This window comes from Ciceribacter azotifigens (assembly GCF_048159625.1).
GTDB classification, from domain to species: Bacteria; Pseudomonadota; Alphaproteobacteria; order Rhizobiales; family Rhizobiaceae; genus Allorhizobium; species Allorhizobium azotifigens.
Genome location: NZ_JBLQTA010000015.1, coordinates 50180 through 107482, shown reverse-complemented (window position 1 = coordinate 107482; position 57303 = coordinate 50180). Strand labels below are relative to the sequence as shown.

Annotated in this window: 48 protein-coding genes, 1 pseudogene and 1 riboswitch (1 of these 50 running past the window's edge); of the genes and pseudogenes, 21 read left to right on the top strand and 28 right to left on the bottom strand. The window is 64.3% G+C overall.

The window, feature by feature from the left end; all coding sequences use genetic code 11:
* The 6 genes from ACM6UT_RS18715 to ACM6UT_RS18690 all read left to right on the top strand — a co-directional run.
* Positions 1–954, top strand: partial view of a 2,5-dihydroxypyridine 5,6-dioxygenase NicX family protein gene (locus tag ACM6UT_RS18715; protein WP_416798862.1) — the 3' portion only. Its footprint begins 90 nt before the window's first position; 954 of the gene's 1044 nt are visible here — the last part of the coding sequence; the start codon falls outside the window, past its left edge; the stop codon is at positions 952–954.
* A gap of 2 nt (positions 955–956) precedes the next feature.
* Positions 957–3281 carry a xanthine dehydrogenase family protein molybdopterin-binding subunit gene (locus ACM6UT_RS18710; protein ID WP_416798861.1) on the top strand — a complete coding sequence of 775 codons (2325 nt, stop codon included), beginning with the start codon at positions 957–959 and terminating at the stop codon, positions 3279–3281.
* Complete coding sequence (locus ACM6UT_RS18705) at positions 3278–4153, top strand: FAD binding domain-containing protein (RefSeq protein WP_416798860.1); 876 nt, start codon at positions 3278–3280, stop codon at positions 4151–4153. The genes ACM6UT_RS18710 and ACM6UT_RS18705 overlap by 4 nt, the downstream gene beginning before the upstream one ends.
* Complete coding sequence (locus ACM6UT_RS18700; protein ID WP_416798859.1) at positions 4150–4638, top strand: (2Fe-2S)-binding protein; 489 nt, start codon at positions 4150–4152, stop codon at positions 4636–4638. The genes ACM6UT_RS18705 and ACM6UT_RS18700 overlap by 4 nt, the downstream gene beginning before the upstream one ends.
* Positions 4639–4663: 25 nt before the next feature.
* On the top strand, positions 4664–5176 hold the full coding sequence (locus ACM6UT_RS18695; RefSeq protein ID WP_416798858.1) for a cupin domain-containing protein: 513 nt from the start codon (positions 4664–4666) through the stop codon (positions 5174–5176).
* A gap of 65 nt (positions 5177–5241) precedes the next feature.
* The gene (locus ACM6UT_RS18690) at positions 5242–6708 is read left to right on the top strand and encodes an NAD-dependent succinate-semialdehyde dehydrogenase (protein WP_416798875.1); all 1467 of its coding nucleotides are present in this window, start codon (positions 5242–5244) and stop codon (positions 6706–6708) included.
* A 235-nt stretch (positions 6709–6943) separates the two neighbouring features.
* Here the strand turns inward: ACM6UT_RS18690 and ACM6UT_RS18685 are convergent, their stop codons facing one another.
* Entirely contained in the window at positions 6944–8113 is a 1170-nt protein-coding gene (locus tag ACM6UT_RS18685) for an acyl-CoA dehydrogenase family protein (protein WP_416798857.1), read from the bottom strand.
* Between the two features lie 178 nt (positions 8114–8291).
* Between ACM6UT_RS18685 and ACM6UT_RS18680 the strand changes: the two genes are divergently transcribed.
* Positions 8292–8984 (top strand): winged helix-turn-helix transcriptional regulator, encoded by a 693-nt coding sequence (locus ACM6UT_RS18680; RefSeq protein ID WP_416798856.1) that lies wholly within the window; start codon positions 8292–8294, stop codon positions 8982–8984.
* Between the two features lie 105 nt (positions 8985–9089).
* Here ACM6UT_RS18680 and ACM6UT_RS18675 read toward each other — a convergent pair whose 3' ends face one another.
* The 4 genes from ACM6UT_RS18675 to ACM6UT_RS18660 all read right to left on the bottom strand — a co-directional run bounded on the left by ACM6UT_RS18675 (position 9090) and on the right by ACM6UT_RS18660 (position 13763).
* Positions 9090–11651 (bottom strand): GcvT family protein, encoded by a 2562-nt coding sequence (locus tag ACM6UT_RS18675; RefSeq protein WP_416798855.1) that lies wholly within the window; start codon positions 11649–11651, stop codon positions 9090–9092.
* Positions 11652–11768: 117 nt separating this feature from the next.
* Complete coding sequence (locus ACM6UT_RS18670) at positions 11769–12560, bottom strand: anti-sigma factor family protein (protein WP_416798854.1); 792 nt, start codon at positions 12558–12560, stop codon at positions 11769–11771.
* Positions 12557–13156 (bottom strand): RNA polymerase sigma factor, encoded by a 600-nt coding sequence (locus tag ACM6UT_RS18665; protein ID WP_416798853.1) that lies wholly within the window; start codon positions 13154–13156, stop codon positions 12557–12559. Before ACM6UT_RS18665 ends, ACM6UT_RS18670 begins: the two co-directional genes overlap by 4 nt.
* Before the next feature lie 76 nt (positions 13157–13232).
* Positions 13233–13763, bottom strand: coding sequence for a tetratricopeptide repeat protein (locus tag ACM6UT_RS18660; protein WP_416798852.1), 531 nt, complete (start codon positions 13761–13763; stop codon positions 13233–13235).
* Positions 13764–14021: 258 nt separating this feature from the next.
* Here ACM6UT_RS18660 and ACM6UT_RS18655 point away from each other — a divergent pair, with 258 nt between their 5' ends.
* A complete protein-coding gene (locus tag ACM6UT_RS18655) occupies positions 14022–15062 on the top strand; it encodes a glycoside hydrolase family 25 protein (protein ID WP_416798851.1) in 1041 nt (346 codons plus the stop codon).
* A 24-nt stretch (positions 15063–15086) separates the two neighbouring features.
* Here ACM6UT_RS18655 and ACM6UT_RS18650 read toward each other — a convergent pair whose 3' ends face one another.
* The gene (locus tag ACM6UT_RS18650) at positions 15087–15629 is read right to left on the bottom strand and encodes a Pycsar system effector family protein (protein WP_416798850.1); all 543 of its coding nucleotides are present in this window, start codon (positions 15627–15629) and stop codon (positions 15087–15089) included.
* A gap of 116 nt (positions 15630–15745) precedes the next feature.
* Between ACM6UT_RS18650 and ACM6UT_RS18645 the strand changes: the two genes are divergently transcribed.
* Both ACM6UT_RS18645 and ACM6UT_RS18640 read left to right on the top strand, forming a co-directional pair.
* A complete protein-coding gene (locus tag ACM6UT_RS18645; RefSeq protein WP_416798849.1) occupies positions 15746–19336 on the top strand; it encodes a FecR domain-containing protein in 3591 nt (1196 codons plus the stop codon).
* Entirely contained in the window at positions 19336–21294 is a 1959-nt protein-coding gene (locus tag ACM6UT_RS18640; protein ID WP_416798848.1) for a CHASE2 domain-containing protein, read from the top strand. The genes ACM6UT_RS18645 and ACM6UT_RS18640 overlap by 1 nt, the downstream gene beginning before the upstream one ends.
* Here the strand turns inward: ACM6UT_RS18640 and ACM6UT_RS18635 are convergent, their stop codons facing one another.
* From ACM6UT_RS18635 to ACM6UT_RS18615, 5 genes are all read right to left on the bottom strand, one after another.
* A complete protein-coding gene (locus ACM6UT_RS18635) occupies positions 21295–22215 on the bottom strand; it encodes an SMP-30/gluconolactonase/LRE family protein (protein WP_416798847.1) in 921 nt (306 codons plus the stop codon).
* A gap of 41 nt (positions 22216–22256) precedes the next feature.
* Positions 22257–23207 (bottom strand): ABC transporter permease, encoded by a 951-nt coding sequence (locus ACM6UT_RS18630; protein WP_416798846.1) that lies wholly within the window; start codon positions 23205–23207, stop codon positions 22257–22259.
* Positions 23204–24148, bottom strand: coding sequence for an ABC transporter permease (locus tag ACM6UT_RS18625; RefSeq protein ID WP_416798845.1), 945 nt, complete (start codon positions 24146–24148; stop codon positions 23204–23206). Before ACM6UT_RS18625 ends, ACM6UT_RS18630 begins: the two co-directional genes overlap by 4 nt.
* Positions 24145–25593, bottom strand: a complete 1449-nt coding sequence (locus tag ACM6UT_RS18620; RefSeq protein WP_416798844.1) for a sugar ABC transporter ATP-binding protein — start codon at positions 25591–25593, stop codon at positions 24145–24147. Before ACM6UT_RS18620 ends, ACM6UT_RS18625 begins: the two co-directional genes overlap by 4 nt.
* Positions 25594–25698: 105 nt before the next feature.
* Positions 25699–26715, bottom strand: a complete 1017-nt coding sequence (locus ACM6UT_RS18615; protein WP_416798843.1) for an ABC transporter substrate-binding protein — start codon at positions 26713–26715, stop codon at positions 25699–25701.
* Between the two features lie 271 nt (positions 26716–26986).
* Here ACM6UT_RS18615 and ACM6UT_RS18610 point away from each other — a divergent pair, with 271 nt between their 5' ends.
* From ACM6UT_RS18610 to ACM6UT_RS18590, 5 genes and pseudogenes are all read left to right on the top strand, one after another.
* Complete coding sequence (locus ACM6UT_RS18610; protein WP_416798842.1) at positions 26987–28210, top strand: GAF domain-containing sensor histidine kinase; 1224 nt, start codon at positions 26987–26989, stop codon at positions 28208–28210.
* Complete coding sequence (locus tag ACM6UT_RS18605; protein WP_416798841.1) at positions 28207–28950, top strand: response regulator; 744 nt, start codon at positions 28207–28209, stop codon at positions 28948–28950. Before ACM6UT_RS18610 ends, ACM6UT_RS18605 begins: the two co-directional genes overlap by 4 nt.
* Before the next feature lie 179 nt (positions 28951–29129).
* Positions 29130–31664: a methyl-accepting chemotaxis protein gene (locus ACM6UT_RS18600; protein ID WP_416798840.1), complete on the top strand. Its 2535-nt coding sequence runs from the start codon at positions 29130–29132 to the stop codon at positions 31662–31664.
* A 149-nt stretch (positions 31665–31813) separates the two neighbouring features.
* Positions 31814–32110, top strand: coding sequence for a DUF3175 domain-containing protein (locus ACM6UT_RS18595; RefSeq protein WP_416798839.1), 297 nt, complete (start codon positions 31814–31816; stop codon positions 32108–32110).
* A gap of 82 nt (positions 32111–32192) precedes the next feature.
* A pseudogene (locus ACM6UT_RS18590) lies at positions 32193–33497 on the top strand (erythromycin esterase family protein); the annotation flags it as partial.
* Between the two features lie 12 nt (positions 33498–33509).
* On the opposite strand, the gene ACM6UT_RS18585 reads toward ACM6UT_RS18590, so the two are convergent.
* The 5 genes from ACM6UT_RS18585 to thiC are packed head-to-tail and all read right to left on the bottom strand — an operon-like array spanning position 33510 to position 37919.
* Positions 33510–34124: a thiamine phosphate synthase gene (locus ACM6UT_RS18585; RefSeq protein ID WP_416798838.1), complete on the bottom strand. Its 615-nt coding sequence runs from the start codon at positions 34122–34124 to the stop codon at positions 33510–33512.
* Complete coding sequence (locus tag ACM6UT_RS18580) at positions 34121–34894, bottom strand: thiazole synthase (protein WP_416798837.1); 774 nt, start codon at positions 34892–34894, stop codon at positions 34121–34123. The genes ACM6UT_RS18585 and ACM6UT_RS18580 overlap by 4 nt, the downstream gene beginning before the upstream one ends.
* A gap of 1 nt (position 34895) precedes the next feature.
* Positions 34896–35093 carry a sulfur carrier protein ThiS gene (gene thiS, locus ACM6UT_RS18575; RefSeq protein WP_416798836.1) on the bottom strand — a complete coding sequence of 66 codons (198 nt, stop codon included), beginning with the start codon at positions 35091–35093 and terminating at the stop codon, positions 34896–34898.
* Positions 35090–36085, bottom strand: coding sequence for a glycine oxidase ThiO (gene thiO, locus ACM6UT_RS18570; RefSeq protein WP_416798835.1), 996 nt, complete (start codon positions 36083–36085; stop codon positions 35090–35092). The genes thiS and thiO overlap by 4 nt, the downstream gene beginning before the upstream one ends.
* A gap of 1 nt (position 36086) precedes the next feature.
* Positions 36087–37919 carry a phosphomethylpyrimidine synthase ThiC gene (thiC, locus tag ACM6UT_RS18565; RefSeq protein WP_416798834.1) on the bottom strand — a complete coding sequence of 611 codons (1833 nt, stop codon included), beginning with the start codon at positions 37917–37919 and terminating at the stop codon, positions 36087–36089.
* Between the two features lie 95 nt (positions 37920–38014).
* Positions 38015–38146: riboswitch (TPP riboswitch) on the bottom strand.
* Positions 38147–38327: 181 nt separating this feature from the next.
* Here thiC and glgP point away from each other — a divergent pair.
* On the top strand, positions 38328–40841 hold the full coding sequence (glgP, locus tag ACM6UT_RS18560; RefSeq protein WP_416798833.1) for an alpha-glucan family phosphorylase: 2514 nt from the start codon (positions 38328–38330) through the stop codon (positions 40839–40841).
* Between the two features lie 11 nt (positions 40842–40852).
* On the opposite strand, the gene ACM6UT_RS18555 is transcribed toward glgP, so the two are convergent.
* The gene (locus ACM6UT_RS18555) at positions 40853–41944 is read right to left on the bottom strand and encodes a CapA family protein (RefSeq protein ID WP_416798832.1); all 1092 of its coding nucleotides are present in this window, start codon (positions 41942–41944) and stop codon (positions 40853–40855) included.
* A gap of 152 nt (positions 41945–42096) precedes the next feature.
* On the opposite strand from ACM6UT_RS18555, the gene ACM6UT_RS18550 reads away from it, so the two are divergent.
* Together ACM6UT_RS18550 and ACM6UT_RS18545 are read left to right on the top strand one after the other, a co-directional pair.
* Positions 42097–42354 (top strand): hypothetical protein, encoded by a 258-nt coding sequence (locus ACM6UT_RS18550; RefSeq protein ID WP_416798831.1) that lies wholly within the window; start codon positions 42097–42099, stop codon positions 42352–42354.
* Positions 42355–42449: 95 nt separating this feature from the next.
* Positions 42450–42998, top strand: coding sequence for an HPF/RaiA family ribosome-associated protein (locus ACM6UT_RS18545; RefSeq protein ID WP_416798830.1), 549 nt, complete (start codon positions 42450–42452; stop codon positions 42996–42998).
* 68 nt (positions 42999–43066) lie between these two features.
* Here the strand turns inward: ACM6UT_RS18545 and ACM6UT_RS18540 are convergent, their stop codons facing one another.
* Positions 43067–43507, bottom strand: coding sequence for a DUF3775 domain-containing protein (locus ACM6UT_RS18540; protein ID WP_416798829.1), 441 nt, complete (start codon positions 43505–43507; stop codon positions 43067–43069).
* A 281-nt stretch (positions 43508–43788) separates the two neighbouring features.
* Here ACM6UT_RS18540 and ACM6UT_RS18535 point away from each other — a divergent pair, with 281 nt between their 5' ends.
* The gene (locus ACM6UT_RS18535) at positions 43789–44016 is read left to right on the top strand and encodes a hypothetical protein (RefSeq protein WP_416798828.1); all 228 of its coding nucleotides are present in this window, start codon (positions 43789–43791) and stop codon (positions 44014–44016) included.
* Positions 44017–44089: 73 nt separating this feature from the next.
* The gene (locus ACM6UT_RS18530) at positions 44090–44452 is read left to right on the top strand and encodes a YbaN family protein (protein ID WP_416798827.1); all 363 of its coding nucleotides are present in this window, start codon (positions 44090–44092) and stop codon (positions 44450–44452) included.
* A 34-nt stretch (positions 44453–44486) separates the two neighbouring features.
* Here the strand turns inward: ACM6UT_RS18530 and ACM6UT_RS18525 are convergent, their stop codons facing one another.
* From ACM6UT_RS18525 to chvE, 9 genes are all read right to left on the bottom strand, one after another.
* On the bottom strand, positions 44487–45116 hold the full coding sequence (locus ACM6UT_RS18525) for a 2-dehydro-3-deoxy-6-phosphogalactonate aldolase (protein ID WP_416798826.1): 630 nt from the start codon (positions 45114–45116) through the stop codon (positions 44487–44489).
* Positions 45113–46066 (bottom strand): 2-dehydro-3-deoxygalactonokinase, encoded by a 954-nt coding sequence (locus tag ACM6UT_RS18520; RefSeq protein ID WP_416798825.1) that lies wholly within the window; start codon positions 46064–46066, stop codon positions 45113–45115. Before ACM6UT_RS18520 ends, ACM6UT_RS18525 begins: the two co-directional genes overlap by 4 nt.
* An 18-nt stretch (positions 46067–46084) precedes the next feature.
* The gene (locus ACM6UT_RS18515; protein ID WP_416798824.1) at positions 46085–47599 is read right to left on the bottom strand and encodes an aldehyde dehydrogenase (NADP(+)); all 1515 of its coding nucleotides are present in this window, start codon (positions 47597–47599) and stop codon (positions 46085–46087) included.
* 97 nt (positions 47600–47696) lie between these two features.
* A complete protein-coding gene (locus tag ACM6UT_RS18510; RefSeq protein WP_416798823.1) occupies positions 47697–48626 on the bottom strand; it encodes a Gfo/Idh/MocA family protein in 930 nt (309 codons plus the stop codon).
* Between the two features lie 10 nt (positions 48627–48636).
* Positions 48637–50382, bottom strand: coding sequence for an L-arabinonate dehydratase (araD, locus tag ACM6UT_RS18505; protein WP_416798822.1), 1746 nt, complete (start codon positions 50380–50382; stop codon positions 48637–48639).
* A 55-nt stretch (positions 50383–50437) separates the two neighbouring features.
* Complete coding sequence (gene araD1, locus ACM6UT_RS18500) at positions 50438–51403, bottom strand: AraD1 family protein (protein ID WP_416798821.1); 966 nt, start codon at positions 51401–51403, stop codon at positions 50438–50440.
* Positions 51404–51413: 10 nt separating this feature from the next.
* The gene (gene mmsB, locus ACM6UT_RS18495) at positions 51414–52625 is read right to left on the bottom strand and encodes a multiple monosaccharide ABC transporter permease (RefSeq protein WP_416798820.1); all 1212 of its coding nucleotides are present in this window, start codon (positions 52623–52625) and stop codon (positions 51414–51416) included.
* Complete coding sequence (mmsA, locus tag ACM6UT_RS18490; RefSeq protein ID WP_416798819.1) at positions 52626–54161, bottom strand: multiple monosaccharide ABC transporter ATP-binding protein; 1536 nt, start codon at positions 54159–54161, stop codon at positions 52626–52628.
* Positions 54162–54278: 117 nt separating this feature from the next.
* On the bottom strand, positions 54279–55349 hold the full coding sequence (gene chvE, locus ACM6UT_RS18485; RefSeq protein ID WP_416798818.1) for a multiple monosaccharide ABC transporter substrate-binding protein: 1071 nt from the start codon (positions 55347–55349) through the stop codon (positions 54279–54281).
* A 170-nt stretch (positions 55350–55519) separates the two neighbouring features.
* Here chvE and ACM6UT_RS18480 point away from each other — a divergent pair, with 170 nt between their 5' ends.
* On the top strand, positions 55520–56479 hold the full coding sequence (locus tag ACM6UT_RS18480; protein ID WP_416798817.1) for a LysR family transcriptional regulator: 960 nt from the start codon (positions 55520–55522) through the stop codon (positions 56477–56479).
* Here the strand turns inward: ACM6UT_RS18480 and ACM6UT_RS18475 are convergent.
* Positions 56466–57303, bottom strand: an 838-nt coding sequence (locus ACM6UT_RS18475; RefSeq protein WP_416798816.1) for an aminotransferase, incomplete at its 5' end; no start/stop codon positions are given. The two genes, ACM6UT_RS18480 and ACM6UT_RS18475, sit on opposite strands and share 14 nt — an antisense overlap.

Genomic DNA, 57303 nt, shown 5'->3' with positions numbered 1-57303 from the left:
GAAAAGGTCGTTGTCTACGCAGACAGCTTCACCAATCCGGTCTATTCGGCCGCTTTCATGGCCGCAGCCCGCGATCTTGGTGCCAGCGCCTTCACCATCACACAGCCACTCATCAATGTTGACGCCAGCAACAGCGTTGGCCGCGCCAACCTGCAGCCGTTGATGATCGAGGTCATGAAGGGTGCCGACTTCGTCGTCGACGTGTCGACCGGCGGCATGTTGTATTCCAATGACCATGAGGCGATTTTGGCCACTGGCACACGCATTCTCCGCGTCCGGGAACCGGAGGACATTCTGCTGCGCCTGATGCCCAGCCAGGAAGTCAAGGACCGCGCCAACCGTGGCGTCGAGCGCTACAAGCTGGCCAAGACGGTGCGGCTTACCTCGGCAGGCGGCACCGACCTGGTCATGAGCAGGGGCGCGCGATTGGCGGGCAACCAGTATGGTATGGCTGACGAGAAGGGTCGCTGGGACCACTGGGGAACCGGCCTTGTGTGCACGACCGTCGAGGAAGAGACGGTCGAGGGTGTGCTGGTGCTTTCGCCAGGCGACGTGCTGTTCCCGTTCGAGCGCTATGTCACTCAGCCGCTGAAGATTTACTTCGAGAAGGGTGTCGCCCATCGCTTCGAGGGTGGCCGCGAGGCGCTCATGCTGCGCAGCCTGATCGAGGACCGTGGGGACGAAGGCGCGCGCAAGCTGTCGCATATCGGATGGGGAGTCGAACACCGTTCTACCTGGGACGCACTGTCGACCCGCAATTGGGACAATGCCGGCGGAGTCGAGACGCGCTCGTTCTACGGCAACGTGCTGGTGGCGATCGGCGAGAATCGTGACCTCGGCGGCCAGAATGCCTCGAAGCTGCACATCGACATGTCGTTCCGCTCGACCCGTCTCGAGCTGGACGGCGAGCCGATCGTCGACTGCTGCAAGTTCATCGACAAGTCGGTCGCCTGACAATGGCGATCGGCAAGCCTGTCGTCAGGGTTGAAGATGAGCGCTTCCTCCGCGGGGAGGGGCGCTTCACCGCAGACTACACTCTGCCCTTCCAGCTTGAGGCGCATATCCTGCGCAGCCCCTACGGCCATGCCAGGATCGGCGAAATCAGGCTGGAGGACGCGCTCGCGTTGAAGGGCGTGCACGCGATCTTCACCGGGGCTGACCTGCCCGATGGGCTTTCGCCGATACAATGCCGCATCCCGACCCACGGCGACCTGTCGCCGTACCTGCAGTATCCGCTCGCGCGCGACAAGGTGCGCTATGTGGGCGAGCCGATCGCCGTTATCGTGGCCGACAGCCGCGCCATCGCCGAGGACGCGGCGGAGCTGATCGAGATCGACTTCGATCAGCTCCCGGCGGTGACTGATCCGGCCCAGGCGATCATGCCCGGGGCGGAACAAATCCATGCCAAGGGCAATCTTGCCGGGCGCTGGAGCTTCGACCTCGGCGACGTGGAGGGCGCGCTCAGGGATGCCGCCTTTACCGCCACGGACAGCTTCTCGATCCAGCGCCACTCGGCTATGCCGATGGAGACGCGTGGTCTGCTGGCAAATTACGACGCCGGCCGCAACCTGCTCGACATCTACGGCCCCACCAAGGTGGTGCACACCAACCGTAACATGCTGGCTTCGATGCTCGGCATGGGGGAGGCTGAGATCCGCATGATCGAGCCCGACGTTGGCGGAAGTTTCGGCGCCCGGGGCGAGTTCTATCCGGAAGACTATCTCATACCCTTCGCGTCGATCCGCCTGAAGCGGCCGGTGCGTTGGATAGAGGATCGCGTTGAGCATTTCGCGGCCATCAATCATTCGCGCGATTGCTCCTTCGAGGTCACGGTCACCGCTGACAAGGATGGTATCCTGACTGCCTTCGACGTGAAGCTGGTCAACGACATGGGCGGCTATATCCGCACCCATGGCGACGTGGTGCCTTCGCATGCAGCGGCCTCATTCCCAGGGCCATATCGCATCCGCAACTACCGCATCGACGCGATGACGGTAATGACCAACAAGACGCCCACCGGAACCTACCGGGCACCCGGCATGTTCGAGGCGAACTTCGCCCGCGAACGTGCCATCGACCGGCTCGCCGCGCAGATGGGTCTCGATCCGGCCGAATTGCGCCGCCGTAACCTCATTCCAGCAGACCAGATGCCTTGGCATGTCGGCACCGAGAGCGTGAAGCGGCCGACGATTTTCGACAGCGGCAACTTTCCGCTCATAATGGACCGTGCGCTCGAGGCCTTTGGCTGGGATGCGCCCTACGAGCGCGAGACGGTCGACGGCTGGAAGCGCGGTCGCGGCATCTGTGCCTTGGTCGAGCCGTCGGGTCTGGGGCCCTTCGAGGGCGTGCGTATCGAAGTCGACCAGCACGGGCGCGTGACGATCTTCTCCGGTTCGAGCAATCAGGGGCAGGGTCATGAAACCATACTGGCGCAGATCGCGGCGGAGGTTCTGACCGTTCCGATGGACAAGGTCCGCGTTCGCCACGGCGACACCGGTATAATCACCTTTGGCGGTGGTACCTATGCCAGCCGCACTGCCATCATGGGCGGCAGCGCAGTACATTCCGCTTCTGTCGGCGTGCGAGACAAGGCGCTCGAGGCGGTGGCCAGGAAGTTCGGCGTCGCCGTCGAGGAGCTGGAATTGCGCGAGGGTGCGTTCTGGCAACGCGGCGCTAATCAACCGGTGGCGACACTGGGCACCATTGCCCGTATGATGATGCCTGGCAATCAGGAAATCCTGACCTCGCCGTCGGCTGGTAACATCCCCGACAATGACGGACTGGTGGTGACCAGCTATGTGCGCGGGGTGGTCGCCGGCGCGGCCGTCTTCGCCGTGCACATGGCCGATGTGCTGGTCGATCCGGAGACGGGCGAGACCAAGGTCGAACGATACTTCGTTGCCTGCGACGTCGGTCGCCAACTCAACCCGTTGATCGTCGAGGGACAGATCGTGGGCGGCGTCGTGCAGGGCCTTGGTGGCACATTCCTTGAGGAACTCGCCTATAACGAGGAAGGCCAGCTGACCACCGGCACCTTCGCCGACTACCTGATGCCCAACGTGTTCGACGTCCCGCCAATCACCAGCATTGTCTACGAGGAGTCGCCTGCGCTGACTAATGTGCTCGGCGTCAAGGGTGTCGGCGAGGTAGGCCCATCGGGTGTCGGCGCAGCAATCGGCAATGCGATCGCCGACGCGCTTGGCACCACGGTTGGCCTCAACAAGCTGCCGCTTACGCCTGAGCGGGTTCTCCATTCGATCGGATTCGGGGGGCAGGAATGAAGCCGGCACCATTCGACTATTTCGCGCCAACCACCCTGGAAGAGGCACTTGACCTGCTCGGCCAGTATGGCTCGGACGCGCGCGTCATCGCCGGTGGTCAGAGCCTCGTGCCAATGCTGGCGCTCAGGCTGGCGAGGCCAGAGGTCATCATCGACCTAAACCGCATCCCGTCGTTGGCAGGCATCGTAGAGGATGGCACCACGTTGCGCATCGGCGCGATGACGCGCCAGGCGCATGCCTTGGCAAGCCCCGTGGTGTGCAAGTTCCTGCCGTTATTGCATGACGGTCTTGAGAATGTCGGCCATCCCCCGACACGTGCCCGTGGCACGATCGGCGGCAGCCTCAGCCATGCCGATCCTGCTGCTGAAACGCCGCTGGTGATGATGGCCTACCGCGCCCGGATGGTGATTGTGGGGCCGAATGGCGAACGCACCGTCGATGCTGACGCCTTCACGCTTGGCACTTTCGAGACGGCCATTGAGGAAGGCGAAATCCTCAAGGAGATCCTTCTCGAGACGCATGCCGACGAGGGCACGGGTTTCGTCGAACTATCGCGCCGCCGCGGTGATTTCGCGATGGTATCGGCCGGGGCGCGCGTGCGCCTCGACGCGGCTGGACGCTGTACGGAAGCGCATCTGATGATCGGCGCGGTTGCGCCTGTGCCGCTGCGCTGCGATGCGGCTGCCGCGACGCTGGTAGGACAGGTGCCGACCGAGGCCTTGGTACGCGAGGCCGTGCGACTCATCGACCTCGAGGCCTTCGAGTTCGACAATCCTGAGATCAGCGTCGCCTATAGGAGGCACATCGCGCCGACGCTGGCGCGGCGCGCCCTGATGCAGGCGGTGAACCGGGCAGGAGATCTGCGCAAGTGAAGAAGCACAACGTCAATCTGAACGTGAACGGCCGTGAGGTCATGATGCAGGTCGAGCCGCGGCAGAGCTTAGGCGATGCCCTGCGCGGCGAACTCGGCCTGACCGGCACCCACCTTGGCTGCGAGCACGGCGTGTGCGGCGCCTGCACGATCATTGTCAACGGCGACCCCGTGCGCAGCTGTCTGATGTTGGCGGTGCAGGCCGAGGGTGCCGAGGTTGTCACCATCGAGGGGGCATCACCGGCAATCGGGCTGAGCGAGATCCAGGAAGCGCTGCGCGAGTTTCACGGGTTGCAGTGCGGCTTCTGCACCCCGGGTATGGTGATGGCGCTCCACCACCTTTTTAGCGGCAACCCGCAGCCCTCCGAGCCGGAGATCCGCGAGGCCATCTCCGGCCAGTTGTGCCGCTGTACCGGCTATCAGGGCATCATGAACGCGGCCAAGGCGGTCGCTGCCCGCCACCGATTGAAGAACGTCCAGAAATAACTGAGCGAAAGCAGAGGAATTAGAAATGCCGATTTGCGTTAACATCGACGACATAGAGGAAGGCCAGAACGTTCTTCAGACACGTGGCGGCGCTATGTCGACCAAGATGGTCTATGGCAATGACTGCAACATGATGATCGCCGTGCGCGGCCCGGGGTACCACTCGCATCCGCACACCCATGACGCCGAGCAGATCAACTACGTCACCTCCGGCGAGGTCTGGGTGTTCATCAACGACCGCGGATTCCTCATGAAGGCGGGCGATCTGTGCCGCATTCCGCGCAATGCCGTCCACTGGGCCTGGAACCGCAGCGGCGGAGACGTCACCCTGATCGAGGTTCACGCCCCAGCCTGTGATCCCTTGGTTCGCAAGGGCGCCTTCGGCCTATACTTTGAGGACGAGACGCCGGATCTGTCGACCAGCGTGGACACCGTCCGTTCCGGCATCGAGGTCGATCCGATGGAGATCGAGGCGCGCGTACTGGGCCTGAGCGTCGATGAGCTGAAGGCCGAACTCGCTGCAGCGAACAGCAACTAAGCACGAATGGCAATATGGCCGGCGCACAGGCGGCGTTCGGCCGCGCCTGTCCTGAGCCGAAGGAGATGACGATGACACCGCAAGGACTGCCGGTCGCAGCGATGCTGATCAACGGGCGCCTCGTGCCGGCGCTGAGCGGCGAGACGTCAATCTCGATCAACCCGGCCGACGGCATTCCGCTGGCCGCTATCCCCTACGGCGACGACCGCGACGCGAAGCTCGCGGTCGACGCTGCGGCCGCCGCGTTCCCTGCCTGGGCAAGTCTCAGCGCTGCGGTGCGGGCAAAATATCTGCACCGCGTCGCCGACATACTCGAGCACCGGCGCGACGAGGTGGCTTTGGTGGTTACCAACGAGGAGGGCAAACCTCTTCGCGAAGCCCAAGGCGAATTGCAGCTGTCGGTAGACTCGCTGCGGTGGTTTGCTGAAGAGGCCCGCCGCGCCTACGGCTCGTGGATCCCCGACCCGGTTCCGGGTCGCCGCTTGCTGACCCAGCGTATGCCGGTCGGCGTGTGCGGCGCCATCATTCCGTGGAACGTGCCCTGTGCGATGATCTTCCGCAAGGCCGCGCCTGCGCTCGCTGCAGGCTGTACCATGGTCCTGAAGCCGGCTGAGGCGACCTCGCTGGTGGCGCTCAAGGTGGCCGAACTGTTCGTCGAGGCGGCCCTGCCCGACGGCGTCATCAATTTCGTTACCGGCAAGGCATCGGCGATCGGCAATGTGTTGCTGACAGATCCGCGCGTGCGCAAGATCTCCTTCACCGGTTCGACGGAAGTCGGCCGCCTGCTGATGCGTGGCGCCGCCGACCAGATCAAGCGTACCTCCATGGAGCTGGGTGGCAATGCACCAGTGATCCTGTTCGAGGATTGCAACCTCGATGCGGCCATGGCGGCTGTAGCCGCGCTGAAGTTCTTGAATGCCGGCCAGGCCTGCATCGGCGCCAACCGTATCTACGTGCAGTCGTCAATATATGACGAGGTCGCCAGACGGTTAACCGAGCATGCCGGCCGGATGAAGGTCGGCTATGGTGCCGAGCCGGGCGTGGTCATGGGCCCGCTCGTTGACATGAACGCAGTCGAGAAGGTGGAGGAACTTGTTGCCAACGCCATACAGAAGGGCGCCAAGCTGCGCGTCGGCGGTTCGCGCATGCAAGGCGAGGCCTATGAGAAGGGCAGCTTCTACGCCCCTACGGTTCTGACCGAGGTACCGCAGACGGCGCGCATGCACGACGAGGAGATCTTCGGGCCGGTTGCGGCGCTCTACAGATTCGAGACCGAGGATGAAGTGGTTGAACTGGCCAACAACGTCCCCTACGGCCTGTCGGCCTACCTGTTCACCGAGAACATGGATCGGGCGATCCGCGTCGCTGAACGGCTCGAGACTGGCATGGTCGGCATCAACGAAACCCGCCTGGGCGCGGCGGAAGCCCCGTTCGGTGGCGTCAAGATGAGCGGTATCGGCCGCGAGGGCGGTCGTGAAGGCCTCGAGGAATACCTAGAGACCAAGTTGATGGCCATCCGCGTCAGGGGCTGACATTAATCCACCTTCGTTCTGGATCGAGAGCTGAGTAGCCGGGCCGCAGAAGTCGGCGGGTCGGTCCTCAATGGGCCGGGCTCTAATCCATTCTGGAGGAAGTTCTCAGAGGCAGGTCAGGGACTATAAATGCGCTGACCTTCTCTGCGGGGCGAAGGGTGGGCTGAAAAACCCGTGATGGGGCGGAGTGACCGGCGTCAAGACCGGCCTCCGCCCCAGCTTTGTTCACATCCCGTCAGAAGATCTGGTCGACCGGCTGGCCAAGCGCCATTGCGCCGGCGTAGCGAGCCTGTGGCCCCGTCTGCAACGGATGGAATCGCGCGCCCTGCACGTCACGGAAACGTCGCTCCAGTCCATTTGCCCGATAGAATGACGCCCCGCCCGCCAGTTCCATCGCAAGCTCGGTTGCCTTGATCGCATATTGCGCCACCAGCGAACGCCCGATCATGATCTCGTTCACCGTGTCGGCGGACGGCGCGTTTCGATCCACCACGTCCAGCATGTAGCGATGCGCGATCTGTGCCGCCCTGAGCGCCGTATCGACCTGCCCGGCGAGTTCGGTCAAGCTATCGCTCTGTGGCCGCTTCCGCGCCATTTCGACAGCGATGTCCCGCGCACTTTCGGCAACGCCGAGATAGACCGCATAAATCAACGGAAATGCGATGGTGGAGATGATCTGGAAGACCGGATGCCACTCGCCCGCCTTGCGGGAGAAGGCTACATTGGCATCGGGAACGAACAGGTTTTCGATCGAGACGTCGTTCGATCCTGTGCCGCGCATGCCGAGGCTGCGCCATGTGTCCTCGATCCTGACTTCCGGCGCCTTCATCGGTGCGCCGAAATGGATGACGGACCGCGATCCATCCTCCGCCTCGTGGATCGCTCCGGTCATCAACACCGCCCCCGCTTCGGCGCCGGACGTGAACGTCTTGCGCGCCGTGACACGGTAGCCGCCTTCGACCCGCTCGGCCCGGCCGGAACCGCCGATCCAGTCGGAACCGCCGCTGGAGAGAAGGATCAGGCGCTCTGCCGCCACCCTGCGCAGCAACGGCTCGACCACGGAAACCTTCTGGTGACGCCAGCGCCATGCCGGGATAGCCACCTGATGGGTATGCATGGAAAAGGCAAGCGCCGTCGAACCGCAGGAATGCGCTAGAATGCGCAGCATTTCCGCAAGCTCCCGGACCTCGGCTCCACGCCCTCCGAGTTCGACCGGCACGCCGGCCTCCACCAGCCCTGCCTCCTTGAGCAGCGCATAGTTCTCGCTGACGAAGCGATCGTTTTGATCGACTGAGGCCGCGCGCTCCGCCAGAACGGGCGCAAGCCGCCGCGCGATCTCCGTAATGCTCATTTCAGTATCGGTGCCGGCCGCTCTCGACAAGACCGTTTCTGCCATGCCTTGCATGTCCTTCTCCTCCTGTTGACTGCAACGGTGAGGAGGCTGCACCCCTTGCCTGTCTATATCCAGTTCAGGAAATGTACCTCGTCGATTTCCCTGAAGAGCCGCATAATGAGCCCGGATGATTGGCAGCCAGGCGATTTTTGACTATTGTTAGCATGGCACGGCCACAGGAGGATCCCACATGCAGGATCATGGTGGGTACGGGCAGTTTTGCCCGGTGTCGATGGCTTCGGAAATTCTCTGCTCCCGCTGGATGACACTTGTCGTCCGCGAGCTTCTGTGCGGCTCCACGCGCTTCAACGAGCTGCGCAAGGGCGTGCCGAAAATGTCGCCCACCCTGCTCTCCAAGCGACTGAAGGAGTTGGAACAGGCCGGCGTCATCACCATCGACCGGCTGCCCAACGGCACAACGGAATATCGCCTCTCGGCATCGGGCGAGGAATTGCGCCCGCTCATCATGGGCCTGGGCATCTGGGCGCAGCGATGGATCGAATCCCGCCTCTCGCTGAAAAACCTCGATCCGTCGCTGCTGATGTGGGACATGCGCCGCAATCTGGACCTGAGCCACCTGCCGCGCCGGCGTTGCACGATACAGTTTCTGTACCCCGAGCTTTCGGCCGCCCAGAAAAGCTGGTGGCTGCTCATCGACAACGGCACGACCGACGTCTGCAACTTCGATCCGGGCTACGAACTCGACCTGCTCGTCAGGAGCTCGCTGCGGTCCATGACGGCGATATGGATGGGCCTGACGACCGTGCGCCGGGAGACCGAAAACGGCGACCTCAGCATAGAAGGCGACCCGACCCTTGCCCGCAACATGCAGGACTGGCTCGGCCTGAGCAAATTCGCGCCAGTCGCCCGGATGGTTCAGTAGACTGGCAATTCCTGAAGTATCCCCCGCCTTTGCGACGAAAAACCCGCCGGCCTTCCGGCCGACGGGTCTCCTAGTCATTGCAGGGTTGATCCCGGCCCTAAATCCCTAGCTCCGGGGCTTCAGGTTCTCCGGATCGTAGAGCGGCTTGTAGCCGACGCCGGCGACTTCGACCGGGTAGGTCTCCGCAAAATACTCGACGTTCAGCTTGCGGCCAACCTGGCAATACTCCCAGGGAAGATAGGCGAGCGCGATGTTCTTGCCGATGGTAGGACCAAAGGCGATCGAGGTGGTGTAGGAGCGACGGCCGAGGCTGTCGACCAGGGTCTCGCCGGTTGCCGGGTCCATGACCGGCAGCGTACCGACGGGGTAGCGCGCAACACCTTGTGCGTCGACATTGTCGGTCATGACCAACGTGCAGAGCATGGCCGGCTGGTGGTCACGCGCCTTGTATTCGAGGTGCTTGGCCTTGCCGCGGAAATCGGCTTCCTTGACCTTCGGACGCGCCAGATCGGCCTCGATCAGGTTGTACTGCGTCAGAAGATCGGCGTTCTGCAGGCGCAGGCTCTTTTCCATGCGGCGCGAATTCGCATAGGTCTCGACCCCGAAGGCCATGACGCCGGTGGCGCGCAGCGCATCCCAGACGGCAAGGCCGTCTTCGTATTTCATGTGCAGTTCCCAGCCCTGTTCGCCGACATAGGAAATGCGGAAGGCGGTGACGTTTCTCCCCGCGATCTCGATCGGCTTGATCGCAGCAAAGGGGAAGTTTTCGGGATCCAGGCCGGCGGGATCTGCCACGGCCTTCTTCAGCGTATCGCGGGCGTTCGGGCCCCATATGCCGATGGTGACGAATTTTTCCGACACATCGGTGATCGTGACGTCGAGGCCACGATCCTCGGCCACGCGCTTCATGTAGTGGAAGTCGCGCGGGCCGGCATCGGCGCCGTTTACCAGGCGGCAGCGGTCGGCCATGCGGAAGACGGTGAAGTCGGCGCGGACATTGCCTTCGTCGTCGAGGAAGTGGGTATAGATGCCCTTGCCGATATTGGCGTCGCCGCCGATCTTGGCCGCACAGAGCCATTCGAGCAGTTCGACGTGGTCGGGCCCCTCTATGTCGACCATGTGGAAGTGGCTGAGGTTGACGATGCCGCAATCCTCGCTCATCGCCAGATGCTCGGCATTGGAGACGCGCCAGAAGTGGCGATTGTCCCACTCGTTCTCGCGGACCGGAACTTGGGAACCGTACTTCTCCAGGAGATGCTCGTTGGCCTTGTAGCCGTGCGCGCGCTCCCAGCCGCCGAGCTCCATGAAGTAGCCACCGAGTTCCACTTCACGCTCGTAGAAGGGCGACCGCTTGATGCCGCGCCCGCTGGCATAGGGCTCGCGGGGATGAACGGCGGGGAAATAGATCTTCTGCGCCGCTTCGTAGCAGCGGCCTTCGATGAATTCTTCGGTGAGCTGGTGCGGATAGAAGCGCGAATAGTCGATCGAGGCGTGGTCGATCTCCGTGCGGCCGTCGGTCATCCAGTCGGCGATCAGCTTGCCGTAGCCGGGGCCGTCCTTGACCCAGATGGCGACGCAATACCAGAGGCCGCGGACCTTCTGGCTCTCGCCGCAGGACGGGCCGCCGGCGGCCGAAACCTGCAGGAGGCCATTGAAGGAATGGCCTTCGTTGTAGCCGAGCTCGCCGAGGATCGGGGTGAGCTCGATGGCGCGTTCGAGCGGCTCGAGGATCTGTTCCATCTCCAGGTCGCGCTGCGAGGGGGAAAGGCGGGCTTCATGCTTTTCGAGGAGATCGCGCGGATGGCACATGCGCGGATTGGTGGTTTCGTAATAGCCCCATTCGATCTGGCCGCCCTCGGTGGTCTTCGGGTCGCCGGTGTCGCGCATATAGGCGGAGTTGCCCTGGTCGCGCAGCAGCGGATAGCCGATTTCCTTGCCGGTGCCCTCGAACTCGTTGAAGGGACCGAAGAAGGTGAGCGGGTGGTCGACCGGCATGACCGGCAGGTCCTCGCCGACCATTTCGGCGATGAGGCGGCCCCAGAGGCCAGCGCAGACGATGACGTGATCGGCCATGATCGTACCGCGATGGGTGACGACGCCCTTGATGCGGCCATTCTCGACGATCAGCGACCTGGCCGGCGTGTTGGCAAAGGCCTGCAGCTTGCCGGCCTTCTCGCCGGCGTCGACCAGCTTGCCGGCGACGGTCTGCGAGCGCGGGATCACGAGGCCGGCGTCGGGGTCGAACATGCCGCCCTGAACCATGTCCTCCTCGATCAGCGGGAAGAGCTTCTTGATTTCGGCGGGCGAGACATAATGGGCGCGGGTGCCGAAGGCCTTGGCGGAGGAGAGCTTCCGCTTGATCTCTTCCATCCAGGTGTCGTCGCCGGTGCGGGCGACCTCGAGGCCGCCGATGCGGGCGTAATGGCCCATCTTCTCGTAGAAATCGATGGAATACTGTGTCGTCCAGACAGAGAGGTAGTCGTGGGAGGTGGTGTAGCAGAAGTCGGAGGCGTGTGCCGTCGAACCGATGTCGGTCGGAATGCCGGATTTGTCGATGCCGACGATGTCGTCCCAGCCGCGTTCGATGAGATGATGCGCGATGGAGGCGCCGACGATGCCTCCCAGCCCGATGATGACGACCTTAGCCCTTGTCGGAAACTCTGCCATTGCCTGCGATCCTGATTGACGTTGACGCGGGATATTAGGGCGTAAGTCGACCCGTGTGCAGCCTGTCTGCGACATTCTTCAAAGACTGCACGACCAGCACCGGAAGGCGTGGTGTCGCTAGGCGGCGATCCGCCGGCTGACATTTTCGGCGAGACGGCGGATGTCGCCGGCGGGCAGATGGCCGATCAACATCGCGGCGTGGCGGCCATTCGACCAGAAGGCGATGTCGAGCGCGTAGCGACGTTCGCTTGCGATCGACGCTTCGGCCGTTCCCGAGGCGAAGATGCAGAGGGCGATCGGCCTGCCTTCTGGGTCGAGATAGAGGATCTGCGCGAGCGGTCGGTCGTCATAGGCGAGGATTTGCGCATGCTTGAACTCGCTGCCCGGCAGGGCGATCGCCTCCGGCGTCAGCGACAGGCCGAAGCGCTCGTTGATGATCGCGAGCTGGGCGGCCGCCGCCTCGCGGTCGGGACGGGCAGGGCCGAGCGTCTCGGCCGTATAGAGCGCCATGTACTGCGCGACGGCGTCGCGCCACTCGGCACTTTCGCCGACGGCGGAAGGCTCCGCAAGCCGCATCCAGGCGCGATCGACGACGATGCCGGCGGCGACCGAGGCGGCGATGGCGGTGACAAAGCTGCGGCGGGCGAAGCGCTTCGGTTCGGCGGCGCCCTGCCGGGGAAGGGCAGCGAGCATGCCTTCGAGGTCACGGCGGGGCGCCTCGTCGAGAACGGTGGCGAAGCTCTCGCGCAGCGGCAGGAGATCGGCGCGCTCGAGGAAGGCGAGCCGCTCGGCGGCCTGCGGATTGTCGCGCACCGCTTGCGCGACGCGGGTGTGGTCGGCGGGGTCGAGCTCTCCGTCGATGAAGGCGGTCAGTTCCTCGTCGGAGGGGATCGGTGTCTTGTCGTTCATGTCACACTCCCGTCGGTGCCGGCGGCAAGCTTCGCGCGCGCCGCGGCGAGCCGGCTCATCACGGTGCCGATCGGAATATCGAGGATCTCGGCGACCTCGCGGTAGGTAAGGCCCTCGACATAGGCGAGGAAGACGGCGGCGCGCTGCGCCTCCGGCAGGGCATCCACCAGCCGCAGCACTTTGCCAGCATCGGCGCGGAGCTCGGCGTCCCGGGCGCCGTCGAAAGAGAGGTGCTCCTCCGCCGGCACGAGACCCTGTCCGAGCCGGACCTTGCGGGCGCGCGCCTCATTCAGCCAGACCGAATGCAGGATCGAGAAGAACCAGCGGTCCGGACTGCCATCCGTCACGAACTGGCCGCAGCGCTCCAGTGCCCGGACGCAGGTCTGCTGCACGAGGTCGTCGGCCACGTCGCGCTGGCGCGACAGCACGAAGGCATAACGCCACAGTCGCGGCAGACTGGCGAGAAGTCCGCTTCGTATGACTGCTTCGCTGGCGATCTCCGCCTCCCGTGCGCCTTGGAGAGGCCCTGTCTTGCTGCGGGGCGTCTCCGGAGAGTGGCGACTATAGCCCGCCGTGAAGTCCCATGCGATGGCCATTCTTCTGCTCTTCCAGGGGCTTTCTTTGCGAGGGCCGGGCAGGCAGCGCCACCCGGTCCCATTGGTCGCGGCCCGGTCAGATGTCGGAGGCGCCGTGGATCGCTTCGTCGAGGTCGCGATATTCCTCGCAGCCCTCGCCGCAGATCGAGCGGATGGTGGCGAGCTGTTCCCGGGCGAGGTCGAGCCGTCCCTTGATCACATAGGCCTCGCCGAGATACTCGCGCACCTTGGCGTATTGCGGGTCGGCGGCGACCGAGCGGAGATAGTAGGAGATGCCCTCGTCGGTGCGGCCGAGCTTGCGGGTCGCATAACCGCGATAGTTGAGCACCTTGGGGTCGTTCTGGTCGGCGACGGTGTCGAGCATGGCGAGCGCTTCTTCGTAGCGACCGGCCCTGGCGAGCGAATAGGCGTAGTCAGTGCGGTTCTCGTCGGTGACGTTGGCGCCGCTCTGTTTCACGCATTTGCCGCTCGCCTGATCGTAGACCTCGCCGGCCTTGCAGGTCGGGGTGCTGGAACTGTCGTCTCCGGCAGCAAGAGCGGGGGCCGACGGAGCGATGGAGGAAAGGCCGAACGCCAGAGTGGCGGCGAGAAAGATTTTCGTATTCATCAAGATGTCTCCTTGCAGGGCGTTGCGAGGGGAGAACACGCGGCGCTGCCATTCTATTCGGCACGGCAAAAAGAAAATTCGATGAGCCCGATGGGCAGGCGAGATCGAGCCGGGGCGGAGGACGATCGGCAGCATGCGTCCCGTCGCAGTAAAGATTGTATTTAGCATTCTCCGATAAATGATCCGTTAGGGATTTTTGTCTGGGCTGCGTGCGTCACGATCGCGTGCAGTCCATGCCTGTTCGGAGTTGCGTGTTTCATGCGTCTGTCGGCTACGTCACTTGTCGTCGTCTCTCTTCTGCTTGCGAGCTGCCGCTCGACCTCGGGGCCGGAGGAAGTGCTTGCGATCAAACCCTCAAACGAGGTGACGAGCGCGATCTCGGCGTCCGCTGCGCCGATCCCTGCGGCGGAGGTCGCCGCGGACGCCGGTGCGCCGCAGGCAGACGTGCCGGAGCAGCATGCGCTCGCCTGGGCGGGCCAGATTCCGCAAACGCAAGCGCTCACCTCGGCGACGACGACCGTCGCGATGCCGCTGCCTGCCGAAAAGCCGGTGGCGATGCTTGTGCCGGAAAATCCGGCGGCCACGCTGGAGCCGCAGGTTCGGTCGCGGATATACAGCCATCGTTTCCGTGACGCCAAGCCGATCAATTTCGGCAAGTCCTCGCCGAAGAAATATGCCGTCCACGGAGTCGACGTCTCCCGCTGGCAGGGCGATATCGACTGGATGAAGCTCAGGACGCAAGGGGCGAACTTCGCCTACATCAAGGCGACGGACGGTGGCGACCATCTCGACCCGATGTTCAAGACGAACTGGCGCCGGGCGAAGGATGCGGGCCTGAAGCGCGGCGCCTACCACTTCTTCTACTGGTGCCGCACCGCCGGTGAGCAGGCCGAGTGGTTCATCCGAAACGTGCCGCGCGACCCGGACGCCTTGCCGCCGGTGATCGACGTCGAATACAACGCGGAATCGAGCTGCAAGAGGCGGCTTTCCACCGCCAAGATACATGAGAAGATGCAGGTCTTCATGGACATGCTCGAGCGTCACTACGGCAAGCGCCCGATCATCTACACGGCGCCGGACTTCTACGACGACCATCTCGAAGGCGCCTTCCGCGAATACCCTTTCTGGCTCCGCTCCGTCGCCGCGCACCCCTCGAAGGTCTATCCGGGCCGCAAGTGGCTGTTCTGGCAGTACTCGGGGTCGGGCCTTTCGCACGGCGTCCAGGGCCGCATCGACCTCAACGTCTTCCGCGGCAGCGAAGAAGACTGGCACGACTGGACGGCAGCGCGGGCGAGTTGATCTCGCCCCGCCGTCAGCAGGCCCTCAGCTGGCGATCAGCAGCAGGACGTAGGCGAGAACAGTGGCGATAAGGCCGCGGAACGCGTAGGACACGAAGCGGTACTTCTGCCCGGCGATCTGTGCGAGGATGTCTGCATTTTTCAGATACTCGTCGAAAAGATAGCGGAGATCACCGTGCTCCGCCGCGCTCTCAAGGAGCGGACGGTGCTTGGACCATGTACCCCAGAACAGCGACGTGGATGTCGTGATATGACGCGGCAGGATCACCATGACCGCGGAAAGCATCGAGAATGTCGAGGTCAGGCCAAGAATAGCCGACAGCGTATTCTCCAAGATCGTGCGGTCATAGTAGCGCTCGAGCGTGAAGACGTTTCTGACCTCGCTCGATGTCACGAGGAAGGCCAGCATGAAAGTAAAAATGTAGGCGGCCTTCTGGTCCGAGGTCTTCACCTGGTCATAGAAGACGTCGTTAATTTTTTTTACGTGGCTGAAGTATTCTTGGTTCACATCCGCGCTCGTCGGTGGAGTTTCGATCAATTCGCTCGGCGCCGTGTCAAAATCGGCCATTTTCTCCTGCCCCTCAGTTGAAAGTGTATTTTTGCTACTACACTGCCTTAAAAAGGCAAGGGTGTTTGTACTCGCGATACTTGACACCTCCGCGAGAGTTGAACACTGCTGTGGCCATGGCGGGAGAATCCTTCAAAACAAAGTCGACGATCGCGGCGCTGCTCGTCGGGATGAGCTGGAATTGCTCGCCCGCGGCGGCGGAGCCCGTCGCGCGTGCAGCGGAGGCCGCTGCTTCGGTGATCGCACGCAAGTTCGGTGAAGAAGTGCGCTTCATCGATGTTTCAGACTGGCGTTTCGTCGACCTGAAGCAAGACCTGCTGCCGGGTGACGTGCTGCGCACGAATGCGACCGGACAGCTCGCCATTCTCTTCGCCGACCGGACGCAAATCCGCCTCGGACGCAATTCTTCGCTCAGGGTGCGGCAGGTTTCCGCCGGCGGCGATGCGGAACTCGAGCTCGAGGCCGGCACCATGTGGGCGCGCGCCGAGCGCGGCGGGACCGGCGTGAAGATCATGACGCCCGCGGCCACCGCGGCGATCCGCGGCACCGACTGGACGATGACGGTCGAGGGATCCAAGACCTCGCTCACTGTTCTCGAAGGGCTGGTCGAGCTCAGCAACGATTTCGGCAGCGTCGAGGTCGCTGAAGGCGAGGCGGCGGCGGCCACCATCGGGCAGGCGCCGCGCAAGGTGGTGATCGTCGATTCCGACGACCGCGAGCAGATGCTGTTCTATCTGGCGCCGCGCAACGCCTTCAACTTCATGCCGGCCTCGCCGCTGCAGATCGCGGACATGCGCCGTGAGATCGACCGGATTTCCGCCGTGCCCGCGGAGGGGCGGAGCGCCGAGGACCTCTTGGTGCTGGCGGAAACCCAGCTTTCTCTGGAAGGTCGAGAAGCGGCCAGGGCGACACTTGCGCTCCTGCGCACACGGTCGCTTACGCCCGCGCAAAGGGCGCGCGCCGATCTGATCGAGGCGACGATCGCGGCTGCGGAAAAGCGCTATGACGAGGCGGCGGTGCTATTCGGCCGGGCGGCCGGAAAGCTCGATGCCCGCCGCCGGGATATTGCCGTCTACGGGCGCTATTACGCCCGATCGCTTGCCGATCCGAACCGGGTCGAACCGCTGCCGACGGCGGTGAACGGTCCCTACGGCGCCTTGCTGCAGGCCTACGCGCAGGGTTTCCTCAAGGACATCAAGGCGGCGATCGCGACGATCAGGGCTGCCGAACGGCGTTTTCCGGGCGATCCGTCCCTGCCGGCCTACCGGGCACAGCTTGCGATGCTCCTGAACGACCGCGAACAGGCGGAGGAAGCATTCAGCCGTTCGCTGTCGCTCGACCCGGCCGATCCCACGGCGCTCGAGGGACGTGCCAACTATCGCGCAGGGATCAACGGCGATCTCGACGGCGCCCTTCAGGATTTGCAGGCTGCCATCAGGGTCGCTCCCGGCTCGACAACGACCTGGAATGCGATCGGCAACGTCCAGTCGGCGCGCGGTGACACGCAGTCTGCGGAGGAGGCCTTCAAGAAGGCGATCGCCCTCGATCCCCAGGACCCCGTCGCCTATGCGAACCTTGCGATCCTCTATCTCGACCAGTCGCGGGTGGAAGAGGCGAAGGCAGCGATCGACCAAGCGCTCGAGGCGGATCCGAGCTTCGATGTGGCACTGGTGGCGCGCGGCCGTTACTACATGCAGACGGGCGAGGTCGACCGCGCCATCGATGACCTGCTCGCCGCTTCGGTCTCCAATCCCTCCTATTCGCAAGGGCAGCTGCTCCTTGCTGCCGCACACTACCAGAAGGGTGACAGAGTGCCGGCCGAGCAGGCGGTCGACAACGCCGACCGCCTCGATGACAACGACCCGGTAATTTCTTCCTACCGGGCGGCCGTGGCCATCGATGACTACGATTCCGAAGGGGCGATCCGCAACGCCCAGGAGTTCATGCGGCGTTCGCGGGAAAGGGGCGGCAATTTCGGATCGCTCAGCGCCAACCGTGATGCCGGCTCGACCCTCAACAACGCCTTCCGCCTGCAGGGGCTCAATGCCTGGGGCGAATATTACGGCGATGTGGTGTTCGATCCCTTCGCCGGCAGCAGCTACATCGACCAGACGGTGCGCGGGAGCGTGACGCCTTTCGCCAACAGCTATCTCTATGGCAACAGCGTCGCTACCAACGGTGCGAACAGCCTCAGCTACTCGTCGTTCCTGCAGGGCCTTCTGCTCGATCCGCACATGCTGGCCGGCAGCTCACTCACTGCCAACATCGTGCGGTCACCCTTCGTCGAGACGACGCTCGGCGGTGGCGTGACGACGGCTGGCGGCGATCCCGGCTACACGGTCGAAGGGGAAGTGCAGGGTTACTCCAACCTGCCATTCCCGACCAGCTATTACCTGAATGCCGAGTGGGAAAAGGGCTACGACGAGCGAACCAGTCCGATCGGCTTCGATCTCTCCTCGGAGGATCGCCTGCTGCGGGGCAATGGCTATCTGACGGCGAGTCCGACGCCTGACGACCGCGTCGTCGCCTATTTCAACCGCTCCGACGAATCTGCGAATCTCGGCCTGCCGGGAAGTGTGGACATCGAGAGCGAGGCGGTGACGACTAATGCCGGCGTCGGTATCAGCCATACCGTCGCCTACCGGAACGTCGTCAACGCGGCCCTGCTCTATAACGAGGTGAAGGCGGATGGCCTGGACGAACTGACACTCGGCCCGGTGGATATCACGACTGAGAGCTCGCAGCGCACCTACGTCGCCGCGCTGAGCCACAGCGTCGGCGAGGACGACCTGACCTGGCGCTACGGCATCGAGGGCGGCTGGATCGAATCCTCTAGCCAGTACAGTATCGGAGGCGTTCCTACGGTCGCTGATCCCGACGACAGGGCCGGCTACGGCCGCGTCTATGTCGATCTGCTGCACGAAATCACGCCGAGCCTGAAAAGTGAGTATGCGCTGTTCGGCACACTGGTTGACGGGGAGGCAGAAGACGTGACCCGGCTCGAACCGCGCGCCGGCGTCGCCTGGTCGCCGGCCGAGGGGCATTGGCTGCGTGCGGGCTTCCTGCGCCAGAGCCTCTACGTGACCACGCCGACGCTTTCGCCGGTCGGCGTCGTCGGCCTGCAGCCGAACGAGATTTCGACGGGTCTCGGCGGCTACGTCGATACGCTTGCGCTGCGCTGGGATGCCGAATGGACGCCGGATTTCTTCACGGCGGCGGAGTTCCAGCATCAGGACGCCAAGGATGTGCAGATTACAATTCCGTTCTCGGCCTTTCCGTTCTCGACATCGGAGGGTCGCATCGACCGCGGCAGCCTGACGGCCAACCTGCTGCTTGGCCAAGGGTTTGGTCTCTCGGCCACTGCCGCCTATGCGTCTTCGGAGGACGAGGATCCGGCGTCTGCGACCTACGGCGGACCGCTGCCCTTTGTGCCGGCATGGGCGGGGCAGGTGGCGCTCACCTGGGTCAACGAGGCGAACGTGAAGGCGACGCTCGCCGCAAATTACGTCGGCAAGCGCGACAGCGAGAGCGGCGCCGAACTCGACGACTACTGGACCCTCGACGCGAACCTGATCTGGGAACCCTTTGGCAAGCACATGGAGATCGAACTGGCCGGGTATAACCTGCTCGGCGAGGATTTCGAGGTGATGACCGGCGTCCCCGGCTGGGGGCCGACCTTCAAGGGATCGATGAAAGTCCGCTTCTGATGATCGGCCGGCTGTTCACCAGGGCTTCTGATCGCTGGAAGCCGCGCCGGCGCCGGCGTTCCGTGTTGCTGGCGCTCGTGGTCCTCGTGGCCGTCATTGGGGTCACCCGGCTTGCCGCATGGTCGCTGGTCGACGATCGCGGCTTCGATCTCTTCTCGACGCTGTGGCACGCTCCGTTGCCGGACGACGGACCCGTGATCGTTGCGATCGACGAGCCGTCCTTCGCCGAGATCAATGCACAGTGGCCGTGGCCGCGCAGCCTGCATGCGAAGCTCATCCGGGCTCTCCGCGATGCCGGCGCAAAGACCGTCGGCCTCGATATCATATTCGCCGAACCGACGACTGAGGAGGAAGACAGGGCCTTTGCCGAGGCGCTAGGAGCCGATGTCGTGCTGGCGGGTGACGAGACGCTGATCTCGACGGCCGAGGCCGACCAGTTCGTGCGCACCCTGCCGCTCGACCGCTTCCTCGGGGCCGGCGCGCGGCCGGGCATCGCCTCGATCAGCCTCAGCGGTGATGGTGTGGTGCGCAGCCTGCCCGACATCGCCAACAGTTTCGCCCTCGAACTCGCCCGAGCCGCGGGCTTTGCCGTCGATCCGCCGGCGCACGGGACGCTCATGCAGACTTTCGGCGGTCCGCGGACCTACCCGACCGTCTCCTACTACCAGGCGCTCGATCCCGAGCATTTCCTGCCGCCGGACACCTTCCGCAATCGCGTGGTGATCGTCGGCCTCAGTCTCCAGAACGCTCCGACGGTGGCGGGCGGCGGTGCGGACGCGTTTTCAACTCCCTATACGATGTATACCGGAAGCCTGGTGGCCGGGGCGGAAATCCATGCGGCGGTCTTTGACAACCTGCGCAAGGGCTTCGGCATCGCCGCGGCGTCGCTGGAAGCCGGTCTTCTGTTTCTTTTTTGCGCGGTGGCCTCTGCCGTTGTTCTCACTTGGCGCGGCACCGGCTGGCCGACGGCGATCGGCGGGCTGGCCGTCGCCGTCGTCATGGTGGCGGGCAGCTATCTCGTTTTGCACTTCGGGCGGGTCTTTATCTCGCCGATCGCGCCGTCGCTGGCCTTCATCCTGATTACGGCCGGGCAATCAACCTTCGACTATGCCGCTGAGCGGCGCGGCCGCCGGGAGATTACGCGGGCCTTCGGGCAGTATCTCTCGCCGGACCTCGTCGAGCGCCTGGCACAGGATCCCTCACACCTGAAGCTCGGCGGCGAGAAGCGCGTCCTTTCAATCCTCTTCTGTGACGTTCGCGGCTTCACCACCATCGCCGAAGGCATGAAGGACGACCCCGAGCAGCTGACCCAGCTCATCAACCGCTTGCTCACGCCGCTCTCGGAGGTGGTGCTCGCCCATGGCGGGACCATCGACAAGTATATCGGCGACTGCATCATGGCGTTCTGGAATGCGCCGCTCGACGATGCTCTCCATGCGCAGCACGCCGTCTCGGCGGCGCTCGGGATGCTGGAGGCGATCGACCGCCTGAACGACGAACTGCATGCCGAGGCGGAGGCGAGGGACGAACCGTTCACGCCGTTGCGGATCGGCATCGGTGTCAACACCGGGGAATGCGTCGTCGGCAACATGGGGTCCACCCGGCGCTTCGACTATTCGGCGCTCGGTGATGCCGTGAACCTCGCCTCGCGCCTCGAAGGCGCGTCGAAACTGTTCGGCGTCCCGCTCTTGATCGGGGAAAACACCGCGGCGCTCGTCGCGGACGAGTTCCCGCTCTTCGAGCTCGACCGCGTGACGGTGAAGGGCAGGACGGTCGGAACGGCGGTCTCGACCGTCTTCGGCGGCATACCGGGCGACGCTGCGGGCCTGCACCGCGCCTTCGTCGCCGCCTTCTATGCGGGCGACATCGACACCTGCCGCGGGCTCGCCGACAGGCTTTCAGGCGAAATTCCTGTGCTCGCCGACTATTACCGCCAGCGTGCCGCGGCCGGGGGCTGATTACGGATACTGCGCGCCCGTCGTCGTGAGATAGACGGCGTAGAGCGACTTCGTGGCCGTTATGAAGAGTCGGTTGCGGCGCGGGCCACCGAAGGTGAGGTTCGCAACCGTCTGCGGCACCAGGATCTTTCCGAGCAGGGTGCCGTCGGGGGCGAAGCAGTGCACGCCGTCGCCGGCGCTGGTCCAGAGGTTTCCGGCGAGATCGAGCCGGAAACCGTCGGGCAGGCCGCAATCGAGCGTGCAGAAGACGCGACCGCTTTCGAGCCGCGTGCCGTCGACCACGTCGAAGACGCGGATGTGGCGCGGTGCCGTCTCGTCATGGCTCGCCGCCGAGTCTGCGACGTAGAGCAGCTTCTCGTCCGGGGAGAAGGCCAGGCCGTTCGGCTGGCCGAAATCGTCGGCGACCATCGAAAGCGTTCCGGTTTCCGGATCGAGGCGGTAGACGTTGCGGCTCGGCTGTTCCGGTTCCGCGTGGTAGCCCTCGTAGTCGGAGAGAATGCCGTAGGTCGGGTCGGTGAACCAGACGCTGCCATCGGACTTGACGACGACGTCGTTGGGGGAATTGAGCCGCCTGCCTTCGAAACGGTCGGCAAGCACCGTGATGCTGCCGTCGACTTCGGTGCGGATCACCCGCCGGCCGGCGTGCTCACAGGAGACGAGGCGGCCCTGCCGGTCGCGGGTGTTGCCGTTGACGAAGTTCGACGGCTCCCGGTAGATCGACACGCCTTCGCCCGGTATGTAGCGCAGCATCCGCTGGTTCGGGATGTCGCTGAAGAGCAGGCAGTTCATATCGGCGAACCAGACGGGGCCTTCGGCCCAGCGGCAGCCGGTATAGAGTTCCTCGAGTTCCGCACTCTGCACGATGAGATTGCAGAAGCGCGGATCGTGGATTTCATAGACGCGATCGACCATCTTCACCATCGCTTTGCAGGCATTCCTTGTTTTTGAAAAGTCATGGGTGTTCATCGGGCCCGTCCGGTCGGCCGGCTGGCCGCAAGGATCACGGCAATGATGATGACGCCGGTCAGGATCAGGCGGATGCCGGCCCCGAAGCCGTAGGTGTTGAGCATCGAGACGACGAGGAACATGAAGAGCGAGGCGCCCCAGATGCCCGGGACGTTCGAATTGCCGCCGGCCACTGCCGAGCCGCCGATGACGACGACGGCGATCGACATCAGGAGATATTCGGCGCCCATGTTGAGCGCTGCGCCGCCGGAAAAGCTCGCAAGCAGGTAGCCGCAGACGGACGCCAGCACGGCGCAGAGCACGTAGGTGGCGAAGCGGGTGCCGTCGACCGGGATGCCGGCCATGCGGGCGGCGAAGGGGCTCTGGCCGATCGCGGAGATCCAGCGGCCGTAGACGGCCTTTTCGAGCGCCCACCAGACGGCGAGCGACAGCACGAGCGCGACGATCGCTACATTCGGGATGCTGAAGGTGGTCGCCGTCGCGAAGTTTGCGAGCGCCTCGGGCGGCTTGATGCGCAGGCCGCGATTGTACCAGATTGCCGCCGACTGCACGATGAAGCTCATCGAAAGCGTGGCGATGATCGGGGGGATGCGCAGTAGCTTGATAAGCCCGTAGTTCAGGACGCCGATCGCAAGCCCGATCGCCACCGCGATCAGCAAGCCTGACAGGATCATCGCGTCCTGGCCGTCCATCAGCTTGAGCGCGACTGTGCCGGAGAGCGTGATCGTCGCGGGAACAGAGAGATCGACATTACCGGGGCCGAGGGTGATGACCAGCATCTGGCCGAGGCCGACGATGACGGAGAAGGCCGCAAAGGTGAGCGTCGCCTGGGAGAGCCCCACGAAGCTCGCGCCCCCGGTGAACAGAAGTGTGACTATCCAGGTAGCCATCGCCGCGGCGAAGGACCAGATCCAGGGTTTCGACAAGAACATCGAGGCGCGGTTCATTGTGCCTTGCCCTTCTGTTGGCTGCGGTTGAACAGGAGACGCAGGGCCAGCACGACGATCAGGATCGCGCCCTGGGCGCCGATCTGCCAGTCGGGTGAAATGCGCAGGAACGACAGGAAGGACCCGGCGAGCGTGAGCGTCAGCGCCCCGACCACCGCGCCGACGGCGGAGACGCGCCCGCCGACGAACTCGCCGCCGCCGAGGATGACGCCAGCGATCGACAGTAGAGTGTAGCGTAGCGCGATGTTCGCATCGGCGGAGGTGGTCAGCCCGACCAAGGCCATGCCGGAGAGGACCGCGAAGACGCCGGCGAGCGCATAGGCGGCGGCCTTCATCCGAAGCACTGACCAGCCGGCACGGGCGACCGAGCGGCTGTTGCCGCCGACGCCGCGGATCAGCACACCGAAGGTGGTGCGTGCCACGATGAAATGGGCGAGTGCCGCGATCACGATGCTGGCGACGATCGCCATCGGAACTAGCGGCGGCTTTGCGGTCATCACGGTTCGCAGCCATACCGGCGCTTGGCCGCCGGGGGCCGGCAGGATGAGGACGGCGAGACCGCTCCAGACGAAGCTCATGCCGAGTGTCACGACGATCGAGGGAAGATCCCGCAACGTGATGACGAAACCCAGAAGCGCGTAAACCGCGACGGCGCCGGCGAGCATCCCGACGGCGAGAAGGGGCGTGTCCGGCATATATGCCGCAGTCACGCAGGCGGCAAAGCTGACGAACGTCCCAATCGAGAGGTCGAGATCGTTGACCGCGATGATAATCATCTGGGCGATCGTCGCGAGCGCAATCGGCACCGCGAGATTGAAGAGGAGATTGAGGCCGGTATAGCTCATTGCCCGCGGCTGCAGGTAGAAGACCGCGGCAAGCAGCACGAGGAGGGAAACCACCGGAATCAGAAGGCGGATGGTATTGGCGGAGGGGCCCTTCATGCAGCTTCTCCCGAGAAAGAGGCGGCCAGCACGTGGTCCTCGGTTATCGCGTCGCCTACGAGTTCGGCGACGATGGCGCCGTCACGGAAGACGTAGACGCGGTCGCAGAGGCAAATTTCGTCCATCTCGGTGGAATACCAAATAAAAGTCCGGCCAGCGGCGGCTTCGCTGCGGAGGATGCTGTAGACTTCCTGTTTCGTGCCAATGTCGACACCGCGCATCGGATCGTCCATGAGAACGGTCTCCGCGTCGCCGGACAGTGCGCGGGCAAAGAGCACCTTCTGCTGGTTGCCGCCGGAGAGTGACAGGATCGGGTTGGCGAGATCTGGGGTCTTGATGGCGATGCGTTCCTTCCAGTCGGCCCCGACAGCGTCTTCGCGTCGGGTATCGACGGTGCCGAGCCGCGCCAGCGCCCTCAGGTGGCCGATGGTGAGGTTGCGCAGGATGCTCCAGAGCGGGAATGTGCCGTTCAACGGGCGGTCGCCGGCGACGAAGGCGACAGAAGTCTTCCGCGTCGGTAGCCAGTTGCTGCAGTTGCGGGCGAAGAGTTCGAGCAGTGTTTCGGTCTGGCCGTGTCCGGCAAGGCCGGCAAGCCCGATGATCTCGCCCTTGCGCGCACGGAAGTCGATGGTGCTGACGCCACGCGCCGGCAGTTCGAGGACGGTCGGAGCGGTGCTCGCGACGCGGCCTTCCGTCTTGTTGCGATCCTTGACGACGCTGCCCATCGTTTCGACGAGGCTGCGCACCGAGAAGCCGTCGGCCGGGCGCGACGCAACCACTTTGCCGTCCTTCATCACGACGATGCGGTCGGCGGTCGAGAGGATTTCACCGAGAATGTGCGAAATGAAGAGAACCGAACCGCCCTCGGAAACGAAGCGGCGGACATAGGCGAGCAGTTGCTCCGCCAGGCCCGCGTCGAGCGAGGAGGTCGGTTCGTCGAGGATCACCAGCTTGGGCTTTTCGGTGACGGTCAGGAAATTGATGGCGATCTCCACCATCTGGCGTTCGGCGATCGAAAGGTCTCCCACCTGGGCGGAGGCGTCGATCCGGTTGCCGGGGAAAATCTCGTCAAGCTTCTTGCGGATCAGTCGTGCGGCCCTGGTGCGCCAGCCGGCACCCCGGAGGCCCGCATGCATCAGGCGGGTGTTTTCCGCGACCGTCAGGTTGGGGCAGAGCGACAGTTCCTGGAAGACGCAGCGCACGCCGGCAGCGCGTGCCGCGGAAATCCCGCTTGCGGCCGCTCCGGCGTAGGAAATCGAGCCCTGGTGTGGCGTCAGGACGCCGTTGATGACGTTAACGATGGTCGACTTGCCGGCTCCGTTATGGCCGACAAGTCCGATCGCTTCTCCGGCTCCGACCTCGAGATCGACACCGTTCAGCGCCTTCACGGCGCCGAATTCGACCCTTACGCCTTGAACTGAAACAACCGTATTGGTTCCGGGCATGTGCGCGCGTACCGTCCTTGAAACAGATAGAAGAGAGCCCGGCGCTCCATACGACATCGAGGGGCTGATGTCGGGAGCGCACGGGCTCAGGTCGTAATGTCAGCCTTACTTGGCGGCTGCAATCACGGCCTGTGCATCCTCGAGCGTGTACTCGACGTTGGCAACGCCGCCCTTCTGGGTCGTCTCGAGGTTCTTCTCAAGCGTGTCCTGGTCGATGCGCAGGATCGGCACGACGAGGTCCTTCTTCACTTCCTTGCCGTCGAGGATCTGCTGTGCGACCCAGAAGGCGAGCGTGGAAACACCGGGAGCGATGGAGACGGACATGGTCTCGTAGCCGTTCGCATCCTTCTGCTTCTTCCACCACTGCAGCTCGTCTTCGCGGTTGCCCATGACGATCACGGGGGTCGGACGCTTGGCGGCTTCGAAGGCCTGGGCTGCACCGTAGCCGTCACCGCCCTGGGTCACGACGGCGGAGATCTCCGGCAGGCTCGGCAGGACGCCGGCGACGGCACGCTGTGCGACGTCCTGGGCCCAGTCGCCATGGACGGAGCCGACGATCTTGAACTGCGGATACTGTTCGACGCCCGCGTGGATGCCCGCCGAGATTTCGTCGTCGACGAAGACGCCGGCGAGGCCGCGGATTTCGAGCAGGTTACCGCCATTCGGGAGCTTCTTGGACAGATATTCGATCTGGCTGCGGCCCATTTCCTTGAAGTCGACGGCGATGCGCCATGCGCAGGGTTCGGTGACGATGCCGTCGAAGGATACGACGGTGATGCCTGCATCGCAGGCTTCCTTGACGGCGCCGTTGAGAGCGGTCGGGGACGCAGCGTTGAGAACGATCGCGTCATAGCCCTGCAGGATCATGTTCTGAATCTGAGCAGCCTGTTCGGTCGCCTGGTTTTCGGCCGTCGTGAACGGATCGGCTGCGGCCACGACGCCGGCCTTCACCGCTTCCTTGGTGACCTTGTCCCAGCTCGTCAGCATCGCCTGGCGCCAGGAGTTGCCCGCATAGTTGTTCGACAAGGCGATCTTTTTCGACGACGTGTCCGCCTGTGCAGTCATCGGCACGGCAACACAAAGGACGGCGACGGACGCCATCAGCATCGATCTGAATTTCATTTTTCTCTCTCCCTAAACGCCCTTCGGCGGCTATCCCCGAGACGGGTCCTCTACGGCTATCTCCCGGGCTTATCTCACGCCGAGGAACGGCCTCGGCAAAAAAGAGGATGCAGGAAATGGCAAAAACTGTATAGACGGCTATAAGCAAAGCCGTTGCGGGAAACCGCAGATCGTTTGCGGGAACCCGCAAGACATTGCTGCCGGCGATTGCGCTATGCTACGTGCCTTGGCGGCAGGCCGGCATCGCAGGAGATGCCTGCGGGAGGAAATGATGCCGGACGAGCTATCGGCAGACCTTTTCGCGCAGTACATGCGCATTGCTCGGCTTCTGGCCGGTCAGCTCGACTTCCAGTCGGCGATAGACGCGGTCGCCAAGGAAATCAAGTCGATGATCCCGCATGACCACATGGATGTCTGCATCATCACGCCTGGCAGCACATTCCACACGGCTTACGAAAGCGGGCTTGCGACCGACTGGAGCAAGCGGCCTCCGGCCAGCATCCAGCAGAGCCCGCTCAGGAGCCTGCTCGTCGGTGAGGTGGACCGGCTGATCACTGCCGACGCCAGCACCGACCCGATCTTCCATTTCGAAGGTGCGTTCTCGACGCCTATCCTCGAAAACAACCTGCGGAGCCGGCTGCACGCCGCGCTGAAGGTACACGGCGAGACCATCGGGGCGCTCTCGTTCTCAAGCCTTACTCCCGATTTCTACACCGCGCACCACCTGGACCGCGCCTGTTCCATCGCCGACCTCATCGCTCCCTATTTCTATGCCCTGCGCGCCGTCGAAGAGGCGAAACACTCGGCAATCGTGGAGGCGGAGACGCGGGTCCGGGAAGAGGCGCTGCGGCAAGGCGCGCGCCGCCTGACCGAGGCGCTCGATGCCGAGCGGCAGCGCATCGGCATGGAACTGCATGACCAGACACTTGCAGACATGACGCGGCTGTCGCGCCGCCTCGAAAAGTTGAGCCTGATGTCGAGTCTCCACGGGGAGATGCTGGAGCCGCTGACGCGCAGCCTGCAGGAATCCATGCATGACCTGCGCCAGATCATCGAGCAGGCGCGCCCCTCCGTTCTGCAGCTCTTCGGGCTCGTCGAGGCGATCGAAACCCAAATCGAGCGATCGGTCCGCGACAGCGGCGTGACGTTCGACTGGCATCTGGTCGACGACACAGACGGGGCCTGCAACCGTCTGCCACAGACGGTATCGCTGGCGATCTTCCGCATCGCGCAGGAGGCGATCAACAACGCCATCCGGCACTCCGACGGCGACCGGCTGGACGTGCATCTCACCAAGGATGCGCATCATCTCGTCCTCGAAATTCGCGACAACGGCGTCGGCATGAAGCAGAAATCAGGCGCCCGCGGCAGCGGCATCGAAAACATGCGCACGCGGGCGCGCCTGATTGCAGCGCAATTCTCCTGCGGGAGCGACGCCAACGGCTCTTATGTGCGGGTGAGGTTAGCCGCGCCCGGAGAAGGGGAGAGGACATGAAGGTACTGATCGTCGAGGATGATCCCCTGCACCGCAGCTATCTGAACGAGACGGTTCACGCGGCGTTGCCCGAATGCGACCTCGTCATGGAGGCGGAGGACGGTGTTGCGGCCGAGAAGCTAGCACGTGAGCACCGGTTCGACCGGATCGTCATGGACCTGCAGATGAGCCCGAAAAACGGCATCGAGGCGGCACGGACGATCTGGCACGAGCGGCCGGACACCAGCATCCTCTTCTGGTCGAACTATGCCGACGAGGCCAACGTCCGGGGAATCGCCCGTATCGTGCCCGACGGAGCTGCTTACGGCTATATCCTGAAATCGGCCTCCGACGAGCGGCTGCGCCTCGCGCTGCGGGCAATCTTCGTCGAGAGCCAGTGCATGATCGATCGCGAAATCCGCGGCCTGCAACAGCGCAGCCTCGGCGCCGCGCGTGGATTCACCGATTCCGAATACGAGATCCTCGTCGACATCGCGCTCGGGCTCACCGACAGGGCGATCGCCTCAAGGCGCCATCTGTCGCTCAGAAGCGTGCAAAACCGCCTGCAGAGCCTTTACGAGAAACTCGGCGTCTACCAGCCCGCCGTGGAGACGCACGGGGAGGCATGGTTCAACCTCCGGGCGAGGGCGGTGACGGTCGCCTTCCTGCGCAAGCTCCTCAATCACGCGGCGCTCGAAAGGGCGGAGGCCGAACTGTCGGGCTGGCTGAAGCGGGCCGGCAAGGCGCATCCCGAGAACTGAGGGCGTTTGCCACATTCGCGCCGGGGGCGTGATAGGCGTGACGGAAGAGGGAAGAAGTACCGTCGTCTTAAGCGGGTGTTAGCGATCTTTCGCCTAGTCTCCACCAGTTATCCGTGCAGCATTGCCGGTGCCGCATGTGACGATATTTGCCGGACGGGGACTCTGGAGGAGGATTGCAGGTGTTCATTGACCGAGTTCTTTCACGTTTCAATATCCAGACGAAGGTGCTGATCTTCATTCTGCCCTTCGTCATCAGCATTTCTGCTGTCGGCTTCACGGGGCTCTGGGCCTCGGGCCTGCTGCAGAGCCGAATCGAGATATCGAACAGCGTGCTTCAGTCCTTGAGCGGCTTCCGCGACGTGTCAGCCGCGATGAACGAGTTCCTGGCCCACACCACCGAGCAGGGCCGTGACGACGTCAAGGGCCGGCTGAAGGAACAACAGGACGTGCTCCAGACGACGCTCGCCCAGCTCGGCGAGAATGCCGACGGGCGCGCAGAACTCGAAAATGCTTCCGGCCTGGTCGACAAGGTCGTTACCCGGATCGACGATCTCTGGTCGCTGCATGAGACGGAAGCAGGTCTCGTCAAGACGCTCCAGAAGGGCGTCAGTGTCGTCGTCGACTCCCAGGTCGACATCACCGAATCGCTCAAGATGGTCCAGCGCGCCGTTCAGGACGACGACACCGCCGCCAAGAACATGCTGCGCGAGGCCGAACACATCCGCGGCATGGGCACACTCCTCGTCGACACCGGTCGAACTTTCGGCAAGGCGGCGACCCCGGATGAAAAGTTCAAGGTGATCGCCGACGCCCTGCCGGAGATGACGAAGCGGTTGCCTGTCCTCGCGATGTCCCTACCGGACGCCAACAAGTCCGCCGCAAAAACCATCGAGAAACTCATCGGCGATCTCGAAGCGGCGTTGGCTGCAAACGACAAGTCGGAAGCCGCCGTGACCGACATGGCGGGTAAGGTCCGCAACTTCACCCAGCTCAACGCCTATCTCGGCCTTGCCGCGCAGCAGAAGATGAAGGACGCGACCATCAAGTTCGGTGAGCTCGACGCGCCGCTCGAAAAGGCGACGGCCGTGCTCAACGATGGCCGGCAGCTGATGACGTCGGGCTATTCGATCCAGATCATGATGGCCCGCTTCCTGCTCGCGCCGACGGAAGAGAACCGCAAGCGCCTGGAGCAGGAATTCGCTTCCATGCACAAGGATATGGGCAAGCTCAAGGAAACGGCGTCGGATCTGCCCTTCTACGCCGAACTCGAGAAGGATCTCGTGCCGGCCGTCGGTACCATGGAGAAGGCGAGCGCCGACCTCGTCAAGGTCAGCCAGGAGCGCAAGGCCCGCTTCGATGAAGCCGCGGCCGACCTCGGGGTCATCTGGGGACAACTGACATCCTTCGCCGAGGTGCAGAAGCAGAGTGCCGGCAACGATCGTCGCGAGGCCAATTCGATCTCGATCAGCGCGACCGCCCTCGGCATCATCATCTCCGTCTTCGCCGGCATCGGCCTTGTGCTCACCTTCAAGGGCCCGATCGGCCAGATCACCGCGGCGATGCGCCGGCTGGCCGACGGTGTGCTCGACACCAAGATCACCGGCGAAAGCCGTGTCGACGAGATCGGCGAGATGGCGCGTGCGCTCGGCGTCTTCAAGCAGAACGCGCTCTCGAAGATGGAGATCGAACACCGCAGCGAAGCCGAACGCGCCGAGGCGGAGGAGGAGCGCCGCCGCAACGACCTCGAAAAGCAGCAGATCGACCGCCAGATCGAGTTCGCCGTCGCGGCACTCGCCGCGGGTCTCGGCCGCCTTGCGCAGGGCGATATTTCCGAGACCATCAACACGCCGTTCCACGGCCGCCTGGAGCAGCTTCGCAACGACTTCAACCAGTCGCTGCAACGCCTGCAGGAAACGATGACGCAGGTGCGCTCGAACACCTACATGATTCAGCGCAACGCGGCCGAGATGAGTTCTGCCGCCGACAATCTCGCCAAGCGGACAGAACAGCAGGCGGCCTCGCTCGAGGAAACCGCCGCCTCCGTCGAAGAGATCACCGTCACCGTCAAGTCGTCCGCCGAGCAGGCCGAGGAAGCCAACGTGATCGTCGCCGACACCAAGAGCCGTGCCGACACCTCCTCTGTCGTCGTCGCCAACGCCATCGCAGCGATGGGCCGGATCGAGGACGCGTCGGGCCAGATCGTGCAGATCATCGACGTCATCGACGAGATTGCCTTCCAGACCAACCTGCTCGCGCTCAACGCTGGTATCGAGGCGGCGCGCGCCGGCGAGGCCGGCAAGGGCTTTGCGGTGGTCGCACAGGAAGTGCGCGAGCTCGCGCAGCGTTCGGCGGGTGCGGCCCAGCAGATCAAGGACTTGATCCACAAGTCGGGCACCGAGGTTTCCTCCGGCGCCAAGCTGGTGCAGCAGACGGGTGTGGTGCTCTCCGAGATCTCGGCGAACATCATCACCGTCTCCGAACGCGTTGCGATGATCGCCATGGCCAGTCGCGACCAGTCGAACGCGCTGGCGGAGGTCAATTCTTCCGTCAACGCCATGGATCAGATGACCCAGCGCAACGCCGCCATGGTCGAGGAGACCAATGCTGCGACGCGCCAGCTCGCCGGCGAGGCGGACGCGCTCATGCATCTCGTCAGCCAGTTCCGGCTACCGGAAGGCAACGGCCGCACCGAACGGGGTGCCTACGCCGCATAACCGTCGGCGACCGTCGCCTTCCGCCCTTCGAGCCGCCGGTCACCCCGGCGGCTCTTCGCGTTTACGAACAGGCTTGATGGGCGGACCATGCGCTAGATTCGTGATAGACTTCGACCGGAGTCGAGACGACGAGCCGCGGAGGGCAGGCGATGGCCGGCGACGAGCGGAAGCGCAAGCGATGGTCCCAGGATGTGACGGAGCACAGCAATGCGCTCGATCTGGAAGAGGACGTCTTCCTGAAGGATGATCCGAAGGCGGTGGCGAAATCGCTGAAGGGTTCCGCCGAGGCGTCCTCGCGACGCAAGAGCAGCCCGTTCCGGTCGGCGATGTCGATGCTGACGTTCTATCTGAACCGGGCGGGCAGAAACCTGCCCGAGGAGCGAAAAGCGGTGCTGGAGGCGGCCAAAAACGAGCTACGGGAGCTTTACGGGCGTCCGCGCCGTTAGGTCCGCATCGTTCACCGAGAGAACGGAGGTCGCCTGAATGTCCGACCGACATGGAACAGGATCCCGGTCGTCCGGCGCCGACCCTCGCCGGCAATCGCTTGCAATGGCGATCCGCGCGGCGGCGGAGCCGCTGCCGGAGCCCGGCGAGACGGGGTTTGCTGCAGCCTTCGACCGGTTCGCCGACAAGCGGGTGGTGCTGCTCGGCGAGGCGACGCACGGGACCTCCGAATTCTACCGCGCGCGAGGCGCGATCACCCGCCATCTGGTGGAGAAGCACGGCTTCACCATCGTCGCCGTCGAAGCAGACTGGCCCGATGCGGTGATGATCGACCGGCAGGCGCGAGGCCTGCCGCCACGGCCGGACCAGCCGACACCTTTCGAGCGCTTCCCGGTCTGGATGTGGCGCAATGCCGAGATGGCGGAATTCTTCGCCTGGATGCGCCGCCACAACAGCGGGCGTCCGCGCACGGAATGCTGCCGCTTCTACGGCCTCGACATGTATAACCTGACAGCCTCGATCGCCTCGGTGCTCACCTATCTGGAAAGTGTCGATCCGGCGGCGGCCGCCACCGCCCGCGAGCATTACGGCTGCCTCACGCCGTGGCAGCACGATCCCTCGACCTACGGCCGCGCGGTGCTGACGGAAGCCTATCGCAAATGCGAGGAAAGCGTGGTCGAGCAGTGCCGGAGCCTCCTGGAAAAGCAGCTCGAATATGAGCCGCATGACCGCGAGGGCTTTCTCGATGCGGCGCAGAACGCCCGCCTCGTCGCGGCGGCCGAACGCTATTACCGCATCATGTTCTATGGCGGCGCGGAAGCCTGGAACCTCCGCGACACCCAGATGTTCGACACGCTCGAACGGATGCTCGATGCCCATGGACCGAATGCCAGGGCGGTGGTGTGGGCGCACAATTCCCATGTCGGGGATGCACGACATACCGAACTGGGCAGCGCTCATGGCGAGCTCAGCCTCGGCGAACTCTGCCGGCGGCGGTTCGGCGAGGAGGCGGCGTTGATCGGCTTCGGGACGCATTCCGGAACGGTCGCAGCGGCGAGCGACTGGGACGGCGACATGGAGATCAAGAGCGTGCGGCCGGCGCTGGAGGAGAGTTACGAACGGCTCTTCCATGACGCCGGCCTGTCGCCCGCCCTCTTCGATTTTGGTGAGCGCCGGGAGCTGCGGGACCTGCTCGCGGCGCCGATGCTCGAAAGGCTGATCGGCGTGATCTACCGGCCGGAGACGGAGCGCCGTAGCCACTATGTCGAGGCGTCGCTGTCAGGCCAGTTCCACGCCTATGTCTGGTTCGACGAGACGCGGGCCGTGCATCCGCTGACGGTCCATTCCGAACACGAAGGCGTGCCGGAGACCTATCCGTTCGGACTGTAGTTCCCCCTGGCGTCAGTCTCTCCCGGGCCAGCGCTCGGTCGCGGCAATCCACGCCCGCGTGCGGGCCTCGGGGTCCGGGTGGCGGGTGATGTCCGTGACGACGGCGGCGCTGTCGGCCCCGTGGGAAAAGACGCCCTCGAGCCGCTCGACGGTGAGACCTCCGATTGCCACCAGCGGCAGCGTGCCGAGCCGTCGCCGCCATGTCGAAAGCCGGTCGAGGCCCTGCGGCGCCCACTTCATCTGCTTCAGGATCGTCGGGTAGACCGGGCCGAGCGCCACATAGTCAGGCTGCGCCGCAAGGGCCGTTTCGAGTTCCGTCTCGTCATGGGTGCTGATGCCGAGCTTCATGCCGGCGGCGCGGATCGCCGCCATGTCGGCGTCGGCGAGGTCTTCCTGACCGAGGTGCACGAAATCGCATCCCTCGTCGATGGCGATCTGCCAGTAATCGTTGACGATCAGCTGGCAACCCGCCCCCGCGCAGAGGGCGCGCGCACGGCGGATGTCTTCGCGCAGCGCTGCCTCCGGCATGTCCTTGATGCGCAGCTGAACGAGCTTGACCCCGAGCGGCACGAGGCGCTCGATCCATGCGGCGCTGTCGACGATCAGGTAGAAAGGATCGAGCCTCATGCGAAGACTCCCTTGCCGATGACGGGCGTCGAAGGAACGGCCATGTCGCGCGGTGGAAGAAGCCCGGCGCGATGGGCCTTTCGGCCGGCGATGATGGCTTCCGCGAAGGCTTCGGCCATTGCCGGGGGATCGCCGGCGCCGGCGACCGCGGTATTGAGGAGGACGGCGTCGAAGCCGAGTTCCATTACCGCGGCGGCATGGGACGGACGGCCGATCCCGGCATCGACGATGAGCGGAATGTCCGGGAATTCCGCCCGCATTGCACGCAGGCCGGAGATGTTCTGCGGGCCCGCGGCAGTGCCGATCGGTGCGCACCAGGGCATCAGGACCTCGCAGCCGGCGGCAAGCAGCCGTTCACCCGCCACCAGGTCATCGGTCGTATAGGGGAAGACCTCGAAACCGTCGGCGGAGAGGATACGGGCCGCCTCGACGAGCTGGAACAGGTCCGGCTGCAGGGTGTCGTGGTGGCCGATCAGTTCGAGCTTGATCCAGCTGGTGTCGAAGAGATCGCGCGCCATCTTCGCCGTCAGCACGGCTTCCGAGACGCTGTGGCAGCCGGCGGTGTTGGGCAGCACCCGGACGCCGAGATCGCGAATGAGTTCGAAGAAGGCGCCGCCCGTCCGGCCGCCGGCGGTCTCCCGCCTGAGCGAAACCGTGACGATCTCCGTGCCGGAGCGGCGCGCGGCTTCCGCGAGGATCGCGGGAGAAGGATAGCGTGCCGTGCCGAGGAGGAGGCGGGAGGAGACCTGCGTTCCGTAGAGTTTCAGCATCTCAGCCTCCCTGCATCGGCGAGAGGACCTCGATGCGGTCGCCGTCGGCGAGCCGACAGGCGGGGCGATCCTCACGGTGGACGAGCTCGCCGTTGACGGCGGTCGCCAGCCATTCGCCCTCGTATTCGAGGACGGTGAGGAGGTCGGCGAGCGTCGCGGCGGCGCTTTCGACGGTCTCGCCGTTCACGATATAGGTCATTGCAGTGCTCCCTGTGCGTAGAGCTGTTCATGTCCGCCGGCACAAATCCGGTCGGCCAGCTGCTGCGCCATCGCGGGGGCGAGCAGGAAGCCGTGGCGGTGCATGCCGGCGATCGAAAAACCGCCCTCTTGCTCGAGGACCCGCGGCAGGTTGTCGACGAAGGCAGGACGGACGCCGACACCCGTCTCGACGAGCCGGGCCTCGCCGAAGGCGGGATGAACGGCGTAGGCGGCGTTGAGGAACTCCATCACCGAGCGTGCGGTGATCGGGCCGTCGTCGTCCGTCTCGATCATCGTCGCCCCGACCATGAAGCGATGATCCTCGCGCGGCACGATGTAGAGGGGGTGGCGGGGATGAAGCAGGCGAACCGGCCGCGAAAGGGTGATCTCCGCGGTTTCGAGGAAGAGCATCTCGCCGCGCACACCGCGCAGTCCCGGCGTCGAGCCGATCGCCGCCGCGCCGGTGCATTCGACGACCGCCGAATAGGCCGTCTCCGTCGGCGCTTCGGTGCTGCCGAGATGAAAGCGCACGCCTTTCTCGACCAGCGCCTCGTAGAGCCCGGTCATAGCCTTGCGCGGGTCGAGATGGGCTTCTTCGGGGAAGAACAGCGCGCGATCGAAGCGCCCGGCGAGATCCGGTTCGAGTTCACCGATCGCGTTGCTGCCGACCCATTCGTATCCCCGTGTGCGGGAGGCGAAGCGGTCGAGTTCGACGCTGTCACGGCCGGCGGCGATGACCAGGGTGCCCTTGCGGGCTACTTCGCCGGGGACGGCCTCGGCCCACCAGTCGGCGGAGGAAAGGCCGAGCGTGAGCAAGGCCTCCTCGGCCGCCTCGCGTTCGCAGTACGGGGCGAGCATGCCGCCGGCATAGGTGGAGGCACCCGTGCCGACGTTCTCGGCGGCATCCATCACCTCGACGGCGATGCCGCGACGGGACAGTTCGAAGGCGGCGGTGAGGCCGGCAACGCCGGCCCCCTTGATCAAAACCGTCATCTCACTCTCCCGGCTGCGTTTCCGCCGCATTGGCGACCGGCATATAGAGATCGCCGCCTTGGCGGTACTTCGCCGCCATGGCTTCCAGCCCTTCCTTCTGTGCCTCTGCCCTAAGGTCATGGGAGATGCGCATGGAGCAGAACTTTGGACCGCACATGGAGCAGAAGTGGGCGACCTTGTGCGCCTCCTTCGGCAGGGTCTCGTCGTGCATCGAGCGCGCGGTATCGGGATCGAGGGAGAGATTGAACTGGTCCTCCCAGCGGAATTCGAAGCGGGCGCGCGACAGCGCGTCGTCGCGGACCTGCGCGGCGGGGTGGCCCTTGGCGAGGTCGGCGGCGTGGGCGGCGATCTTGTAGGTGATGACGCCCACCTTCACGTCGTTGCGGTCGGGGAGACCCAGATGCTCCTTGGGCGTGACGTAGCAGAGCATGGCGGTGCCGAACCAGCCGATCATCGCCGCACCGATGCCGGAGGTGATGTGGTCGTAGCCCGGGGCGATGTCGGTTGTGAGCGGCCCGAGCGTGTAGAACGGCGCCTCGCCGCAGGTCTTCAGTTGCTTGTCCATGTTCTCCTTGATCTTGTGCATGGGGACATGGCCGGGGCCTTCGATCATCACCTGGCAATCCTTCGCCCAGGCGATTTGCGTGAGTTCGCCCAGCGTCTCCAGTTCGGCGAACTGTGCGGCGTCGTTGGCGTCGGCGATCGAGCCGGGGCGCAGACCGTCGCCGAGCGAGAAGGAGACGTCGTAGGCGCGGCAGATGTCGCAGATTTCTTCGAAATGCTCGTAGAGGAAGCTCTCCCTGTCGTGATGCAGGCACCACTTCGCCATGATCGAACCGCCGCGGGACACGATCCCGGTCACGCGGTTGACCGTGAGCGGGATGTAGTGGAGCCGGACACCGGCATGGATGGTGAAATAGTCGACGCCCTGTTCCGCCTGCTCGATCAGCGTGTCGCGGTAGAGCTCCCAGGTCAGGTCCTCGGCGATGCCGCCGACCTTTTCGAGCGCCTGGTAGAGCGGCACGGTACCGATCGGCACCGGCGAATTGCGGACGATCCACTCGCGGATGTTGTGGATGTTGCGGCCGGTGGAGAGGTCCATCACGGTGTCGGCGCCCCAGCGGATTGCCCAGACCATTTTCTCGACCTCTTCCTCCATCGAGGAGGTGACGGCAGAGTTGCCGATGTTGGCGTTGATCTTCACGAGGAAGTTCCGGCCGATGATCATCGGCTCGCTTTCCGGGTGGTTGATGTTGGCGGGGATGATCGCCCGGCCGGCGGCGATCTCCTGGCGAACGAATTCCGGTGTCACATGATCTGGGATGTGCGCGCCGAAGCTTTCGCCATCCCGGGCAAGCACTTCTTTGGCCGCCTTGCGGCCGAGGTTTTCGCGGATGGCGACGAATTCCATTTCCGGCGTGATAATGCCGGCGCGCGCATAGGCGAGCTGCGTCACGGCCTTGCCGTTCTCCGCGCGCGAGGGCGTGTTGCGGACCGGAAATTCCGGCACCAGCCGCTCACCGGAGGCAAAGCCGTTGTCTTCCGGCAGCACATGCCGGCCGGCATAGGTTTCGACATCGCCGCGCGCGGCGATCCAGCGCTCGCGCAGGCGCGGCAGTCCGGCCTTGATGTCGATCGTCGCGGAGGGATCCGTGTAGGGCCCGGAGGAGTCGTAGAGGACGACGGGCGGCTCGCCGGAGGTCGGATGCAGGGCGACCTCGCGCATCGGCACGCGGATGTCGCCGTGCTGCTCTCCTTCGATGTGGATCTTGCGCGAGGCGGGCAGGGGACCGGTCGTCACCTGCGGTATCGGTCTGGTTGCGGCAATGTTCATGGTTGAGGCTCCAAGGTTTGACGTTTGGAGACCCAGTTCCAGTGTTGGAATGATGGAAAAACGCTCGGCACAGATCCCGGACCGGGATTCCCGCAACGCCAGCGCTCGCACCGTCCCTACGCCAGTATGAACTGGATCAGGTTCAACGGGTCACTGCGCTGCTTGCCCTTGTCAGGGATCGCCCAGCAGTATCTCAGCCCCTTGGCGGGACCCCCCTGGTGAATGGGCGAATGCTAAGGCGGTATGCCGCGCATTGTCAATCGGCAAGCGCGGAGGCCCACCGGATGTCGTATGCGGAACCTTCGATTTCAACGGGATAGCCGAATCCCTGAATGCTGCTAGAATTCCCTGTCGGGTCAGCCGCGCCGACGCGGTGATCGACCGACCGCCTTCGACGCGGAGGGACGAGTGCTGACTGAGACCGAATTCAATCAGGGCTTCGATGCGCTGCGGGAGCTCGCCCTCGACATCCGCTGGTCTTGGAACCATGCAACGGATGCCATCTGGCAGGCGCTCGACGCGGAGATGTGGGCGCTCTCGCGCAATCCGTGGACGATCCTGCGGAGCGTCTCCCGCGACCGCATCCGGGCACTTCTCTCCGACCGGGCGTTCTCTGCAAACCTGGCCGCACAGCTTGCAGAATCGCGCCGGCTGCGGCTGGCGCCGGGGTGGTTCCAGGAGGCTCATCCGGGCAGTGGGCTGCGGACGGTCGCCTATTTCAGCGCCGAGTTCATGCTCGACGAGGCGCTGCCGATCTATTCCGGCGGTCTCGGCAATGTCGCGGGCGACCAGCTGAAGGCCGCGAGTGACCTCGGCGTTCCGGTGGTCGGGGTGGGGCTTCTCTACGCGCGAGGCTATTTCCGCCAGTCGATTACGCCGGACGGACGGCAGGAGGCGCTCTATCCCGTCAACGAGCCGGAGCAGTTGCCGCTCAGGCCGCTGCGCGAACCGAGCGGCGAATGGCTGCGGCTGGAGCTGGAACTGCCCGGCTACAGGCTCTGGGCCAGAACCTGGGAAGTGCAGGTGGGGCGCACACGGCTCTTCCTCCTCGACCTCAATGATCCGGCCAATCCACCCGCCTACCGCTGCGTCACCGGCGAACTTTACGGAGAGGGCCCGGAAACGCGCCTGAAACAGGAGATGCTGCTCGGCATCGGCGGGTGGCGGCTCCTGAGGGCAATCGGTCTCGATCCCGAGATCTGCCACATGAACGACGGCCATGCGGCCTTCGCGGCTCTGGAGCGGGCGCGCTTCTTCATGCAGGACCATGGGGTTCCTTTCGCCCAGGCGCTGCTTGCCACGCGCGCCGGCAATCTCTTCACGACGCACACGGCGGTTGCCGAGGGGGTCGACCGGTTTCCTCCCGAGATGATCGTCCGCTTCTTCCGCCACTACGCCGAGCGGAAGCTTGGGCTCTCTCTCGACGAATTCCTGGCGCTCGGGCGATCCGATCCGCAGAATGCCGCCGAGCCGTTCAACATGGCCTATCTCGCGGTGCGGGCGAGCGGCGCGGTCAATGCCGTCAGCGCCCTCCACGAAGATGTGAGCAAGGTCCTGCTGCAACCGCTCTTTCCCCGCTGGCCGGCAAGCGAGGTTCCGGTCGGGCACGTGACCAACGGCATCCACGTGCCGACCTGGGATTCGTCGGAGGCCGACGCATTCTGGACGGAGGTGACCGGCAAGGAGCGGTGGCGCGGCGATCTCGCGGGGCACGAGGCGGCGATACGCGATGTGCCGGCAGCGCGGATCTGGCAGCTGCGGGCGGCGGGACGCGCGCAGCTGGTCGCAAAGGTGCGGGACTGTTGCTGCCGTCAACTGGCGGAGGATGGCACTCCCTCGGGCGAGATCGAGGAGGCGCGCGCGATCTTCGATCCCGACGCCCTGACGCTCGGCTTCGCTCGGCGGTTTGCCACCTATAAGCGTCCTGATCTCCTGCTCTCCGACGAGGAACGCCTGCTGCGCCTTCTTGCCGATACGCGCCGGCCGGTACAGCTCGTCGTTGCCGGCAAGGCGCATCCGCGGGATGCCGCCGGACAGGCGCTCATCAAGCGATGGATCGACTTCGCCAGGCGGGCGGAGGTTCGCTCACGGGTCGTCTTCCTGCGTGACTACGATATGCAGCTCGCTCAGGTGCTGGTGCAAGGGGTGGACGTCTGGATCAACACGCCCCGCCGTCCGTGGGAGGCGAGCGGGACGAGCGGGATGAAGATCCTCGTCAATGGCGGGCTCAATCTCTCCGAAATCGACGGCTGGTGGGCGGAAGCTTTCACTCCGGAGGTCGGCTGGGCAATTGGTGATGGTGCCGAGCACCAGGATTTTGCCGATCTCGACCGGCGTGAGGCGGCAGAGCTCTACGAGCACCTCGAGCGCGACATCGTTCCGGAATTTTACGAACGCGATGCCTCGGGCGTCCCGCTGCGCTGGGTCGATCGCATCCGCGAAAGCATGGCGCGGCTGACCCCGCACTTTTCTGCCAACAGGGTTGTGCGGGAATATACCGAGGACATCTATCTGCCCGGTGCTCGGGCCTTTGCCGCACGCTCGGCGGATGGCGGCGACCTCGCGCATGCGCTCTGCCGGTGGAAGACTGAGCTCCGCCGTTGCTGGCCGCATGTTCATTTCGGCGATGTCCGCTCGAACTCGTCCGAGAACGAGCATATCTTCTCTGCCGAGGTCTATCTCGACGACCTTCCAGCCGAGTCTGTTCGCGTCGAGCTCTATGCCGACGCGACGGCAGCGTGGCCCGTTTTCACGGCGGTCATGGATCGCGCCCCGCCGGCCGCGACCTCGGGCGGCTGGAATCTCTATTCGGTCCGTGCGCCGGCAGATCGGCCGGTGTCGGATTTCACAGCACGGATCATCCCCTTCCATCCCGACCTCGCCGTGCCTCTCGAGGTCAACGAGATTCTGTGGCAGCGCTGAGGCGCGTCCGGTCACGGAAGGAACGTCAGCGAACTCCGGTCGCTTGTTTGGACCCGGTGCCCGAAGTGTTGGCATTCCCGGTCGAGCCGCGCCGCCAGCCACTCGACGTCTTCCGCCGACGCGCGTTCGAGGCGGAATTTCCGCAGGCGGTAGGGCAGGGCTTCCAGTGCGCGCAGCCCGTGCGCGATATCGTAGTCCAGCACATAGCCGAGCACGAGTTCCGGGCGGTATTCCTCGTTGCCGCCGATGCCTTCGTAATCGTTGATGAAGTCGCCGCAGCCGTAGAGGATCGGTCGCCCCCGATGGATTTCGATTGCGATCGGATGGTGCGACGAGTGTCCGTGTAGGATATCGACGTTCGCCTCCTCGATGACCCGATGAGCGAAGGCGCGATGCGCCTCGGCGATGCCGTAGCCCCAGTTGGGGCCCCAGTGGAGCGAGAGCAGAGCGGTGTCGCCCGGCCTCCGCCAGGCGGCGATCTCGCCTGCGACCTGTGCGGCGCTCTCCGGGCCGGGGCCGTTCAGCAGATTGACGCCGGGGCGGTGCCTTCCTGTTGCCCAGGTGAGCGGCGCGCCGCTCGACGGAAAGGCATAGGCGAAGACGAGGAGCCTGCCGTCTGCGCCGCGATCGAGAATGGTCGGCCGTTTGGTGGCTTCTTCGTCCATGCCGGCGCCCGTGATCGTGATCTTCGCCTCCTGCAGGCTGAACAACGTGTCCGTCATTCCCACCGTTCCCCAGTCGCCGATGTGGTTGTTGGCGAGCACGCAGCAGTCGATGCCGGCGGCGGTGAGACAGGTCACGTTTGCGGGATGCATGCGGTAGTTTATGCCCTTCGGTTCAGGGCTTCCGCGGTCGGTCACGCTGGTCTCGAGATTGACGATGCGGACGTCGGGCTTTCGCTCCTCGATATCCGCGAGCGCGTCGCCCCAGATATAGTCGGGCGGGACGGCTCGCGGGATCGGTCCCGATCTCTGCTCGGCGAGCCCGACATAGCCGAGCGCAGAGCGCATATAGGGCTCGTGGATCTCAGGGTCGCAATGGCGTGGCATGATCTGGTCGATCCCGCGCCCGGTCATCACATCGCCGCAGAGGAAAAGCCTCATTTCCAGGTTCCCGAGTGGACTGCCGCCTTGCAAAACAGTAAATTTTAGAAATCATGCAGATATTGACGGGGGTCGACTTGACCTTGATCAATACGTCGATGCGCAAACGGCGCTTCCATTCTAGTCAACGTGGTTGAGAAAGGAATGCCGACATGGTGTCACAATCACAGCTCACCAGCAGCGACATCCGCCGCGTCTGCGGCAACCTCCCCGATTGGAAGATCACGGAAATACTTGCCTGCGGCGGCGATATCGCAGCGCTCGAACAGGCCAAGGTATGGTCGATGGGCGACGACGAGACGACGCCCGAACGAAATCTGCCGCCCGAGAGCGCGGCTGCAAAGATCCTGGATGTGCTTCTTGCCGAAGAAGAACAGGATGAATGGGAGGCTGGGCGCGGCCCGGATTGACGGCCCGTCCATCGGGGCCGGTCACCTGCCGGGGTGGCCTCAGCCTGTCGCGGCTCTGCCGCCATCGTACCGGCAACAGCGTCTGGAGAACAGTTATGGAAGTCACACCCCGCGTCACGTTCCGAGGCATGGACCATTCGGAAGCGGTCGAAGCTGCCGTGCACGAAAGGATCGAGCGCCTCGGGCGCTTTCACGACCACATCACGTCCTGCAGCGTCTTGATCGAGGCTCCGCACAGGCACAGCCAGAAGGGTAAGATCTACCACGTCCGGGTCAATATCAACGTCCCCGGCCGCGAGATTGTCGTCGGCCGCGAGGCGGAGGAGAACCATGCTCACGAAGACGTTCTCGTCGCGATCCGCGACAGTTTCGACGCGGCACAGCGCCAGCTTGAGGACGTTGTCCGCAAGATGACCTCCTATCGGGTGAAGGAGCATCCGGTCGCGATGCGGGGAACTGTCGCCCGCGTCGTCCCGGACGAGGGCTTCGGCTTCATCCTCGGCGCAGACGGCCGGGAATACTTTTTCCGGCGCGAGAGCATGACTACCGAAAACTGGGGCGCGCTGGGCGAAGGGGCCAAGGTTCGCTTTGTCGAGCATGACGGCGAGAAGGGGCCGTATGCCTCGGCCGTGACCCCGGACTGAGCGGTAACCCAAATCAGGGCGGGCGCCATCGGTGCCCGCTCTCTACAGCTCAGGTGTTGTCGGTCCGCTCAGAGGCGGCCGAGCTCGAAATCGGCGCAGGACATGTCGAACTGCGAGAGCGCCTCTTCCAGATAGTCGGCGAGAAGCGGCAGGCCGAGCAGGTATTCGGCGGTCTTGTTGTTGTGCGCCCGTGCAGCCTCGGCACGGATGTCTGCCCATTCCGCGATCGTGCCGTCGCCGCGCCCGAGCCAGGCAAGCGCCACGAGATCGACCTGCTCGTCGATGTTCATGTCGCCAATCAGTGCGGTGATCTCCTCGACGACCGGGTCGTCGGGATTATCCTCGAGCACCGAGTACATGTGGTCGTCCGACGCATTGGACGCTGGATCCGGGATCGTCTGCTCGTCCTTGGCGTCGAATTCCCGCGCCTTTACGACGATGAAGCAGACTTTTTCCGGAGAGATGGAAAGTTCAGGCAAATCGGCGGCTTCTACAGGCTCACGTGCCATAGGCTGTCTCCCGCATTACTGGTTGGTTCACGACGGCGCCATCAACAACGCCCATCATACGCCCCGGATGGCTCTCCTGCCACAGGTATCGGTTGCGTGTCTCACGGAACGCATATCGCGGCAGGGCGTTCCACGCCGACCAGGGCCGCCGCTCCATGTCGGCGTTCTGCCGCAGCCTTCCGACGTCCGCTAGCGCATTTTCGCTTGCGCAGCTTTGACTGCGGGCGCAACTTGTCATTGTGCGGCATGGCCCGCACATTCTCCTTTCTGGAGGTACGATCATGGCGAAACCCGAAGAAGCTCACTCTGCAGGCTGGTTCGACGGCCTGCTCAGGACGCTGGCGCGTCTCGGCATCCTGCGTTACGGCGGCAAGTCGGCGGTTTACCACTCCGGCAGCGAACGCCCGACGGAGTTCCTGATGCCGGATGTGCTGAACGCCGAGCGCGACATGCCGCCGATGAAGGATCTCGGCGGCGGAGCGGAAAAGGACAAGGGGAAGGACGGCTGAGAGAGCCTTCCGGGGTATTTGACCCTGCAAGGGCGTTGCCTACATAGTGCGGGCATCACGTCGAGGAAAACCTATGCGCATCGTCCTCATTGGCTTTGGCTGGATCATGGTTGCGGTCGGCATCGTCGGCATCTTCCTGCCGGTGCTGCCCACCACGCCCTTCATGATCCTGGCTGCAGCGCTGTTTGCCCGATCCTCGCCTCGCTTTGAGCAATGGCTGCTCGACCATCCCCGCTACGGCAAGCCGTTGCTCGACTGGCGGCGGCAGGGCGCGATCTCGCGACCGGCAAAGCTCGCGTCGGTCAGCCTGATGGCCGTCAGCTACGGCATCGTGCTCTTCGCCGGGCCCCCTATGGTCTGGCTGAAGCTTCTGATCGGCGTCATTCTGCTTGCCTGCGCAGCCTTCGTTCTCAGCCGGCCGCAGCCGAGCGCCTGAGCATAGAGGCTCTGACGGTTCAGCGCTGTGTCGCCTACGCCTCGTCATAGGCGCGGACGAGCGCGGTTGCCCGCGTCTTCACGACATCGGCCGCATCGCCCGGCTTGTAGAGGTTCGAGCCGAGGCCGAAGCAGCGGACTCCGACCCGCATATAGGCTGCGAAATCCCCTTCGGTCACACCGCCGACGGCGCCGAGCGGGATTTCCGGCGGCAGGACGGCCCTGATCGCGCCGATGCCCTGCGGGCCGAGCACGTTGGCGGGGAAAAACTTGATCGCCGCTGCGCCGGCCTTGATCGCGGCGAGCGCCTCGGTCGCGGTGAAGGCACCGGGCATGGTCACCATGCCGTGCTCGACGCCGCGGCGGATGACGGCGGGGTCGGTGTTCGGGGTGACGACGAGATTGCCGCCGACGTCCGCCAGACGGTCGACATCCTCCGGCGCAAGCATGGTCCCGGCGCCGATCATGCAGGAGGCGGGCGCGAGCTTCCGCGCCTTCTCGATGGAGGCGAAGGGGTTGGGCGAGTTGAGCGGGATTTCGATGGCCTCGAAGCCGGCTTCCACGAGGGCGGCGATGACACCGTCGACCTCCGCCGTGGTGATCCCGCGCAGGATCGCGACGAGATTGCGGTCGAGTTTCGGCCAGGAGACGGTCGGACGGGTCATCGAGACACCTCGGAGCTTTGGAAGAGCGAAGATGCGGCGGCGAACAGGCCCTTGCGGACCAGGTCCTCGCCGTCGAGCAGGCGCGACTGCGTGCCGGCGATCTCGAGCGCCCGGCCGTAGAGTGCGGTCAACCGTGCCGAGCCGACGAGATGCACCGTCATGCCCTGCGGCAGGAAGGTACGGGTCGCCGCAATCTCGGCGCCGATCAGCATGCCGGAGAGCCGTGCCGCGGGTTTGGGCCCATCGCCGCCGAGAAGACCCGCAGCGCGGATCGAAAAGAGATGGGCGGAGAGCGCGAAGCCGTCGGCAAGCGCCTCCGCGACGCCGGCGGTGAAGCCACTGTCGTCGGCGGTGAAGGCGATGTCCTCACCGATCGAATGCTTGAGGATCGAATGCCGGCTGAGAAGATCGAACAGCTCGCCGGTCATCACCGTGCGGAAGGCGGCGATCCTGCCGCCCTTCAGCTCGACCCATTTCGAATGGGTGCCGGGGAGGCAGAAGATGCCGTCGGCAAGACCGCTCTCGACGGCGCCGGCAAGCTGGGTTTCCTCGCCGCGCATTACGTCGAAGGGGCCGGTCGTGCGCTGGCAGACGCCGGGCAGGATGAAGACCGGCCGGGTGACGCCCGCTGGCGTCACGGCCTCTCTGTAGAGCGCATCGAGCGCAGCCGGGGTTTCGACGTAAGGGGCCTCGCGCCAGCCGGTGCGAGCGCCGGCCATGCCGGTGATCGCGACCGGCAGGTCGGCGGAAGCACCGAGGGCGGCGAGATGGCTCTCGAGCACCGCGGCGAAACGACCGTCGGCGCAGGCGAGAAGCCCCTCGTCCGACTGCCGCCGTCCGAGCACGTTGCCGGCCCGGTCGACGACCCAGAGGCGGAAATTGCTCGTTCCCCAGTCGGCGAGCGCGCAGAACGCGCCGGCCGTCGTCTTCTCAGCTTCGGTGTCCGTCACGATGCGCGCTCCCGGCCTTCAGTGGAGGTCTTCCGGCAGGATTGCGTGCGGCAGGTTCTGGTAGGAAACCGGCCGCAGGAAACGCCGGATCGACAGCGTGCCGACGGAGGTGGCGCCGAAGTTGGTGGAGGCCGGGTAGGGGCCACCGTGAACCATGGCGTCGCAGACCTCGACGCCGGTCGGGAAGCCGTTTGCGAGGACGCGGCCGGCCTTGCGCTCGAGGATCGGCATCAGCCGGCGGGCGAGCGTGGTATCGGGCTCGTCCAGATGCAGCGTGCAGGTGAGCTGTCCGGCGAGGCTGCCGGCGACCTTCACCATCTCTTCCTCGCTGGTCACCGTCACGACGAGTCCGAGCGGACCGAAGACCTCCTCGCCGAGTTCATGGTTTTCCAGCCAGGCCTTGCCGGTGGTGGCAAAGAGGTACGGTGTGGCATTGCGCAGGTCGCAGGTAGAGGTCAGAACCGCCTGGACGCCGGTCGAACCCTCGATGCGCTTCGCGCCGGAGCGATAGGCCTCGGCAATGCCGTCGGTCAGCATGGTCTGGGCACCGACGCCTTCGAGTTCCCGCTTGGCGGTCGCGACGAAGGCTTCGCTTGCCGGACCTTCGATCAGGACGGCGATGCCCGGATTGGTGCAGAACTGGCCTGCGCCCATGGTGAGCGAACCGACCCAGCCCTTGGCGATCGCTTCGCCGCGTGCCGAGAGTGCGTTCGGCAGCAGGAACATCGGGTTGACCGAACCGAGTTCGCCGAAGAACGGGATCGGATCGGGACGGCGGGCGCAGAGATCGAAGAGTGCGCGGCCGCCGGCGAGCGAACCGGTGAAGCCGACGGCGCGGATCAGCGGATGCTGGACGAGCGCTTCGCCGACATCGCGTTTGCCGCCCTGGACGAGCGAGAAGACGCCGGGATGCAGGCCGAGCCGCTTGATGGCGGCATGGATCGCGTGGGCGACGATTTCACCCGTGCCCGGGTGCGCGCCGTGACCCTTGACGACGACGGGGCAACCGGCCGCGAGAGCGGCAGCCGTATCGCCGCCAGCCGTCGAGAAGGCGAGCGGGAAGTTCGAGGCGCCGAAAACGGCGACGGGGCCGATCGGGCGCTGCATCAGGAAGATTTCCGGACGCGGCAGCGGCTGACGGTCGGGAAGGGCTTCGTCGTGCCGGCGGTCGAGATAGTCGCCATTGCGGATATGGGAGGCGAAGAGCCGGAGCTGGCCGACGGTGCGGCCGCGTTCGCCGACGAGGCGCGCCTGCGGCAGGCCAGTTTCCTGCGTGCCGATCTCGGTGATCTCGTCGCCGAGCTTGTCGATTTCCTCGGCGATGGCTTCGAGGAAGACGGCGCGCTCCTCGCGGGTGGAGTAGCCGTAGGTCAGGAAGGCTTCCTCGGCGGCGCGTGCCGCACGGTCGACGAGCTCGGGCGTGCCGGCGGCGAAGTCGCGTACCGGCCCGTGCGCAGGGGAGGAAGCGAAGGTTCCGTTGCCCGCTACCCACTCGCCGGCAATGAGGTGCTTTCTAGTGAATTCGAATGTCATCGCATCATCCTTTTGTCTTCGCTTTGCGTCATGGCGAAGGAAATCCGGCACAGCGTGCCGAATTCCACCCGCGTCATATTCGTCGTTGGCGATCGCCTCAGTCGTGGAAGGCGTCCACGTCCTGACGGCTGCCGCGCAGGAAGGCATCGGCCACGAGCCGCAACGGCTGGAAATCGGCATCGCTCTGCCGCGCGCGGACGAGCGCCGCAAAACGATCATAGATGCCGGGATATTCTCGGTCCGGGCCGGACGATGCCAATGCCCCGTCTATATAGAGCTCGGCTCCGCCCTTTGAAAGCCGAACTTCACCGCCGTCCGTCTCAACCGTGATGTCCCAGGTCTGCGGACCTTCCTGGCGCCAGTCGAACTCGGCGCTGATCGGGGCGCCGGCCGCGCTCGCCATGGAAAGCGAAGCGGCGATCGGCTGTTGTCGGTTCGCGGGGAAGGACAGGGCGGCCTGATTCACGACGATCGCACCGGGAACGATGGCGGTGAGGATCGAGAGGGCGTTGATGCCCGGATCGAAGACGCCGAACCCGCCCGCTTCCCAGATCCATGCTTGGCCGGGATGCCAGCGACGCACGTCTTCCTTCCAGACGATCGAGATGGACCGGATCGTCTTGCCGGAGAGCCACTGCCGTGCTGGTTCGACGCCGAGCGCGAAGCGCGAATGCCAGGTGGCGAAAAGCGTGACGCCGGCGGCAGATGCCATCGCGGCCAGGGCCTCAGCTTCGCCGAGCGTGGTCGCTGGCGGCTTTTCGAGGAGGACGTCGCGGCCCGCCTCGATCACCTTGCGTGCCATGTCGAAGCGGACTTCCGGCGGCGTGCAGAGCGAGACTGCCTGTACGTCCGGGCGAGCCTTCAGGAAGGCGTCGAAATCCTCGAAGTTCTCGACGCCGTCGATCTTGCCGTGCCGGCTCACTGCGGCGGCGAGTTCGAAATCCTCGCCGCCGGCAATCGACGGAATATGCTGGTCCCGGGCGATCTTGCCGATGCCGACAAGCGCCAGCGAAATACGCTTGGACATATCCTTCTCCTCAGTGCGAGTCGCGGCCGACGGGCGCGCCGCGGCAACCCTTCAGGAAGTCGAAATCGGCACCGGTGTCCGCGCCCTCCACATGGTCGTGGTAGAGGCGGGCATAACCGCTTGCCGGCGGTTCGACGGAAGGACGCCAGTCGGCGAGACGGCGCTGCATCTCCTCGTCCGAGATGTCGAGGTGCACGCGGCGAGCGTCGACGTCGATTTCGATGAAGTCGCCGTTCTTGACGATCGCGAGCGGACCACCGCGGGCGGCTTCCGGCGAAGTGTGGAGGAGAACGGTGCCGTAGGCGGTGCCGGACATGCGGGCGTCGGAAATACGCACCATGTCGGTGATGCCCTTGCGCAGCACCTTCGGCGGCAGGCCCATGTTGCCGACCTCGGCCATGCCCGGATAACCACGCGGACCGCAATTCTTCATGACCATGACGCAGGTTTCGTCGATGTCGAGGCTCTCGTCGTTGATCTTGGCCTTGTAGTCGTCGATGTCCTCGAAGACCACGGCGCGGCCACGATGCTTCATGAGGTGCGGGGAGGCCGCCGACGGCTTCAAGACGCAGCCCTTCGGCGCGAGGTTGCCGCGCAGAACGACGATGCCGCCCTGCTGGGTTAGCGCCCGTTCAACCGGACGGATGACGTCGTCGTTCCAGTTCCTGACGTCCTTCACCTCATCCCAGATCGGGCCGCCGGAGACGGTCAGCGCGTCCTTGTGCAGCTTGCCCGCTTCGCCGAGCATCTTGATGACCACCGGCAGGCCGCCCGCGTAGAAGAACTCTTCCATCAGGTATTCGCCGGACGGCATCAGGTTGACGACGGTCGGAATGTCGCGGCCGAGGCGGTCCCAGTCGTCGAGCGAAAGGTCGATGCCGACGCGGCCGGCCATGGCGAGCAGGTGGACCACCGCGTTGGTGGAGCCGCCGATCGCACCGTTGACGCGGATCGCGTTTTCGAAGGCCTTCTTCGTCATGATGTCAGAGGGCTTCAGGTCGTCCTTCACCATCTGGACAATGCGGCGGCCGGAGAGCTGGGCCATGACCTTGCGGCGGCTGTCGACGGCAGGGATCGCGGCATTGCCGGAGAGCGCCATGCCGAGAGCCTCGACCATGGAGGCCATGGTGGACGCCGTGCCCATGGTGTTGCATGTGCCGGAGCTGCGCGACATCGAGGCCTCGGCTTCCAGGAATTCCTCCTGGGTCATCTCGCCGGCCTTCACCGCTTCGGAAAATTTCCAGAGATGCGTGCCGGAGCCGACGCGCTCGCCGCGGAAATAGCCGTTCAGCATCGGACCGCCGGTGACGACGATCGACGGCAGGTCGGTGGAGGCGGCGGCCATCACCAGCGACGGCGTGGTCTTGTCGCAACCGACGAGCAGCACCGCGCCATCGATCGGCTGGCCGCGCATCGCTTCCTCGACCGCGAGCGCGGCGAGGTTGCGGAACATCATCGCGGTCGGACGGAACGTGTTCTCCGACGCCGAGAAGACCGGAATTTCGACCGGGAAGCCGCCGGCCTCCCAGACACCCGCCTTCACCTTCTCGGCGAGTTCGCGCAGATGGCCATTGCAGGGGGTCAGATCCGACCAGGTGTTGAGGATGCCGATGACCGGACGTCCGTCGAAGAGATCATGGGGGTGGCCCTGATTCTTCAGCCAGCCACGGTGATAGATGGAATCGCGGCTGGTGCCGCCGAACCAGTGTTGGGATCGAAGTTTGCGGGGCCAGGCCGCCGGTTTGAAAGCACTCATGACGTTTTCTCTGTCTCTTTCTGGGAGAGCCTGCCGCCCGACTGGCGGAAAGCCCTCAGAGCATGTTGACGGTGACGGGTTGCTCCGCTGCACGAACGAGCCGGTTGCGCAGCGGCAGACCGAATTGCGGCGCTTCAATTTCGAAGATGTCGCCTTCCTTCGTCACGAAACCGTCCGCGCAGGAAAGCGTGGCGGTTCCGAACATATGCACGTGGAGGTCCCCCGGCTGGCGGAACAGCGCATACTTGAAATGATGGTATTCGAGGTTCGCGATCGTGTGGGACATGTTCGCCTCTCCGGAGAGGAAGGGCTTTTCCCAGACGGTCTTGCCGTCGCGCAGGATGCGTGACGTACCCTCGACATGGTCGGGCAGGGCGCCGACCATGAGCTCCGGGCCAAAGGCTGCCGGCCGGAGCTTGGAATGGGCAAGGTAAAGATAGTTGATCTTTTCGGTGACGTGATCGGAAAATTCGTTGGCGACCGAGAAGCCGATGCGGAAGGGCGTCCCGTCCTCGCCGATGATGTAGTAGCCGGCAAGTTCCGGTTCCTCGCCGCCGTCGAGCGCGAAGGAGGGGGAGACGAGGTCGCCGCCCGGCGCAACGGCTTCGACACCGGTGCCCTTGTAGAACCATTCCGGCTGGACGCCGGTCTCACCCGGCTTCGGTTTGCCGCCTTCGATGCCCATGCGGAACATCTTCATGGAGTCGCTCATGCCCGCGGTATCGGTGTGCATGCTGTCGCGCGCAGAAGCGGAGCCGGTGTGAGTGAGGCCTGTACCAGTGAGATACATGTGCGCCGGGTCCGGATGACGAACCGGGCAGTCGAGCTTGCCTGCCGCGGCGAGTGCGGCGAGATCGACTGCATCGCCCGTTCCCTGGCGCTCGATGATCGCGGCAAGCGGAGCCTTGGCTGCGACTGCCGCTTTGGCGAGTTCGTAGGTTGAGGCGAAGCCGGGAACGAGACGCGCGGCGTCACCCTGGCGGCAAACCACGCCGCCAGTCTTCAATTGCGAGAGAAACATAGGCCTATCCTCAGACTGCTTTGTTCTTGTTGTAGACGTCGAAATAGACAGCCGCGAGGAGCACGAGGCCCTTGATCAGCTGCTGGTAGTCGATGCCGATCCCCATGATCGACATGCCGTTGTTCATCACGCCCATGATGAAGGCGCCGATCACCGCTCCTGTGATCTTGCCCACTCCGCCGGACGCCGAGGCACCGCCGATGAAGCAGGCCGCGATGACGTCGAGTTCGAACCCGACGCCGGCCTTGGGGGTCGCCGAATTCAGGCGGGCCGCGATGATCATGCCGGCGAGTGCGGCGAGAACGCCCATGTTCACGAAGGCGTAGAAGGTCAGCCGCTCGGTGTTGATGCCCGAGAGCTTCGCCGCCTTCTCGTTGCCGCCGAGCGCATAGATGCGGCGTCCGATCGTCGAGCGATTGGTGACGAAGGAATAGAGCGCGATCAGGACGCCCATGATGATGAGCACGTTCGGCAGGCCGCGATAGGTCGCGAGCTGGAAGCCGAGGAAGAGCGCGACGGCGCTGATGATCGCCATCTGCACGATGAAGAAGACGAAGGGTTCGTTCTCGGTGCCGTGCTGCTCGTTGAGACGGCGGTTCTTCAGGCCGGAATAGATCGCGAGAGCGACAAGCGCGAAGACGACGAGCAGGGCTACGTAGTTCTTGATCAGGCTTGTGCCCGGGTCGGTGACCGACAGGAAATCCGGAATGAAGCCGGTCGAAAGAAGCGTGAATTCCTTCGGGAACGGACCGATCGGGCGGCCTCCGAGGGCCACGTAGGTCAGGCCGCGGAAGACGAGCATGCCGGCGAGCGTCACGATGAAGGACGGGATCTTCTGGTAGGCAACCCAGTAGCCCTGGGCCGCGCCCATCAGGCCGCCGAGCACCAGACACAGCGGTACGACGAGTGAGAAATGCCACCCCCACTTCACCAGCATGATCGCCGATATGCCGCCAATGAAGGCGACGATCGAGCCGACCGAGAGGTCGATATGGCCTGCCACGATGATGAGCAGCATGCCGAGCGCCATGATGACGATGAAGGAGTTCTGCAGCACCAGGTTGGTGATGTTGACGGGCTTGAACAGAACGCCACCGGTCAGGAACTGGAACAGCAGCATAATGACGACGAGCGCCAGCAGAAGGCCGTATTCCCGGATGTTGTGACGGAGGTAGTCGCCCACGGAGATCTTGGGGGTTTCGGTTCTTGTTTCGGTGGTCATTTAGCGTTTCTCCCCAGAGCGCATGATGGCACGCATGATGGACTCTTGGCTTGCTTCTCCCTTCGGAAGTTCGGCGACGATGCGGCCTTCGTTCATCACGTAGACGCGGTCGCAGGTGCCGAGCAACTCGGGCATTTCCGATGAGATCATCAGAATGCCTTTTCCCTCGGCGGCAAGCTGGTTGATGATGGTATAGATTTCGAATTTCGCCCCCACGTCGATGCCGCGGGTCGGCTCGTCGAGGATGAGGACTTCAGGGTTGGTGAACAGCCATTTCGACAGCACGACCTTCTGCTGGTTGCCGCCCGAAAGATTGACGGCTTCCTGGTAGATCGAGTGCGACCGGATGCGCAGCTTGTTGCGGTAGCCCGACGCGACCTGCGCTTCCTTGCGCTCGTCGATGACGCCGCTCTTCGAGACGTCATCGAGATTGGCGAGCGTCGTGTTCTTGACGATGTTGTTCTGCAGCACGAGCCCGAGCTGCTTGCGGTCTTCGGTCACGTAGGCGAGGCCGGCGTCGATCGCCCTCGGGATCGTGCTCACGTCGACCGGCTTGCCGCGCATCAGCACCTCACCGGTGATCTTGTGGCCCCAGGACCGTCCGAAGATGCTCATGGCGGTTTCGGTACGTCCGGCCCCCATAAGGCCGGCAATGCCGACGACCTCGCCGGCACGGACGTTGAAATTGACGTCGTGCAGGAACTGCCGGTCGCGGTGGTTCTGGTGGAAGACGTTCCAGTTTTTCACTTCGAGCAGCACGTCGCCGATCTTCGGCTCGCGCGGTGGATAGCGGTCTTCCATGTCGCGACCGACCATGCCCTTGATGATCCGGTCTTCGCTGATTTCCTGTGTATGACAGTCGAGGGTCTCGACGGTGGTGCCGTCGCGCAGGATGGTGATCTGGTCGGCGACCTTGCGGATCTCGTTCAGCTTGTGGGAAATGATGATCGACGTCATGCCCTGCTTGCGGAATTCCATCAGCAGGTTGAGCAGAGCATCGGAGTCATTTTCGTTGAGGGATGCCGTCGGCTCGTCGAGGATGAGCAGGCGAACCTTCTTGGAAAGCGCCTTGGCGATCTCGACGAGCTGCTGCTTGCCGACGCCGATGTCCGTGATGCGTGTGCTCGGAGCGTCCTTGAGGCCCACCTTCGCGAGAAGCTCCTTGGTCCGTGCAAAGGTCTGCGGCCAGTTGATCACGCCGTTGACGGCGACCTCGTTGCCGAGAAAGATGTTTTCAGCAATCGACAGCAGCGGCACGAGGGCCAGCTCCTGGTGGATGATGATGATGCCCAGTTCCTCGCTGTCGGAAATGGTGCCGAAATGACGGACCTTGCCGTCGTAATGGATTTCGCCCTCATAGGTGCCGGCAGGGTAGACGCCGCTCAGGACCTTCATCAAGGTCGACTTGCCGGCGCCGTTTTCTCCGACCAGAGCGTGGATTTCGCCTTCGCGAACCTTGAGGTTGACGTTGTCCAGGGCTTTGACCCCGGGAAACGTCTTGATGATGCTACGCATCTCGAGAATGATGTTGTCCATGTGCAGAATTCCAGCGCAGGCGGGCGACCAATGTACAGCCGGCGGCGCAAGCTCCCTCAACGCGTATGATACAAAAACGGGTCCGCGAAGGTCGCGGACCCGCCATGATCGCAAGGATTAGTTGTCGATCTGCTCGGCCGTGTAGTAGCCGGCGCCGACGAGGACGTCCTTGGCATTGGCCTTGTCGAGTGCGACCGGCTTCAGCAGGTAGGACGGAACGACCTTGACACCGTTGTTGTAGGTCTTCTCGTCGTTGATCTCCGGGGTTTTGCCGCTCATGATGGCATCAACCATCGAAACGGCGACCTTGGCGAGTTCGCGCGTGTCCTTGAAAACGGTCGAATACTGCTCGTCGGCGAGCATCGACTTGATCGAAGGCAGTTCTGCGTCCTGACCGGTGACGATCGGCATCTTCAGGTCGCCGGAGCCGTAGCCTACGCCCTTGAGAGCCGACAGGATGCCGATGGACAGGCCGTCATACGGCGAAAGAGCGCCGTTCAGCTTGTCTTCAGTGTAGGTCGAGGAGAGCAGGTTTTCCATGCGGGCCTGGGCGACGGTGCCGTCCCAGCGCAGGGTGCCGACCTGGTCCATGCCCATCTGGCCGGACTTGACGACGATGTCGCCGCTGTCGATCAGGGGCTGCAGAACGGACATTGCGCCGTCGTAGAAGAAGAACGCGTTGTTGTCGTCCGGAGAACCGCCGAACAGTTCGACGTTCCACGGCTTGACGTCGGGGAAGCGTTCCTTCAGGCCGTTGACGAGGCTGGTCGCCTGGAGAACGCCGACCTGGAAGTTGTCGAAGGTGGCGTAGTAGTCGACGTTGCCGGAGTCGCGGATCAGGCGGTCATAGGCGATGACCTTCACGCCGGAATCAGCAGCCTTCTGCAGGATGTCGGAGAGCGTGGTTCCGTCGATCGCGCCAATGACCAGAACCTTGGCACCCTTGGTTACCATGTTCTCAATTTGGGCGAGCTGGTTCGGGATATCGTCGTCGGCAAACTGCAGGTCCGGATTATAACCGGCTTCCTTGAACAGCTTTTCCATGGTTTCGCCGTCCGATATCCAGCGGGTCGAGGTCTTGGTCGGCATCGAGATGCCAACCATGCCCTTGTCTTCGGCGAAGACGTTGGACGTAAAGGATGCGATGCTGATTGCGACTGACGCAATCAGTGCGCCGAGTTTCTTCATGGTAACCTCCCTGGTCATACCGTACGGCGCCAAGCCCCTCCTGGCGCCGCTGAAACAAGAACGGGTGGCTGGTTTCCCAGCCCCAGCTCCCGAGGCGAGTTTTATCGCCCCCAATATATCGATCAAATGATTATTTTGACTTTCTGTATATCATAGTTGATATGTAGTTCATGCCCGAAATCCACTTTCAGCGTCTGCAACCGAAGCATTTCAGCCTGATCCGCGCCATAGCGGAGCTCGGGCAGCTCAGTCTTGCCGCCCAGGCGTTGTCGATCACGCAGCCGGCGGCCTCGCGAATGCTCGGGGACATCGAGCGACTGGTGGACGCTCCGATCTTCGTCCGTACGCCGAAGGGGATGGAGCCGACGGCGGTGGGGCTGGCACTCGCGCGCCGGGCGCGGACCCTCCTGGAGGAGATGGACGAGGCGATCAGAGAGGTCGACGCGATCAAGCGCGGGCTCACCGGCACCGTGCGCGCCGGCGCCGTAACCGGAGGAGCGGTCGGCTTCATCGTTCCGGCCATCCAGGCGCTCAAGGCGGAGGCCGCTGCCGCCGACATCCATGTCGACGTCGCCTCGAGCGACGCCCTGATCAATGATCTCCTGTCGGGCCAGCTCGATTTCGCGCTGAGCCGCATTCCGGCGGGGATCGACGCGCGACAGTTCGACATTCTCGATGCACGGGTGGAGGAGGTGAACCTCCTCGTGCACGAGAGCCATCCGCTCGCCGACGCGAACGATCTTTCGCTGGCCGACATCGTGCATTTCGCCTGGGTGATGCAGGCGTCCGGTGCGCCGGTACGTCAGGCCGTCGAGAACGTCTTCATCGAATCCGGCGTGCCGATTCCTTCGAACATCGTCAACACGACGTCGCTGCTGGTGATGATCGCCATGCTCGCATCCTCGAACGCGATTGCTCCGATGTCGCAGGAGGTGTCCGATCTGCTCTGCGGCAGCACCGGCACCGGCCTCTGCAAACTCGACATCCGCGTGCCGATCGTGGTCTCGCCCTACCACCTCATCACCGTCAAGCGGAAGCAGATGACGCCGGTGGCGGCGCGGCTGCGCGATCTCGTCATGCAGCAGCTTCACGGCGATCGCCCGGCGCCCGGTGGCCTTACTTTGGCGTGAAGCCACCGAGCCTCGCGCCGAGAGTGGCGATAGTGCCGACGTCGGCATTGGCGAAAGCGAAGCGCAGGTATGCCTCCTGACGCTCGCCGAAATAGGCGCCGGGAATACATACTACGCCGGCCTTCCTCGCGAGCATCTCCGCCACCTCGGCGGACGGCAGGTCATCGAACGGATGCCGGATGAAGGCGAAATAGGCACCGAGCGAGTCCATCTTCCATGCGGGAAGACGTGCCATCACGGTGCGGAGTGCGTCCGCCCTGGCGAGGATTTCCACGCGGTTGGCATTCCGCCATTGCTTCAGTGCCGGAATGGCCCTTGCCACGGCGGCCTGCGGCGCGCGCGGTGCGCAGATCTGCAGGTTGTCCATGACCTTGGCGATCTCGGCGACCGTCCGGCTTCCGGCGGTAACGGCGCCGAGCCGGTGGCCGGGGATGCAGAACGACTTCGAGAAGGAATAGAGAAGGATGAGGTTTTCCTCCCATCCTGCGATCGACAGCAGGTCGTGCGGCCGTTCTCCGGCCGGCAGAAAGTCGCGATAGGTCTCGTCGAGGATGAGCCAGGCCCCAGCCTCACGGCAAAGTTCGAAGATGTCCTTCAGCACCGCGGCGGGATAGACGGCACCCGTCGGGTTGTTCGGCGTAACCAGGGCAACCGCCTTCACGCCCCTGTCAAGAACCTCGCGGACCCGTTCCAGGCGCGGGACGAAGCCGTCGGCAGCATCGAGCGGCAGCAGTTCGCGACCGATGCCGAGCATCGCGAGTGTTGTCTCCTGGTTGAAGTAGAAAGGATCGGTCAGCGCCACCCTGTCGCCGGCGCCGGCGACC

Coding starts and splice junctions, on each gene's coding strand:
- ACM6UT_RS18610 (WP_416798842.1), top strand. CDS start 26,987: ATGCCGGACGAGCTATCGGCAGACCTTTTCGCGCAGTACATGCGCATT.
- ACM6UT_RS18550 (WP_416798831.1), top strand. CDS start 42,097: ATGGTGTCACAATCACAGCTCACCAGCAGCGACATCCGCCGCGTCTGC.
- mmsA (WP_416798819.1), bottom strand. CDS start 54,161: ATGGACAACATCATTCTCGAGATGCGTAGCATCATCAAGACGTTTCCC.
- thiS (WP_416798836.1), bottom strand. CDS start 35,093: ATGACCTATATCGTGAACGGCGAGACCGTCGAAAGCGCCGCCGCGACG.
- ACM6UT_RS18655 (WP_416798851.1), top strand. CDS start 14,022: ATGCGTCTGTCGGCTACGTCACTTGTCGTCGTCTCTCTTCTGCTTGCG.
- ACM6UT_RS18685 (WP_416798857.1), bottom strand. CDS start 8,113: ATGCAAGGCATGGCAGAAACGGTCTTGTCGAGAGCGGCCGGCACCGAT.
- ACM6UT_RS18530 (WP_416798827.1), top strand. CDS start 44,090: ATGCGCATCGTCCTCATTGGCTTTGGCTGGATCATGGTTGCGGTCGGC.
- ACM6UT_RS18595 (WP_416798839.1), top strand. CDS start 31,814: ATGGCCGGCGACGAGCGGAAGCGCAAGCGATGGTCCCAGGATGTGACG.
- ACM6UT_RS18540 (WP_416798829.1), bottom strand. CDS start 43,507: ATGGCACGTGAGCCTGTAGAAGCCGCCGATTTGCCTGAACTTTCCATC.
- ACM6UT_RS18580 (WP_416798837.1), bottom strand. CDS start 34,894: ATGCTGAAACTCTACGGAACGCAGGTCTCCTCCCGCCTCCTCCTCGGC.
- ACM6UT_RS18680 (WP_416798856.1), top strand. CDS start 8,292: ATGCAGGATCATGGTGGGTACGGGCAGTTTTGCCCGGTGTCGATGGCT.
- ACM6UT_RS18635 (WP_416798847.1), bottom strand. CDS start 22,215: ATGGTGAAGATGGTCGATCGCGTCTATGAAATCCACGATCCGCGCTTC.
- ACM6UT_RS18555 (WP_416798832.1), bottom strand. CDS start 41,944: ATGAGGCTTTTCCTCTGCGGCGATGTGATGACCGGGCGCGGGATCGAC.
- ACM6UT_RS18650 (WP_416798850.1), bottom strand. CDS start 15,629: ATGGCCGATTTTGACACGGCGCCGAGCGAATTGATCGAAACTCCACCG.
- ACM6UT_RS18480 (WP_416798817.1), top strand. CDS start 55,520: ATGCCCGAAATCCACTTTCAGCGTCTGCAACCGAAGCATTTCAGCCTG.
- ACM6UT_RS18510 (WP_416798823.1), bottom strand. CDS start 48,626: ATGTCCAAGCGTATTTCGCTGGCGCTTGTCGGCATCGGCAAGATCGCC.
- ACM6UT_RS18585 (WP_416798838.1), bottom strand. CDS start 34,124: ATGAGGCTCGATCCTTTCTACCTGATCGTCGACAGCGCCGCATGGATC.
- ACM6UT_RS18645 (WP_416798849.1), top strand. CDS start 15,746: ATGGCGGGAGAATCCTTCAAAACAAAGTCGACGATCGCGGCGCTGCTC.
- ACM6UT_RS18630 (WP_416798846.1), bottom strand. CDS start 23,207: ATGAACCGCGCCTCGATGTTCTTGTCGAAACCCTGGATCTGGTCCTTC.
- ACM6UT_RS18690 (WP_416798875.1), top strand. CDS start 5,242: ATGACGATGACACCGCAAGGACTGCCGGTCGCAGCGATGCTGATCAAC.
- araD (WP_416798822.1), bottom strand. CDS start 50,382: ATGAGTGCTTTCAAACCGGCGGCCTGGCCCCGCAAACTTCGATCCCAA.
- ACM6UT_RS18605 (WP_416798841.1), top strand. CDS start 28,207: ATGAAGGTACTGATCGTCGAGGATGATCCCCTGCACCGCAGCTATCTG.
- ACM6UT_RS18515 (WP_416798824.1), bottom strand. CDS start 47,599: ATGACATTCGAATTCACTAGAAAGCACCTCATTGCCGGCGAGTGGGTA.
- mmsB (WP_416798820.1), bottom strand. CDS start 52,625: ATGACCACCGAAACAAGAACCGAAACCCCCAAGATCTCCGTGGGCGAC.
- ACM6UT_RS18615 (WP_416798843.1), bottom strand. CDS start 26,715: ATGAAATTCAGATCGATGCTGATGGCGTCCGTCGCCGTCCTTTGTGTT.
- chvE (WP_416798818.1), bottom strand. CDS start 55,349: ATGAAGAAACTCGGCGCACTGATTGCGTCAGTCGCAATCAGCATCGCA.
- ACM6UT_RS18660 (WP_416798852.1), bottom strand. CDS start 13,763: ATGAATACGAAAATCTTTCTCGCCGCCACTCTGGCGTTCGGCCTTTCC.
- ACM6UT_RS18525 (WP_416798826.1), bottom strand. CDS start 45,116: ATGACCCGTCCGACCGTCTCCTGGCCGAAACTCGACCGCAATCTCGTC.
- ACM6UT_RS18665 (WP_416798853.1), bottom strand. CDS start 13,156: ATGGCCATCGCATGGGACTTCACGGCGGGCTATAGTCGCCACTCTCCG.
- ACM6UT_RS18710 (WP_416798861.1), top strand. CDS start 957: ATGGCGATCGGCAAGCCTGTCGTCAGGGTTGAAGATGAGCGCTTCCTC.
- ACM6UT_RS18535 (WP_416798828.1), top strand. CDS start 43,789: ATGGCGAAACCCGAAGAAGCTCACTCTGCAGGCTGGTTCGACGGCCTG.
- ACM6UT_RS18675 (WP_416798855.1), bottom strand. CDS start 11,651: ATGGCAGAGTTTCCGACAAGGGCTAAGGTCGTCATCATCGGGCTGGGA.
- ACM6UT_RS18545 (WP_416798830.1), top strand. CDS start 42,450: ATGGAAGTCACACCCCGCGTCACGTTCCGAGGCATGGACCATTCGGAA.
- ACM6UT_RS18640 (WP_416798848.1), top strand. CDS start 19,336: ATGATCGGCCGGCTGTTCACCAGGGCTTCTGATCGCTGGAAGCCGCGC.
- ACM6UT_RS18705 (WP_416798860.1), top strand. CDS start 3,278: ATGAAGCCGGCACCATTCGACTATTTCGCGCCAACCACCCTGGAAGAG.
- thiO (WP_416798835.1), bottom strand. CDS start 36,085: ATGACGGTTTTGATCAAGGGGGCCGGCGTTGCCGGCCTCACCGCCGCC.
- araD1 (WP_416798821.1), bottom strand. CDS start 51,403: ATGTTTCTCTCGCAATTGAAGACTGGCGGCGTGGTTTGCCGCCAGGGT.
- thiC (WP_416798834.1), bottom strand. CDS start 37,919: ATGAACATTGCCGCAACCAGACCGATACCGCAGGTGACGACCGGTCCC.
- ACM6UT_RS18695 (WP_416798858.1), top strand. CDS start 4,664: ATGCCGATTTGCGTTAACATCGACGACATAGAGGAAGGCCAGAACGTT.
- ACM6UT_RS18625 (WP_416798845.1), bottom strand. CDS start 24,148: ATGAAGGGCCCCTCCGCCAATACCATCCGCCTTCTGATTCCGGTGGTT.
- ACM6UT_RS18670 (WP_416798854.1), bottom strand. CDS start 12,560: ATGAACGACAAGACACCGATCCCCTCCGACGAGGAACTGACCGCCTTC.
- ACM6UT_RS18620 (WP_416798844.1), bottom strand. CDS start 25,593: ATGCCCGGAACCAATACGGTTGTTTCAGTTCAAGGCGTAAGGGTCGAA.